This is a genomic window from Capnocytophaga sp. HP1101 (assembly GCF_054772415.1).
In genome coordinates, this window is the sequence record NZ_BPUU01000011.1 from 1 (window position 1) to 57,384 (window position 57,384).

At 41.3% G+C, this 57,384-nt stretch carries 56 protein-coding genes and 2 pseudogenes; 15 read left to right on the forward strand and 43 right to left on the reverse strand.

What is annotated here, in order from left to right; translation table 11 throughout:
- Positions 1 to 22 precede the first annotated feature (22 nt).
- From RCZ04_RS08365 to RCZ04_RS08380, 4 genes are all read right to left on the reverse strand, one after another.
- Positions 23 to 1,627 carry an L-lactate permease gene (locus tag RCZ04_RS08365; RefSeq protein WP_460485589.1) on the reverse strand — a complete coding sequence of 535 codons (1,605 nt, stop codon included), beginning with the start codon at positions 1,625 to 1,627 and terminating at the stop codon, positions 23 to 25.
- 161 nt (positions 1,628 to 1,788) lie between these two features.
- The gene (locus RCZ04_RS08370; protein ID WP_460485590.1) at positions 1,789 to 3,621 is read right to left on the reverse strand and encodes a DUF5689 domain-containing protein; all 1,833 of its coding nucleotides are present in this window, start codon (positions 3,619 to 3,621) and stop codon (positions 1,789 to 1,791) included.
- 59 nt (positions 3,622 to 3,680) lie between these two features.
- Entirely contained in the window at positions 3,681 to 4,379 is a 699-nt protein-coding gene (locus RCZ04_RS08375; protein ID WP_460485591.1) for a hypothetical protein, read from the reverse strand.
- 449 nt (positions 4,380 to 4,828) lie between these two features.
- Positions 4,829 to 7,540, reverse strand: coding sequence for a carboxypeptidase-like regulatory domain-containing protein (locus RCZ04_RS08380; protein ID WP_460485592.1), 2,712 nt, complete (start codon positions 7,538 to 7,540; stop codon positions 4,829 to 4,831).
- A 1,434-nt stretch (positions 7,541 to 8,974) separates the two neighbouring features.
- On the opposite strand from RCZ04_RS08380, the gene nrdD reads away from it, so the two are divergent.
- Genes nrdD through RCZ04_RS08395 form a run of 3 tightly spaced genes read left to right on the forward strand, consistent with a single transcriptional unit; the run spans position 8,975 to position 11,486 of the window.
- Complete coding sequence (nrdD, locus tag RCZ04_RS08385) at positions 8,975 to 10,765, forward strand: glycyl radical enzyme family protein (protein ID WP_460485593.1); 1,791 nt, start codon at positions 8,975 to 8,977, stop codon at positions 10,763 to 10,765.
- A complete protein-coding gene (gene nrdG / locus RCZ04_RS08390) occupies positions 10,746 to 11,249 on the forward strand; it encodes a radical SAM family protein (protein ID WP_460485594.1) in 504 nt (167 codons plus the stop codon). Before nrdD ends, nrdG begins: the two co-directional genes overlap by 20 nt.
- Positions 11,250 to 11,288: 39 nt before the next feature.
- Positions 11,289 to 11,486 (forward strand): hypothetical protein, encoded by a 198-nt coding sequence (locus RCZ04_RS08395; RefSeq protein WP_460485595.1) that lies wholly within the window; start codon positions 11,289 to 11,291, stop codon positions 11,484 to 11,486.
- Positions 11,487 to 11,546: 60 nt separating this feature from the next.
- Here the strand turns inward: RCZ04_RS08395 and RCZ04_RS08400 are convergent, their stop codons facing one another.
- The 9 genes from RCZ04_RS08400 to RCZ04_RS08440 form a co-directional block, all read right to left on the reverse strand.
- Entirely contained in the window at positions 11,547 to 12,734 is a 1,188-nt protein-coding gene (locus RCZ04_RS08400) for an ABC transporter permease (RefSeq protein ID WP_460485596.1), read from the reverse strand.
- Positions 12,721 to 13,872, reverse strand: coding sequence for an ABC transporter permease (locus RCZ04_RS08405; RefSeq protein WP_460485597.1), 1,152 nt, complete (start codon positions 13,870 to 13,872; stop codon positions 12,721 to 12,723). Before RCZ04_RS08405 ends, RCZ04_RS08400 begins: the two co-directional genes overlap by 14 nt.
- Positions 13,873 to 13,903: 31 nt before the next feature.
- Entirely contained in the window at positions 13,904 to 14,392 is a 489-nt protein-coding gene (locus tag RCZ04_RS08410; protein WP_460485598.1) for a hypothetical protein, read from the reverse strand.
- A 143-nt stretch (positions 14,393 to 14,535) separates the two neighbouring features.
- Complete coding sequence (locus tag RCZ04_RS08415; protein ID WP_460485599.1) at positions 14,536 to 14,889, reverse strand: MmcQ/YjbR family DNA-binding protein; 354 nt, start codon at positions 14,887 to 14,889, stop codon at positions 14,536 to 14,538.
- A gap of 37 nt (positions 14,890 to 14,926) precedes the next feature.
- Positions 14,927 to 15,790 carry a dehydrogenase gene (locus RCZ04_RS08420; RefSeq protein WP_460485600.1) on the reverse strand — a complete coding sequence of 288 codons (864 nt, stop codon included), beginning with the start codon at positions 15,788 to 15,790 and terminating at the stop codon, positions 14,927 to 14,929.
- A gap of 51 nt (positions 15,791 to 15,841) precedes the next feature.
- Complete coding sequence (locus RCZ04_RS08425; protein ID WP_460485601.1) at positions 15,842 to 16,339, reverse strand: hypothetical protein; 498 nt, start codon at positions 16,337 to 16,339, stop codon at positions 15,842 to 15,844.
- 9 nt (positions 16,340 to 16,348) lie between these two features.
- Entirely contained in the window at positions 16,349 to 16,798 is a 450-nt protein-coding gene (locus RCZ04_RS08430) for a GNAT family N-acetyltransferase (protein WP_460485602.1), read from the reverse strand.
- A 9-nt stretch (positions 16,799 to 16,807) separates the two neighbouring features.
- Positions 16,808 to 17,791 (reverse strand): HlyD family secretion protein, encoded by a 984-nt coding sequence (locus RCZ04_RS08435; RefSeq protein ID WP_460485603.1) that lies wholly within the window; start codon positions 17,789 to 17,791, stop codon positions 16,808 to 16,810.
- A gap of 142 nt (positions 17,792 to 17,933) precedes the next feature.
- A complete protein-coding gene (locus tag RCZ04_RS08440; protein ID WP_460485604.1) occupies positions 17,934 to 19,364 on the reverse strand; it encodes a TolC family protein in 1,431 nt (476 codons plus the stop codon).
- A gap of 1,153 nt (positions 19,365 to 20,517) precedes the next feature.
- Between RCZ04_RS08440 and RCZ04_RS08445 the strand changes: the two genes are divergently transcribed.
- Positions 20,518 to 20,694, forward strand: a complete 177-nt coding sequence (locus RCZ04_RS08445) for a GldL-related protein (RefSeq protein WP_460485605.1) — start codon at positions 20,518 to 20,520, stop codon at positions 20,692 to 20,694.
- Positions 20,695 to 21,003: 309 nt separating this feature from the next.
- Here the strand turns inward: RCZ04_RS08445 and RCZ04_RS08450 are convergent, their stop codons facing one another.
- The 9 genes and pseudogenes from RCZ04_RS08450 to RCZ04_RS08490 all read right to left on the reverse strand — a co-directional run bounded on the left by RCZ04_RS08450 (position 21,004) and on the right by RCZ04_RS08490 (position 27,198).
- Positions 21,004 to 21,753, reverse strand: a complete 750-nt coding sequence (locus tag RCZ04_RS08450; RefSeq protein WP_460485606.1) for a uroporphyrinogen-III synthase — start codon at positions 21,751 to 21,753, stop codon at positions 21,004 to 21,006.
- Between the two features lie 33 nt (positions 21,754 to 21,786).
- Positions 21,787 to 22,493: pseudogene (locus tag RCZ04_RS08455) on the reverse strand (DUF4271 domain-containing protein).
- Positions 22,494 to 22,503: 10 nt separating this feature from the next.
- Positions 22,504 to 22,887 carry a DUF4296 domain-containing protein gene (locus RCZ04_RS08460; RefSeq protein WP_460485607.1) on the reverse strand — a complete coding sequence of 128 codons (384 nt, stop codon included), beginning with the start codon at positions 22,885 to 22,887 and terminating at the stop codon, positions 22,504 to 22,506.
- A 5-nt stretch (positions 22,888 to 22,892) separates the two neighbouring features.
- Positions 22,893 to 24,230, reverse strand: a complete 1,338-nt coding sequence (locus RCZ04_RS08465; protein ID WP_460485608.1) for a dihydroorotase — start codon at positions 24,228 to 24,230, stop codon at positions 22,893 to 22,895.
- Between the two features lie 157 nt (positions 24,231 to 24,387).
- A complete protein-coding gene (locus RCZ04_RS08470; protein WP_460485609.1) occupies positions 24,388 to 24,930 on the reverse strand; it encodes a GNAT family N-acetyltransferase in 543 nt (180 codons plus the stop codon).
- Complete coding sequence (locus RCZ04_RS08475) at positions 24,930 to 25,220, reverse strand: DciA family protein (protein WP_460485610.1); 291 nt, start codon at positions 25,218 to 25,220, stop codon at positions 24,930 to 24,932. The genes RCZ04_RS08470 and RCZ04_RS08475 overlap by 1 nt, the downstream gene beginning before the upstream one ends.
- Positions 25,221 to 25,272: 52 nt before the next feature.
- Positions 25,273 to 26,049 (reverse strand): UDP-2,3-diacylglucosamine diphosphatase, encoded by a 777-nt coding sequence (locus RCZ04_RS08480; RefSeq protein WP_460485611.1) that lies wholly within the window; start codon positions 26,047 to 26,049, stop codon positions 25,273 to 25,275.
- A 96-nt stretch (positions 26,050 to 26,145) separates the two neighbouring features.
- Positions 26,146 to 26,655, reverse strand: coding sequence for a hypothetical protein (locus RCZ04_RS08485; RefSeq protein WP_460485612.1), 510 nt, complete (start codon positions 26,653 to 26,655; stop codon positions 26,146 to 26,148).
- Positions 26,656 to 26,754: 99 nt separating this feature from the next.
- Positions 26,755 to 27,198 (reverse strand): 6-pyruvoyl trahydropterin synthase family protein, encoded by a 444-nt coding sequence (locus tag RCZ04_RS08490; RefSeq protein WP_460485613.1) that lies wholly within the window; start codon positions 27,196 to 27,198, stop codon positions 26,755 to 26,757.
- A gap of 771 nt (positions 27,199 to 27,969) precedes the next feature.
- Here RCZ04_RS08490 and RCZ04_RS08495 point away from each other — a divergent pair.
- The 10 genes from RCZ04_RS08495 to RCZ04_RS08540 all read left to right on the forward strand — a co-directional run bounded on the left by RCZ04_RS08495 (position 27,970) and on the right by RCZ04_RS08540 (position 42,193).
- A complete protein-coding gene (locus RCZ04_RS08495; protein WP_460485614.1) occupies positions 27,970 to 28,215 on the forward strand; it encodes a hypothetical protein in 246 nt (81 codons plus the stop codon).
- Entirely contained in the window at positions 28,205 to 28,495 is a 291-nt protein-coding gene (locus RCZ04_RS08500; RefSeq protein WP_460485615.1) for a type II toxin-antitoxin system RelE/ParE family toxin, read from the forward strand. Before RCZ04_RS08495 ends, RCZ04_RS08500 begins: the two co-directional genes overlap by 11 nt.
- Positions 28,496 to 28,511: 16 nt before the next feature.
- Complete coding sequence (locus RCZ04_RS08505; protein WP_460485616.1) at positions 28,512 to 29,456, forward strand: mevalonate kinase family protein; 945 nt, start codon at positions 28,512 to 28,514, stop codon at positions 29,454 to 29,456.
- A 45-nt stretch (positions 29,457 to 29,501) separates the two neighbouring features.
- Positions 29,502 to 31,388 (forward strand): amidophosphoribosyltransferase, encoded by a 1,887-nt coding sequence (locus tag RCZ04_RS08510; RefSeq protein ID WP_460485617.1) that lies wholly within the window; start codon positions 29,502 to 29,504, stop codon positions 31,386 to 31,388.
- A 292-nt stretch (positions 31,389 to 31,680) separates the two neighbouring features.
- Entirely contained in the window at positions 31,681 to 32,802 is a 1,122-nt protein-coding gene (locus tag RCZ04_RS08515; RefSeq protein ID WP_460485618.1) for a glycosyltransferase family 4 protein, read from the forward strand.
- Between the two features lie 152 nt (positions 32,803 to 32,954).
- Complete coding sequence (locus RCZ04_RS08520; RefSeq protein WP_460485619.1) at positions 32,955 to 35,060, forward strand: glycoside hydrolase family 97 protein; 2,106 nt, start codon at positions 32,955 to 32,957, stop codon at positions 35,058 to 35,060.
- Positions 35,061 to 35,072: 12 nt separating this feature from the next.
- Positions 35,073 to 38,030 (forward strand): SusC/RagA family TonB-linked outer membrane protein, encoded by a 2,958-nt coding sequence (locus tag RCZ04_RS08525; protein ID WP_460485620.1) that lies wholly within the window; start codon positions 35,073 to 35,075, stop codon positions 38,028 to 38,030.
- 12 nt (positions 38,031 to 38,042) lie between these two features.
- Complete coding sequence (locus RCZ04_RS08530) at positions 38,043 to 39,665, forward strand: RagB/SusD family nutrient uptake outer membrane protein (RefSeq protein WP_002674129.1); 1,623 nt, start codon at positions 38,043 to 38,045, stop codon at positions 39,663 to 39,665.
- A 12-nt stretch (positions 39,666 to 39,677) separates the two neighbouring features.
- Positions 39,678 to 40,721 carry a SusE domain-containing protein gene (locus RCZ04_RS08535; protein WP_460485621.1) on the forward strand — a complete coding sequence of 348 codons (1,044 nt, stop codon included), beginning with the start codon at positions 39,678 to 39,680 and terminating at the stop codon, positions 40,719 to 40,721.
- Positions 40,722 to 40,783: 62 nt separating this feature from the next.
- Entirely contained in the window at positions 40,784 to 42,193 is a 1,410-nt protein-coding gene (locus RCZ04_RS08540; protein ID WP_460485622.1) for an alpha-amylase, read from the forward strand.
- 66 nt (positions 42,194 to 42,259) lie between these two features.
- Here the strand turns inward: RCZ04_RS08540 and RCZ04_RS08545 are convergent, their stop codons facing one another.
- The 18 genes and pseudogenes from RCZ04_RS08545 to RCZ04_RS08630 form a co-directional block, all read right to left on the reverse strand.
- Positions 42,260 to 42,790, reverse strand: a complete 531-nt coding sequence (locus tag RCZ04_RS08545) for a hypothetical protein (RefSeq protein ID WP_460485623.1) — start codon at positions 42,788 to 42,790, stop codon at positions 42,260 to 42,262.
- A 6-nt stretch (positions 42,791 to 42,796) separates the two neighbouring features.
- Entirely contained in the window at positions 42,797 to 43,303 is a 507-nt protein-coding gene (locus tag RCZ04_RS08550; protein WP_460485624.1) for a glycoside hydrolase family 73 protein, read from the reverse strand.
- A gap of 150 nt (positions 43,304 to 43,453) precedes the next feature.
- Positions 43,454 to 43,864, reverse strand: coding sequence for a phage holin family protein (locus RCZ04_RS08555; RefSeq protein ID WP_460485625.1), 411 nt, complete (start codon positions 43,862 to 43,864; stop codon positions 43,454 to 43,456).
- A 28-nt stretch (positions 43,865 to 43,892) separates the two neighbouring features.
- The gene (locus RCZ04_RS08560) at positions 43,893 to 44,414 is read right to left on the reverse strand and encodes a hypothetical protein (protein ID WP_460485626.1); all 522 of its coding nucleotides are present in this window, start codon (positions 44,412 to 44,414) and stop codon (positions 43,893 to 43,895) included.
- A gap of 378 nt (positions 44,415 to 44,792) precedes the next feature.
- Positions 44,793 to 46,151, reverse strand: a complete 1,359-nt coding sequence (locus RCZ04_RS08565) for a hypothetical protein (protein ID WP_460485627.1) — start codon at positions 46,149 to 46,151, stop codon at positions 44,793 to 44,795.
- Between the two features lie 21 nt (positions 46,152 to 46,172).
- Positions 46,173 to 47,057: a hypothetical protein gene (locus tag RCZ04_RS08570; RefSeq protein ID WP_460485628.1), complete on the reverse strand. Its 885-nt coding sequence runs from the start codon at positions 47,055 to 47,057 to the stop codon at positions 46,173 to 46,175.
- A 6-nt stretch (positions 47,058 to 47,063) separates the two neighbouring features.
- Complete coding sequence (locus RCZ04_RS08575; protein WP_460485629.1) at positions 47,064 to 47,558, reverse strand: hypothetical protein; 495 nt, start codon at positions 47,556 to 47,558, stop codon at positions 47,064 to 47,066.
- Positions 47,555 to 48,396 (reverse strand): annotated as a pseudogene (locus RCZ04_RS08580) (nucleotidyltransferase). Before RCZ04_RS08580 ends, RCZ04_RS08575 begins: the two are co-directional and overlap by 4 nt.
- Positions 48,397 to 48,424: 28 nt before the next feature.
- A complete protein-coding gene (locus RCZ04_RS08585; RefSeq protein WP_460485630.1) occupies positions 48,425 to 48,736 on the reverse strand; it encodes a hypothetical protein in 312 nt (103 codons plus the stop codon).
- On the reverse strand, positions 48,736 to 49,047 hold the full coding sequence (locus tag RCZ04_RS08590; protein WP_460485631.1) for a cell wall anchor protein: 312 nt from the start codon (positions 49,045 to 49,047) through the stop codon (positions 48,736 to 48,738). Before RCZ04_RS08590 ends, RCZ04_RS08585 begins: the two co-directional genes overlap by 1 nt.
- 72 nt (positions 49,048 to 49,119) lie before the next feature.
- Complete coding sequence (locus RCZ04_RS08595; RefSeq protein ID WP_460485632.1) at positions 49,120 to 49,341, reverse strand: hypothetical protein; 222 nt, start codon at positions 49,339 to 49,341, stop codon at positions 49,120 to 49,122.
- A 4-nt stretch (positions 49,342 to 49,345) separates the two neighbouring features.
- Positions 49,346 to 49,840, reverse strand: coding sequence for a hypothetical protein (locus RCZ04_RS08600; RefSeq protein WP_460485633.1), 495 nt, complete (start codon positions 49,838 to 49,840; stop codon positions 49,346 to 49,348).
- Positions 49,837 to 50,802: a late control protein gene (locus RCZ04_RS08605; protein WP_460485634.1), complete on the reverse strand. Its 966-nt coding sequence runs from the start codon at positions 50,800 to 50,802 to the stop codon at positions 49,837 to 49,839. Before RCZ04_RS08605 ends, RCZ04_RS08600 begins: the two co-directional genes overlap by 4 nt.
- Positions 50,802 to 51,398, reverse strand: coding sequence for a DUF6046 domain-containing protein (locus RCZ04_RS08610; protein WP_460485635.1), 597 nt, complete (start codon positions 51,396 to 51,398; stop codon positions 50,802 to 50,804). Before RCZ04_RS08610 ends, RCZ04_RS08605 begins: the two co-directional genes overlap by 1 nt.
- A gap of 3 nt (positions 51,399 to 51,401) precedes the next feature.
- A complete protein-coding gene (locus RCZ04_RS08615; protein WP_460485636.1) occupies positions 51,402 to 53,015 on the reverse strand; it encodes a tape measure protein in 1,614 nt (537 codons plus the stop codon).
- A 193-nt stretch (positions 53,016 to 53,208) separates the two neighbouring features.
- A complete protein-coding gene (locus tag RCZ04_RS08620; RefSeq protein WP_009411050.1) occupies positions 53,209 to 53,499 on the reverse strand; it encodes a hypothetical protein in 291 nt (96 codons plus the stop codon).
- Positions 53,500 to 53,566: 67 nt separating this feature from the next.
- A complete protein-coding gene (locus RCZ04_RS08625) occupies positions 53,567 to 54,739 on the reverse strand; it encodes a phage tail sheath protein (RefSeq protein ID WP_460485637.1) in 1,173 nt (390 codons plus the stop codon).
- A 134-nt stretch (positions 54,740 to 54,873) separates the two neighbouring features.
- Positions 54,874 to 55,437 carry a hypothetical protein gene (locus RCZ04_RS08630; protein ID WP_460485638.1) on the reverse strand — a complete coding sequence of 188 codons (564 nt, stop codon included), beginning with the start codon at positions 55,435 to 55,437 and terminating at the stop codon, positions 54,874 to 54,876.
- 229 nt (positions 55,438 to 55,666) lie between these two features.
- On the opposite strand from RCZ04_RS08630, the gene RCZ04_RS08635 reads away from it, so the two are divergent.
- On the forward strand, positions 55,667 to 55,939 hold the full coding sequence (locus tag RCZ04_RS08635; protein WP_460485639.1) for an oxidase: 273 nt from the start codon (positions 55,667 to 55,669) through the stop codon (positions 55,937 to 55,939).
- A gap of 108 nt (positions 55,940 to 56,047) precedes the next feature.
- On the opposite strand, the gene RCZ04_RS08640 is transcribed toward RCZ04_RS08635, so the two are convergent.
- From RCZ04_RS08640 to RCZ04_RS08650, 3 genes are all read right to left on the reverse strand, one after another.
- Positions 56,048 to 56,248, reverse strand: coding sequence for a hypothetical protein (locus tag RCZ04_RS08640; protein ID WP_460485644.1), 201 nt, complete (start codon positions 56,246 to 56,248; stop codon positions 56,048 to 56,050).
- Between the two features lie 93 nt (positions 56,249 to 56,341).
- Entirely contained in the window at positions 56,342 to 56,863 is a 522-nt protein-coding gene (locus RCZ04_RS08645) for a host-nuclease inhibitor Gam family protein (protein WP_460485640.1), read from the reverse strand.
- A 192-nt stretch (positions 56,864 to 57,055) separates the two neighbouring features.
- Positions 57,056 to 57,346, reverse strand: coding sequence for a hypothetical protein (locus RCZ04_RS08650; RefSeq protein WP_460485641.1), 291 nt, complete (start codon positions 57,344 to 57,346; stop codon positions 57,056 to 57,058).
- Positions 57,347 to 57,384 lie beyond the last annotated feature (38 nt).

Consider the following 57,384-nt stretch of genomic DNA (forward strand, 5'->3'; position numbering starts at 1 on the left):
GATTGTTAGTGTTATATTTTTGCTAGAACAGTAGCGGTATCACCAAGTAGGCTACTACAGCAGCAATCACTCCGTATACAAACATAGGTACAGCTGTAATCTTGAGTATTTTCCCTTCGGCTTTGTCAATGCCCAAAACCGAGCACACCGCAATAATATTGTTGATACACACCATATTCCCCATCGCACCCCCTACCGATTGCAAAGCGAGAATTAAGGGCACTGAAAGCCCCGTAGCATTGGCAACCGAATACTGCACCGCTCCAAAGGTAAGGTTGGACACCGTATTAGAGCCCGAAAAAAACGCTCCTACCGCACCCAAATACGAAGCAAACATCGTCCAATGGCTACCCGTAGCATCTGCTAATCCGCGACCAATAATTTGTACCATTGAGTTTTCTCCTCCCATTAGCATCACATTCACCATAATGAGCGCCCCTACTAATGCCAAAAAAGGCTTTTGTATCTGTACGAAGCTCGCAGTAAAGAGCTCTTTGGTTTGTTTCCACTTGAGTGAGAACAGCGGAATAGAAATCAATACTGTAACCACAAACGGAATAAGCGCAGGCACGTAAAGTAATTTGTAACTCTCGTTCTCTCCCGTTTCAAAAATATTGTTCAGCGAAAAAATAAGCCCTTTAGTAACTTCAAAATCTCCGAGGTATCCCAAGTGAACACTAAACCACTCGGTGGTATCATTCAAAAGGGCTTTTAGTGGGAGTTGTTTAATGCGGGTAAGTGCTAAAATCACAATAAGTGAAGCCGTAGGAAAAAGCGCTTTAAAGAGCTCTGGCGTTCTTACCTTCTCGTGATGCATCTCACTGGCATCGGCTTTCGAGAGCCCAATGCCTTTGCTGGCAACAACCACTGAAATGAACAACCCTATAGCCCCTCCTACCAAAGCAGGAAACTCGTAGTTGAACCACGCTATAGCTACATACGGAATAGTACAAGCAAAAATACTAATCAAGATAAACCCTATATTCCGGCTTATTTGTCGCCAGGTCACAATCACTTTCAGCGCCATTACAGGAATCACAATAGCCGCAAACAGGTGCACAATAGCCGTAATTCTGCCTATGTCCGAAAGCTGTTCATCCGAGATAGCCCCATTGCCTATCAGTGTACCAAAACCAAACCACGTAGGGGTGCCCACCGCTCCAAACGATACAGGAACTGAGTTCATTATAAGTGCAAGTATAGCCACCTGCAAGGGCTTAAAACCTAACCCTACAAGCAGAGGCGCCGCAATAGCAGCAGGGGTACCAAAACCACTCGCTCCTTCAATCATAAAGGCAAACGCCCAACCTATAATCATCAACTGTGCCACAGGGTTCGGACTGATATTGCCTAACCACCGGCGCAATACATTCATCGCCCCGCTCATCTCCATCATTCGGTTAAAGAGCACCGCCCCAAAAATTACGGTAATGGGCGTAGCTACCGAAATGATTGCCTTGATAAAGTTGGCGTTTACGGCTACAAACGAGCCTTCAAAATAGGTAAGGTGCAACACATATACCAATCCCGCAATTAACGGAAGAGCAATATATGACGGAAGCGCGTTCTTTTTTACCATCAAGTAGATAAGTAGCGCAATGGGAAGTACACTAAGAAATAAAGCCATAAGTTTTTTAAGTTTTCTTTTCGAGGGCAAAAATAATACTTTTAATTTAATATGCAAATATTACGAAAGAAAAATATTTGGTAGCGAAATAGCAAAGACAAAAAAGAGTGAGCCTTTTTAGGAGCTCACTCTTATCACAACAAATGAAGAAATCTTTTTTCCTATTGGAAGTCTAAATCAGCTTCTTTTTCGTATTTAATTTGCTTAGTAGTTACATTATCTTTATTAGTGTGCTCTCCCAAAGTTCCTGTGACAATTAGCTTTGTCCCTTCTGTTTTTAGTTTATCTCTAGTTTCTTTAGATAATGTTTTAAATACTGTATTGGTAGCATACACTTGTACTTCTGTATTATCTTTGAAAACAAAGAATGTGCTACTTTTCCCTTTTATAGTAATAGTGCCTTCCAATTTTACTTTTTTCCCTTTGTAAGTATTAAAGTCGGCTTCAGTAGCAGTCGCTGCATTCAGCTCAGGAAGCTGTACCACTGGGGTAGCACCAAATACAATGTCACTTTCCGCAGCGTATACCAACTGATGTACCGTATTTCCGTTCGCAGTATAATCTTCAAACTTTCCTTTGATTGAAGTGAGTACTTGTCCGTCAGTACCCAATTTAGCCTTAGCATCTTTGCTAAGAGAACTAAAGTTAGGTGAGTACAGCTGTATTTTATTACCATCCGTGAAAACAACATATGATTTATTGCCTTCAACTTTTAGGGTCGCATTCTTTAAGATTACGTGCTTGCCATTTTGGTAATCATTAGCAAGAGTAGCCGTTGTAGCATCTACCTCTACATAAGTAATCGCAGCCGGTGCTTTTATAAATTCTATGTCACTTTCTTTGCTGTATAGAATTTCTTTTACAACAGTACCGTTTTTAAGTGTATAGTCAGTAAAGACCCCTGTAACATTTATTTCATAACCTTCGGTAGCCAACTTTTCTTTAGCCTCGTCCGAAATAGTTACGCCCTTAGCTGAGTAGACTTGTATTTCAGTACCATCTTTGAAAACAATGTAAGTTCTACCACTTTTTACTACAGTAGTGCCGTGCAGTTTTACAGTTTTGCCTACTACGTAATCGGCTACAGTAGCATTGCTCGCTTCTAAAGTTTCAACTGTTGTAGAAGTCTGTGTGCCGGTTTGCGTACCAGTAGAAGTCCCTCCTTTCACTACCAAATCAGCATAATTGCTAATCATAAATTGATAGTCTTTATTGAATTTAGTAAGCACTCCTGTTACTTCCACTTCTCCTGAGGGTACTTTCTCGTCCTTGAACTTAGCGTAACTGCTGGTTCTGAAGATAATAGTCTTACCATTGGCATCGGTAAGCTTGTAGTTGGTAGCTCCACCAAGAGCGTTATCTTTGTCGTAAAGTGTCTTACCTACGGCATCAGTAGGGAAGTGTACCCCTTTAAGAGTAATCAGCTGGTCTACGTGCGCATCGGTTGATACTTCTTGTATAGAAGTGCTCGTTTTGGCTAATTCGGCAACGGTCTTGCGCTCACCTGTGTCAAACAAGTGCTTTTTGTAAATCACCTCAGCCATTGTGCCCACGCTCACTCTTCCGCTTTTAGCAGTATACGTGCCGTGACCTACCTCTATAGCGCTATTGTTAAGCTGTGTGGTAAGGTCTTTGAGGCGCAATTGCACCTTTGCTCCTACAGGAAACTCAGTATAAAGACCGCTTTTGTCAATCGCTACTGAAAGTCCTTGATTCTTATCAGCGTTCTGTATGTAGATTTTCTTGTAGAAGTTACCTCCTTCATCGCTGGAAATTACATACCCCTCAATAGCTTCATCGGCGGTATAAGTAGCCACCGAAGCGGTTACTTTCGTGAGTACATTAGCAAAGGTTACTACTTGTCCGTTGTATTCAGGTAGTGGCTTTTTCCCGTTAGGATCGGGAATGTCATAATCGTCGTCTTTCACACACGATGTCATAGCGAATGCCGTAAGTAGGGCTATCGCTGCGGGTTTTAATACGTTTAGTTTCATATGGCTATAAGTTTACAGTTATGTGTTATCAATATTTCGTCGTATTTTCAAGAGTTTGCTTAATAGCAATGCCCTATAGTCCATTTCTTTTTTTCCAAAGTTCGCTTTGTTTGCTGCTCTTCCTTACTCTCGATAATTTTAGGGTTCATATAAACAGTGCCCCCTCCGTTTTCGTGCATCGTACTCACAACTTTCTTGAGTTTTTCACCCGAAAAGGTGAGGTTAAAGCGTAATTCTTTCAGCTTTTTATTAGCGGTGAGGTCTAATCCTTCAAGAGGTAAATTTGACACTTTTAAGTAAGTGAGTTGGGTATTGTTGCGCAAGTTCACTTCTTTTATTTTATTATGGCTCATATCCAATCTTTCCAATACGGTATTGTGAGTTACATCTAACGAAGTTAGTTCATTGCGATCACATTTCAAAAATGTTACCTTACCGTAAACTTTCACTATAGTGTCTTGCAGTTTATACTTTGCCGTAGTAGCACTCAAGCGAACATCAGTGCCGCTGTCGTACACACCGTTGTTATTCAAGTCTACCCACACGTCCTTTTTATCCGCTTCTTTAGCGTTTATCGTCAGTGTTATTTCGCTTCCCACCTTTTTTTTAGTGGTAAATTGCATATAAGGTGTCCCCTGAGGATTGTTAGGAGTATCAGGGGCTGGGTTCGAATTGTTGTCTTTAGAGCAACCTACCAATACTGTGGTTGCTACAAGGAGCGCCAAAGCCCCTTTTCTGAAAATAGATTTTTTATTCATTATATTATATATTAAAGCAAATCAAGAGTTGAAAAATATAGTATATTGTTTTTATTGAGAGTTATGTCCTTCGTGTTTAATAAGCATCGCTACCTCCCCCTTCGAAGGGGGTTAGGGGGATGTTTATAATCAACTGATTAACTCAACCGTTAATTCATATTTTTAATGTTCAAATGAACAACATTTTGTTTTGTTATTCGTATATAATAACCGTCACTAACTCCCCCTTTGGAGGGTTGTCCGCGATAGCGGAGTAAGTGAATTAGGGGGAGGTTATACCCCTTTGGAGGGTTGTCGGCAATCGCCGAGTAAGTGAATAGGGGGAGGTTCCCTTTGTAGGTCGTCCACAATCACCCGCTAAATAAGCAAGCTACTTTTTCTCCTTACCTTTTTACCTGCCCGTGTGGCTCACTCTGCCCGTCGTGCTACGACTGCCCGTGCGGCTCGCACTAAAGGCTCACTGCTAAGTTCACCATATAAGTACGTCCGTAACCCACAAAGTAGCGATTGCCAAACGATGGCACACCTTGAGCGTTGTCCTGTACCATACGTCCGTAATTGGCAGTGCGCGATTGCTCAAAACCACCTGAAAGGAACTGAGTGTCGAACAAGTTATTCACGCTCACCATTAAGCTCACATAGGTCTTGTTGAGTCTCCACGACTTACCTCCCACAAGATTTACCAAGAACACATCGTCCAAACGCTCTTGTTTGAGGAGCTTGCGAGCCAAATCAGTATCAATATTAGTAAAAGGAGCTTTCGTGTTAGGGTCAATAAAAAACTGCGAAGTGCGGTTCAAAGCCGAAAGCGATACGTAGTTTTTCGCTAATAAATTAGCAGTTGCCCCTATCCACCAATACTTCGGATTACGATACTCCAAACCTAATGAATAGGCTTGTTGCGGACCGCTGGGCACGTGGTAATTCTTCATCGTTACCTCATCAATAGCCTTGTTCACCTCCCCTGATGAAATGTAAAGCGATGGATTATTGATGTAAGTATACTGTCCTACCGCAGCAGCTGCCGTAAGTTTCAGCGTTGGCAAAAGTTGTGCTTCCGCTCCAAATTCCAAACCAAAATGGCGTTTCTTGATACCATCTACTGTTTGAGCCACAAAATCCCTGTCAATCTCATCAGTAAGAGCCGTTTCGGTATAGAAGAAGTTCGTCTCTGCCGTATTCTCTATTTCGGTAAAGAACCCTGTAAGCCTACCTTTCACAAACGAAGATCGCAAAATATAGCTCGCATCGGCAGTGTAAGCCAATTCGTTCTTAATATTAGGCAACAAGCGGTTAGAGTTGCGCACGTTTGCATAAATATTGCGTACCGATTGTGGCGTGTTAAAGTAGCCCACATTCACTTGTAGCAAATGTCGCCCGGTAAGCGCGTAAGTAAGTCCAGCTTTGGTGCTCATACCACTTTGCACTTGCAGAGCACCCTTTCCGTAAGAATCAGCATAGAGAGGATAATTGAACTTGCCTTCGCGTTGGATATCAGTATAATGGTAACGCCCTGCCACAAACAATTCAGCATTCTTGAACGTAAATTCAAACTGAGTGAAGGCTTCTCCTACATTGCTGTTAAGCGTATAGAAGTAATTCCACTTGTCGCCTTTTTGTTTTCTCATATCTGCCTCGTTGGCATTATAAGGCTTACTCTCAAAGTAATCGTAGTTCATAAAGTAATCACCGCCAAGCAAATCGTCTACCTCAGCAAAATTATCCGAAGAAATCTTCCGGTACACTATCCCCGATGTCCATTTGATGTTTTCGTGAATAGGTGTCGAAAAGTTTACATTGGCTGAGAGCGTACGCTCGCGGTTGATATCATTGCTCACAATAAAAGCACTGCGCCTATCAGTAGTGTTGTAGTTCGCTTGGTAAAGCTCCTCCCAGTTCAGTTGTGAGTGCGTTAAAAAATAGTCTTTTTGTAAAGCTGCCATCGCTGGGTCTGAAGGCGTTTGGTTCAAGTAATAACTTGGTAAAAGCTTATAGTAGTTAGGTTCAGGATTTTGAGCATTCGCATAACTAATGCGCGTATTGCCTATTTCACCAAACTGATAGCCCAAGTCTATATTTAAGCGTGTGTCGTTCTTCAAATAGTTGTACGAGAAAACAAAGATAGGCTCTGAAACAATACGATTGCGCGAATTGCGCTTGTCGCCGTTTTGTTTACCCCAATAAGGATTGTATTGGTAACCCATCAAATCAAGCACTTCCCGAGTCAGTGGCGAGGTCTTACCGCGTTTCACAGGCGCAAACATACCTATCAAGTTAAAACTGTGATGGTCATTCGGCTGATATTCTAACCCTCCTGCAAAACCATAAGCATTGTAAAGCGTACCGTCTACCCAACTGCCCTGAGGCGCAATCCTCCGAGATGCCGAAACCATATACGCCAAGCCGTTGCGCTGTACACCCGAGTTGTACGTAGCCATCAGCCTACCAGTATAACTCCGGTTGCTGGCTGAAGCCGTAACGCGAAGCCCCGCACGGTTAAGCGACGGACGCACACTGATGTAGTTAGAACCCATCAAACCCCCAAAAGTATAGTCCGATTTTACGAGTCCATTGCTCATCTCTTGGTTGCGCGTAACATCGTTAAGCCCACCCCAGTTCGCCCATTGGGCACGCCCGTTCTCAAGGCGGTTCATCGGGATACCATTAATAAGCACCGTCACGTCCTTAGAGTCATAACCACGAGGCTTAAAAAACACCGAACTAAAATCAAAAGCCGCCCGGCGCATAAACACATCTTGTGAACTTTGCAATAATCCCGACATCGCATCAGCACCACTCTCGTCGTCTTCTAGTTCGCTTTCTGTAATCACCGCCAATTGCTCAGCCTCCTGCTGATAGTCGCCCGAGAGCGCAACCGTAGGCACCGTGTAAGGCTCAGCGCCTTCCAATGTGATAACTTGCTCAGCACTACCATAACCACTAAGCGAGAAAAGTAGCAAATGTTCCCCTTGTGGCATTTGTAGCGTATACTTACCATTACTGTTGGTAACTGCCTCGCGCGCAGAAGTGCTCACACGCACTTTCACCCCTTGCAAAGGCTTGTTGCTTAGTTCATCTATTACCGTCCCTTCCACTTTCACTTGCGCAAATGCCGAAGCCGAAATGAACAATAGCACATAGAGATATAATTTCCTTAACATAATACTATGAGGTTGATTTCTTTGAATTACGTGCCAAAGGTACAACAAAAAAATGAAATAGCAAAATAAACGAAATAAAATTATTTCAAAAAAGGTCAAACACAGCTATTTCTGCCTTATTATCTTTATGTTTTCTTTAAGAAAATCCCCTCTTGAGGAGGTCTATGGGGAGGTTTCTGCACATTTTCTCTCGCCTTTCCGCCCCTACAAATCCCCCTCTCCGAGGGGGTTAGGGGGAGGTTATCTCCATTTTTCCTTTACTTTCCCCGTCGCATCTCCCCCTTTGAAGATAGCCAGCGAGGGCTCACAGCTGGGTATGTGCACAGCGCGAGAGCGGAGTATGTGAGAGGGGGAATGTTTACACAATATTAAAAAGATGTTTATATAACAATAGTGTCCGTCACAACCCTATTGCCTATTGCTCTAATTTTTAACCTGCCCGTGTGCCTTACTATCTCCTTTCCGTCACTAATTCCCCCTTTGGAGGGGGTTAGGGGGAGGTTACCACCGCATCTCCTCCTATTGCCTATTGCTCTAATTTTCCCCTGCCCGTCGTGCTACGACCTTTTTCTTTCGCCTCGAAACCCCTTTTTCGGCATTATTGGCATTATTGTATTACAGTATTAACCAATTAGTTACACACCCTTTGTATAACAATCGTCCAAGATTCGTATAAGCTTCCTATAAGCTTTGTATAAGCTCCGCATACCCATTTTACCTTTTACCTTTTATCTTTTACCTAAAAAACCCCTTCCGTTCCCCTCCGATATCTTCCGCCCTCCTCAATCTCCCTCTGAGTCTCTCAGAACTTCTCCAAAAACCCCAATTTGCCCAAGTCATTCAAAGCTCTTATAGCCTTTCAGACCCCCTCCGAAAACTCCAATTAACCACACACTTTTAGTCTTACCATACCCCCTCCCTAACACCTAATGCCCGTGAACTAACACCTAATTTGTTAATTTAAAAAATGTTTTTCTTCTAACCTTATAACTATCAAATCGTTTGCTGAAATTGTTAATAACTGTGTTGATAACTATTTCATTTTTGTTTAGAACTTATCATTTTATTGCGTACCTTTGCCCCAGCAACTAAGGAAAAAACACTTCCCCTTATTTAGGGAACTTATAAAAGCAATTCTTTTCAATGCGTTATAAATGAGTGATTTATATAAATCTCTCAGTACTCTCTTTCTCTCTAAATAAATTTTTTAAAGTAAAAAATAAAGTCGTTAAGCTGTGTTTGTATCCTATCAACACCTTTTTACTTTATGCTCTTGGAAATTGTTAATAAATATTGTCGCTTTTCCGTCACATCTCCCCCTTTGAAGGTTGTCCGCGAGAGCGGAGTAAGTGAATAGGGGGGATGTTTTAATCACCAAGTTAATTTATCCCTTGATTAAATTTTGTAACTGAAATAATAATAAAATAAAAAATTATGAGTAAATTCACTAAGCTTACAGCTGAACAGTTAGACACTAAGCGTAATTTTATCGAAAATTACCTACAATCTCACAATGCCGCTACCGGTTCCCTCTTCGATGCCAATGCCAATGTAGCCCATAAGAACATCGCTACTATGGAGGCAGAACTCAATAAGGATATCAATATCCAAGTAAACCGCTCGCTCGTCTCTCACAAAATTGAACAACTCTTTGGCAAAGAATTAGCCGACGAGTATATCCGTCAAATTGAGAGTCACGAAATTTATGTGCACGACGAGACCAGCCTCAAACCTTATTGCGTAAGCGTTTCAATGTATCCGCTCCTCTTAGATGGACTCCTAAAACTCGGCGGAGAGAGTAAAGCCCCTCAGCATTTGGCAAGCTATTGCGGGTCGTTCGTGAATTTCTTGTTTTCAGTATCTTCTCAATTCGCAGGAGCAGTAGCTACCGTTGAGTTCCTAATGTATTTCGACCATTTTGCACGTAAAGATTACGGCGACGACTATCTTAATACCCATCGCGAAGTGATTGAAAACGAATTGCAACACGTGGTCTATGCGATTAATCAGCCCGCAGCAGCACGTGGTTACCAATCAGTGTTCTGGAATATCTCTCTCTACGACCGCCCTTATTTTGATTCAATGTTCGGCACTTTCGTTTATCCTGATGGTAGCAAGCCTACATACGAGTCCTTAGATAAGTTGCAACAGTTCTTTATGCATTGGTTCAATATCGAACGCACCAAAGCCATCCTTACCTTCCCTGTGGTTACCGCAGCAATGCTCACCAAAGATAAGAAGGTATACGACGAGCATTTTGCCCACTTCTGTGCCAAAGAACTCAGCGAGGGTAATGCGTTCTTCATTTATCAATCTGATAATGCCGATTCATTGGCCAGCTGCTGCCGATTGCGCAACGAGATTTCCGATAATACCTTTAGTTATTCACTTGGCGCAGGAGGCGTTTCAACCGGTAGTATCAATGTGATTACCATTAATATGAACCGCCTATACCAAAAACACTTGTCGCTCGAACGCACTTTAGATAATATTCATAAGTACCAAGTGGCTTATCGTGCTATCGTCCAAGAGTACAAAGATGCGGGTATGTTACCAGTATACGATGCAGGCTTTATCTCTTTAGATAAACAATTCCTCACTATCGGTATCAACGGAATGGTGGAAGCTGCCGAGTACTTAGGCATTAAAATATCTGATAACCTCGACTACAAGGCGTTTATCAACAAAAACCTCAAACTCATTTACGACAAAAATAAGGAAGCCAAAGCCAAATACGGTTTTATGTTTAATACCGAATTTGTACCTGCCGAAAATCTCGGAGTGAAAAATGCAGCGTGGGATAAAGCCGATGGGCTCTTCGTACCTCGCGATTGCTACAATTCGTATTTCTACATCGTGGAAGACGACTCTCAAAACCTTATTGATAAGTTCTACCTCCACGGCAACGACTATATTCAGTACTTAGACGGTGGCTCAGCTTACCATTGCAATCTCGAAGAATACACCACAGCCGAAGGTTTCTACAAGCTCCTAAACGTAGCTGCTAAAACAGGTTGCAACTATTTCTGCTTTAATATTTGCGTTACCGTCTGCAACGATTGTGGCTATATTGATAAGCACACTCACGACCACTGTACCCATTGTGGCTCAGAAAATGTAGACCACGCAACGCGTGTGATAGGCTACCTCAAGCGTATCACTAATTTCTCAAAAGACCGACAAAAAGAAGCTAAAATACGTTATTATGGGCACACTACGGTATAGCAGTTACGACATCGTCCTCCAAGAAGTCCCTAACGAGATTTCCCTGTGTTTCACTATCACAGGGTGTCCGTTAGCCTGCGAGGGTTGCCATTCCGAATATATTTGGGACGGCACCAAAGGTTGTGCGCTCACTAAAGAAGGCTTGGAACAGCTACTCAGCAAGTACGAAGATATGATTAGCTGTGTGCTCTTTATGGGCGGCGAGTGGCAAGTAGAAACCCTGCTATCACTCATCTTCCAAGTAAAGTGCAAACGCCTGAAAACTGCTCTTTACACCGGTCTCAACCTCAAGCAAGTACAGCGCAAATACCCTGAATTGTTAGGTTGCTTAGATTATATCAAAACTGGCAAGTGGCTACCCAAGCTCGGCGGTTTGGACAGCCCTATCACCAATCAAGAGTTCTTGAACCTGCAAACCGGTGAGGTGATGAATGAGGTATTTTTGAAGGTAAAAGGAAAATCAAGCTTGAAGGCAGCTGGGTAATGTGAATAAGAAAAATAACACCAAATAAATAATGAAGCTATGAAAAAACAATCATTTCTTGTTACCTTACAGTTTTTTGTAGGCTACGTGGTAGGTTTTACCTTACTTGATGCAATTTTGTGGAAAATGCCATTCAATTACGATAATCTTCTGCGGAATATTATCTCTTCATTGATTATTTCCATCGTGTTAGGGGTAATACATTACTTTATTTTTAAGGCTAACAACAACAAATAAACCAAAAAGCGCGGCTTGAAAATCTCAAGTCACGCTTTCTTACTTCTTATCTTTTACCTCTTACCTATTCAAAATTTTCCTCAACGTAAGGGCTGCTAATACTAAATACACCAAGCACAATCCCCACATTCCCGTCCAGAACGGCATAATAGTAGTGAGGTCGGCGCCCATTTGGGTGATAGATATAAATCCTTTACTGCCAAAAGTGGTAGGCACCAAATAGGCGAGGTAGTTCAACCACTGGGGCATTGCTACTGAAGGCCACGAAAAGCCAGTGAGCATTACGGCAGGGAGTGAGGTGTACATTATGAGCATAATCGCATCTTCCCTACGGCGTACGAAGTTCAACAGACAGAGTCCCATAAATACTACCGCCAAGATAAACGGAATCATAAATACCAACACGCTAAGCATACTACTGCGCACGGGGATGCCAAAGAGAGGCATTACAATTCCCAAAATAATGAGCAAAATAACTGCCGATAAGCCTAAATAGGTAGTCGCTTTCCCCATTACAATAGGCAGAGCTCCCCAAAAACTGTGGGAGTTGGGGTATATCTTGCGGAGTTTGTTGCCTTCACGCATCGTACCACCTAAAATACCTACCGCCGTGAGTATAGTGGTTTGGAAAATAATCACCAATACTACGGGAATGAGGAAAGTAGCATAGCCCGAAGAAGGGTTGTACAAGCTCACCACTTGGGCACTCACGGGCATCGCATCGCTACGAGCTTGGCTGGGGAGCTTGCCTTGCGCACTGTTGCGTTTGAGTTCTACTCCTGCATTGAGGTAGGTTGCCGATATTTTAGCTGCCGTAAGCACTTGCTTGTAATACAGCATATAAGAAGCATCCGCGTAGACGGATATGGTGGGTTGTTCGCCGCGCTGCAAGTCTCTGCCAAAATCCTTAGGGATGGTGATAATACCGCGTATTTTTTCCTGCTGAAAAGCCTTTTGCGCTTCCGATAGGTTCAGATAACTGCTGTAAATAGCTACCCCACTATTGGCATCTATCATCCTGAGTAACTGTCGGCTATTAGTGGTATTGTCTTGGTCTACCACGCCTATAGGCAGTTCTTGCAAGGTCTCTTCAGAATACAGATAGGTATACAAGAACGACACTACGGTTGCCACAATCACAAACGAGAAAAACACCGCACGATCGCGAAAAATGTACTTGGCTTCCCAAAGCATCGCTCTGGTAAAGTCGGATGAACTTTGATATATATAACTGCTAAACTTTCTCATATCCTCCTGATTTTATTTTCTTTACAAACATTGGGTACGCTAATACTAACAGCAAACCGAAAAGCAGTAATGCCAAGAGTGGTTGCCAGGTCATCTCTACCGGAATGCCCTTAATGGCGCGGTTCACATAGTACTTCATAAAGTGTGCATAAGGGAATATCTGCGCCAAATACTGCATACTGCGGGGCAAACCTTCCATCGGGAAGGTATAGGCAGCAAACGAGAACGCAATAGCGGTAAACCCACTGCCTACCGTAAGTGCTGTGCGGAAATCGGGTAATAGGGACACAAAGGTAATCCCAATAATCTGATACACTACCACGAGCGCAAAGGTGATGAGCACCACGTTAAACATTGGGATATGGAGCGGAGCCCCGATAAGGTCGAACAACAAATAGTTCATCCACCACGCTACAAAAAAGAGCAACAGCGTATAAGGCAACAGCTTACCCACTAATGCCTTTAGCGGACTGCCGCCTGCTTGCTTCAACCAGTGTTTGCCTTGCTTGTAGCGGAATTCTATCCCTAAAACGTATACCGTTACCATCATTACGATCATTTGGAGCATCATTGGCAAGAGAGCCGTGAGCAGGTAGTAGGCGTAGTTAGAATAAGGGTTGAACAGCCCATAGTCGGCTACTTTCACGGGTTGAGCTTCTGCACGTACGCGCTCAGTTTGCTGTCCTTTCTGCATTTTCTTCTTCATCACGAGTCTGGCAGAGAAAGTGCCTATGGTCGTCTGGAAGTCTTTTTGGATAAGTCCTGCCCCCAGCATAAACTGGTTATTGGTATAGCATATCACCGACTGGTTTTCGCCAGCAAAGAGCTTTTGCTGAAAGTCGGCAGGGATGACGATAAAGCCCATTATCTGCTGTTGCTGGATAAGGCGTTGGGCTTCTTGCTCGTCGTTTACTTTAGTACTCAGGGCAATGTTAGGAGTCGATTCAATCATACGCAACAGACTGGCTGAGAGTTGGGTATTGTCGTAATCAATATACGCCATTGGCAAGTCGCGCGGTACCCCTTTGTAGAATACAGCCGCAAAGAACCCAAAGAGCAACATTGGGAACACCAAAACGTAAAACAGCCGTTTAGGTGATAGGAATAGGTTCTTGCATTCGGTTTTAAATAAATACATAATAATAATTAGGTGTGAGCCACACGGGCAATTAAATATCTTCAGCGTCTTCTAAGTTTTCTATTATAGTAGGTTCTTCATTTTCAAAGTGGAAAGAAACACCATAAGGGTCGCAAAAGTCAAAGCCCCCTTCAGCAAAGTGTAGTACCCATTCTTTCTGTATATTCTGATAGAATATGAACTGAGGACTTGCAAACGGCACTTCACTTAAAGGTACCCACAAGTATTTTTCCTCTTCTTCCGAAAGGTGAAACCCCTCTGAATATATTCGCAATTGCTTTTGGAAATAAGAAAGTGCTTTTACAATCCATTTATCGGCATTAGCGAGGATTTTTTCAATCAAAGTAATAGCTCCATCACTGATAGTTTCCTTTTTACTAAACACCGAAAACGGAAGTTGTAGGGTTTCTTGATAAAAATCACTTTTCCACAGAAAAGAACCCTCCCAAAAGTACTCATCTCCCACCTTTTGTGAGAAAGTAAGGGTTCCGAATTTGGTGTTGTAATTGGGGATGTTCATTGTTTTAAGCTATTTTAGATTTTCAAACTTTCCATATCTTGTTGTAAAAGCATAATTTACAAGCGCTTCTTCCGATAAGGCAAGCAGTGCAAGTATATCAGCAGGGAGGTCGTCAATGTCTTGTAAGCGTTCTATATAAGGTTTTACAATGCTAATATTTCTCTCTCTTTCTTAGGTATTTTTGCCAATACCTGCTGGTAGGAATGCTCTACCATTTCCTTGATAAGGGTTTCGGGGAGGCTTTCTAAGAGTACGGTGTTCCAATGTTTTTTATTCATATGGTAACCAGCTACTATCTTCTCAGGGTACTGCTCGCGAAGTTCTATAGCGCGCTCAGGCTCACACTTGAGGTTGGCACTTATAGGTACGCGATTGAGACTCATCAGCACAAAAATACGATTAGCAATGCGGAACACCAAAAAGTCCTCCCCAAAAGGCATATCCTCAGTCGCGTAAGGCAAAGCCAAACAAAAATCTCTAAAAGTTTCTATGTTCATTTTATTCAAGTAAAAGGTTCCAGAGCATATAAAACTCCTATATATTCACACACACTACCAATACATCTTTTTCTTTATTGCGTGCAATGGTATAAAAATAATCCTTATGCCAAAGCATTTGTTGTTCGTAATCAATAGTATATTGACCAATATCTAAGGGTTTTATTATTTTTCCCGTTAAGGCGTTTAAGAGGATAGGCTTCTGTTTCTTGTCGCTTATGATGATGCTATCTTCTTTGTGTATAAACCGCACTGTTTGCCCTGTGTTATAACTAAATACAGTTTCTCCATTATATAGAGAAATGGCATAAAAATACCCTCCTTTGCCTGCAGTACCAAAATATAAAATCCCTTTGTATGCTTCTATTTCAGTGTAAAGATAGGCAGAAAGTTTGTACTTCCAAAGTATTTCTTTACTTTCTTTATCTCGGCAAACCATTGTAAAAGGTGATGCCATAGACACTTCTTTTTCTCCAAAAGAATAAACTTTTGCATCATTAGTGAGACGTTTTTCACAAATACGATAGGAAGATTGCTGCTCTATAATAGCATCCTCAGCAACTTCAAACACCCTATTATTTACAAAAGTCCCGTAGAAATCGGTATATTCAATGCTGATAAAGAGCTGTTCCTTTTCCCAATAATAGTACGCTTCACTCCTAAGAGAAGTTTTTGTTTCTTCAAAAGAGATAGAAAGTCGTTTTTGTTCTGAAAAACCTTCTGGAAGGATATCTACAAAAATATAACTATCCACATACTTCCCATTTTTGATCATCTTTTTAGAAGTATCAGCTGAGGCAAATTGCAACACAGCTATTTTATCGTGAAAAGGAATGATATCTATCACCTTATAAACACGAAAAGGACTGTTAATAGGGTTTAATATATGGCAGTTTCTCATAGAAATATTTCTTTTTTTCCATAGTGTATTGAATTATCTATGTGGCTTGCATTACTCATAGTATCTTCCTAAATCTAATAAATCTCCCAAAAAACACCAATCATTAGGAATGTTTTCTTCTTTCCCTATGTAATCCGATAGTCCTTGTGCACCACATTCTAAGAGGGAGAAGGCATCAAAATTGTACCAATCATAGCCCGTTTCGGAGGTGATTCCCATATAACGTTGTTTGTCTTGTAGTTCTTTGCCTCTCATACGGTGAAGTTCAGCTATCTGAAAGAGAATAACAGCTTGGGTATAAGCGAAAGTGTCTACCTCTCTACCTTCAGCTTCAGGCATTTCACGAATGGCTGTCCAACTCTCGTTATAAGGCACTGAAGTTGCTGTAAAAGCTTGTTCTAATAGCTCTAAGCATAGTATTGGGGTACAAACCTCCTCTTTGTGTTGGAGTGTTAAACCGTATAGTGCTAAAAGGTAAGCTTCTAAATCGCGATTAGCTACCTTTTTGGGTAGTTGCTCTATGTAGTTGTAAAATTCGTTGTAAGTCATAGTTAAAGGTTAAGCAGTTTTTACCATTTTGTATTTCTTTCTCTCACCCTCAATAGTTGCCACTACTTCAAAGCCGAGTTTTGTATAAAGCGCTTTAGCTATGGGGTTGTCATCAAATACGTTTAAGCTAATAGACTGAATACTCTTGTCTTCAAAAAGCATACTGATAAAAAGGTGCATTGCCTCAGTGCCTAATCTTTTTCCTGTAAGCAAAGGATTGATAAGAAACCTGCCTATATGCACGTTGTTGCCTTCTACTCGTATTTGCTGAATCATTCCTACAAAACTATCCTCTACCTCAATAGCAAAGCAATGAGATAACATATCAAGTTGGTCTATTGTAAGAGGATATTCCAAAGCCTTTCCTGCCCATTGTTGCAAGAAGTTAGCCCCTTTATTGTTTGTCCAATTGATAATAGCTTGCTTCTGTTCTGTGGTGAGACCTGCTGTTATTGTCATCTCACTCTCTTACTTCTTATCTTCAACAAGCACCGACATTCCTGGTTTTAAGCCTTTAACCGCTTGGGTAGGGTAGGCTTTGATGGCAAAGGTTTTTTTGTCGAAATCACCTTTGCTTTTGGTGGCTGTCCAGGTGGCAAAGTCGGCTTGGACGGCGATGTGTTTTACTTCAAGCTCAATTTCGCGATTGCCAAGGGCGGGCACGATCGCTTTGAACTTAGTGCCTTCTTGAAAAGCGTTCATCTTATCCTCGCGAATGTTGAACACCACCCATTCGTCGCGGGTGTCGATGAGGTTCATCACAGGATAACCCGCATTGACGATTTCACCCTCATTAGGAATAATCGTCTGTATTTGTGCATCGGTAGGGGCATACACTTTCGCACCATCTTTATAAGCATTTACTTCGGTAATCACCCCTTGGGCTTGGGCAACGAGGGCTTGGGCTGCGGTTTTATCTTCGGCACGAGCTCCGTTTTTAGCCATTTCGTATTGCGATTTGGCAGCTTCCGCTTGTCGTTGTAGGGCAACCATTTGGGTATAAGCCTCGTCTTTCTTTTGGGCGGGAAGCACTTTCTCATTGTAGAGGTTGCTCACGCGTTGGTAAGTTTTCTCAGCGAGTTCAGCTGCGGCTTGGGCTTGTTGCCACACGTTGTAAGCGCCTTGTATTTGTTCAGAGCGAGCGCCGCGTTGGGCTTTTTCCGATTGTGCTTGAGCGGCTAAGCGCGCTGCTTCGGCTTGGGAGAGTTTAGCATCGATTTCGGTACTTTCAAGCTCTAAAAGGAGATCGCCTTGGCGCACGCTGTCGCCTTCTTGTTTGTAAATAGCCTTCACCCTACCAGGCACTTTTGGCGCAACGTTGATTTGTTTTGCCTCCACCTGACCTTGTAAATACACAGGTTCGCGATTGGTGAAGAAATAGATTGACAAAATAAGGACTACCGCAAACACAGCGATAGTGATAATAAGACCAGTGATATTTTTCTTTTTCATTTGTTGTTGATTTTAGGAAATTAAAAATTTAAAAAGAGTATGGCTAAAGCCATAGAAATTGAACAAAAATTGATTAGAAAATTAAACAAAATAGACTTTGTCAAAGTTTGAGACTTTGACAAAGTTTGAGACGCAAAATTCGTCATTTGTAACTCGTCATTGAAATAAAATTCTCGCTTTTTCCGCAGGTTTCTAATAGTTTAGCGAGGGTTTTGTCCATTTCAAAGAGGGCTTGGTAGCGTTTGATTTTGATAGAGGCTAAATAGAGGTTGGCATCGGCGACATCGGTGGAGGTGGAGAGGCCTTCGGCAAAGGCTTTATCGCGAGCGCGCACCAATTCTTCGGCAAAACGCAAACTTTCTTCTAAACTCACGTATTGTTCACGTTGCTTTTCAATCTCGGTGTACTGTTTTTTTACCAGCGTTTGTACATCTTTTTCGGCTTGTGCCGTGATGAGCTCTACACTCTCGCACATTGCTTTGGCTTGAGCTATTTTGTTCTTGTCCTGCAAGCCGTTGAAGAGATTCCACTGCAAACCTACGCCCACCACCCAGTTATCGGGTTCGGTAAGGGGAAGATTTTCGCTCCACAAGTATTTTTTACCTACCACTGCTACATCGGGCAGATAAGCCGCTTGTCCCGCTTTTACCGCTTGGGTAGCCTGCTGAGCTTTGAGTTTGGCTTGTACGATGAGTGGATAGTTTTCTTTGGCTTGTTGCTGGTAATACTCCAATGGCTGCAAAGGTGCTACCTCAAATAGTTCGGTAGTGAGAACTGTGAGGGGTTGTTCGGCAGTGCCTATCACTCCATAAAGGGCAGTTTGTGCCAATTGGATATCTTTTTCGGCAGCCATTACTTCGCGCTGGGCATCGGTAACGGATTTTTTAGCTTGCATTGTTTCAACAGAAGCTATCATACCGTTTTTTTCGAGTTTCTGAGCGTTCTCGTAGTGATGTTCGGCGGTTTTGAGCGATTGCTGACGCACTTCGAGGGCTTTTTTGGCTAATTGCAGTTGGAAATAGCGTTCTGCCAATTCTGAAATGAGGGCATATTCGGTTTTTTTAGCTTCTACGGTGGCTATTTCGCTGTTAAGGGTACTCACACGGTTACCCACGCGCACTTTTCCTCCGGCAAAGAGCACCCATTTGGCATCGACAGAGAGCTTCCAGATATCCTGTTCTTGAAATTTGTAGCGCCAATCTTGCTCGAATAGCGGTTGTAAACGTGTACCCAGTCCATTGGCTAAGGCTTGTAATGGAGGCAAAGGGATTTGTGCCATTTGTTGCAACACGCCTCCTACTTGAGTTTGTATAGGAGCTTTGTAGTCATTAAAACTGAGATAGAGCGGGTCGGCGAGGTGCATATAGCTGGCATTCACGCTGAGTTGAGGCAAATAGAGCCCCCGCATTGATTTGCGGTTGTACTGGGCAGCCTCGTTTTGTTTTTCGATACCTTTGAGCTTTTGGTTACCTTCGCGCATTTGACTAAGTGCCTCCTCAAACGACAGTGATTGTGCTTGCAATGAGGCGGTGAAAGCTAACACCAAAAGTGCTTGTAAAAAGTATTTCTTCATAAAGATTGAATAATTTATTTTGACGGTGCAAAATTACGGCATTTTTTTAGATGAACGAGTTGTTTGCCTGCAAAGTTTTTAAGATAGATTAAAAAAATAGGGGTAGATATTAGAGGTTAGTCTTCAGCAAATGGAGAGGGAAAAGAATGGTTATTTTATTAGTGGGAGCTGTAAGATGGGAAGGGGGTAGATGAGACGGAAGATAGCGAAGGAAAACGGAAGGGGATTTTTAAGTAAAAGATAAAAGGTAGAAGGTAAAATGGGTATGGTTAGCTTATACAAAGCTTATAGGAAACTTATACGAATCTTGGACGATTGTTATACAAAGGGTGTATAAGTAATTGATTAATACTGTAATACAATAATACTAAAAATGTCAATAATGGGGTTTCGAGGCGAAAGAAAAAGGTCGTAGCACAACGGGCAAGTTAATTAAAAAATGAGAGAATTAGCAAATTTGGTGCGACTCGCACGGACAGATAATTAAAAGACGAACAAATGACGAATTCAAAATGAAGATATGAGGGAGGTAAAAAAGAGATTATTTGGGAGTTTTTCAACTTTGGCAAAGTATTGTGATGCACAGGGAACTTCCTCTTGATTCACATACTCCGCTATCGGAGAGAACCTGAGAAGGAGGGGGTAACCTCCCCCTAACCCCCTCGTGGAGGGGGAATATAGGGTGGGGAAATGAACTTTTAGGATAGCTTCAGGTATATTGATACAGGGGGGTAAGATGAGGAAAAACAATCGGATAAAAAAACTTTTTTAAATAAATATTGACAGGTGGTTATTTTTTTTGTATTTTTGCCTCATATTAATTTTAGGCATTATGCTTTTTAATGATTTGGGATATGAAAACGAGAAATATTATATTCATTAGCTTAGTTTGTATCGCAATATTTTTCTATGTGAACTTCTTCTATGCTACAGATGTTCCTTATTTTAGCTATGAAGCGATGTCGAAAACATTTTCTGTATTGATTTTCGCTTATGTGGGGCTGTTTGTGTACTTTTGGTTTCAAAAAAGGGGTTCTAAGCAACCCTGAGAGTCTTCATTCTTTTTCTTCTGTAAAGGAGCTTGATCATCAAGATTACACTATGTTATATTGAACTGATATTGTTATTATTGTAAACAAATTGAAATAGAGATATGAAGACAAGTGTTATTTTATTTATAACTGGGGTGGTGCTTATTATTTTGGGTGCCCTTGCTAAGATATTACATTGGGAAGCGCCTATTGGTGGCAACATATTGATAGCCTTAGGTTTTATGGCGGAGATTACGGCTTTATGCTTGCTTTTAGTAAGAAGTAGGAGGAGCAGATAGTTTATTAGCGATGTTTTTGCCAAAAAAGGAAGTAATAGCGTTATTGTTACTGAGCAGGAAGTGGTAGCACGGCGGGTAATTATTGAAATCTAACAAAGATTAGGTTTCATATGTGGTTGGCGCAAGAAGTGTGACTATTTTTCAGAAATTAAACAACGTTGTAGCACGATGGGCTATTAACCTATTTGGCACAGAGGAAAGCTGGAATTCGCAAATCAATTCTGATAGGCTATAGAAACATTAAAGGTAGGGAGGGCAAAAATATTTGCTCCTTCCTACCTTTGCGCTTATGAAAAGATTTTCTTTATATTATTTTTTGCTATTTTGCCTGCCTAAATAATGGTCGAGAGCTACGGTCATTGAGGGGCTCTCAGGTGAGGGAGCTTTGATATCGATGATGAGACCGGCTTCTTCGGCGGCTTTAAGGGTGGCGTCGCCATAGACGGCTATTTTGGTTTTCTTCTGTGAGAAATCGGGGAAGCTTTTAAATAGCGCCTCTATTCCTGCGGGTGAAAAGAAAGTGAGGATGTCGTACTTATTTTCCTTGATAGCTGAGATATCGCAATACACGGTGCGGTAGAACACTACGCGTTCCCATTTAATTTTGATATCGTCTAAGGCTGCGGTTGCCTCTGGTTTAGGGGCATCGGAGCCTGGGAAGAGGAATTTCTCTTCTTTGTATTTTTTGAGGATAGGCAGGAGGTCAGCGAACTCTTTTTTACCTACGTATATTTTGCGTTTTCGATAGGTGATGTACTTCTGTAAGTAGTAAGCTATGGCTTCGGACTGGCAAAAGTACTTCATAGTTGTAGGCACTTTGAATCGCATTTCTTCAGCAATGCGGAAATAGTGATCTACTGATTTACGGCTGGTGAGGATAACGGCTGAGAATTTAGTAAGGTCAATCTTTTGCATTCTGACGTCCTTAGCGGTCATTCCTTCCACCTTAATAAAAGGCACGAAATCTACTTTTACTTTGTGGTTTTCAATGATTTGTGCATAGGGTGAGCTTTCGGCTTTCGGTTCTGGTTGCGAAACTAATATCGATTTTACCTTCATAAATGTTATTTCTTTACACCTCCTAACGCCCTATTATGAAACAAATTGAGCCATTTTTTGAACTTCGACTAAGTGTATTTTGTTCCATAGATGAGAAAGATGTAGGGTGCTATTTCAAGGGCGCAAAGATACAAAATAAAATAGAATAAATAGGGTTTTATTTCTTTTTGATTGCTTTTTATGATTTTAATCCACCCTAATACATTGATTGCTAACAATATGGAGACTAACACAAAAAGTAGTAAAAACAGCTGATTTTTATTAGTAAAAGGGATATAAACCCCGAAAAAAAGGAGTATGATGGTTACAATTGCGGCATAAGAGGAGTAAGAGACTCTTGTGAAGATGTAGTCTCGGGTGAAGTCGGAAAGGTCGAACAAGCTGCTTATCCACTGTTGTAAGAGGAGTTTTAAAATCAGCAGAGAAAAGATGGTAAGCACTAACTCCAGAAACATAAACTGAGGGTTGTAAAGCTCTGTAACGCCGAAATTTTTTAGCACAACGTAGAGAAGGAGTGCTAAACAGAGGCATTGGAGGATGAAAAGCACTGCCATAAAGAGGTGTACCCTGCGTTCTTTTTTGCCGTAAATTACTATATACTTATTGTTAAACAGTAGGTTTTGATAATCGGCGAAGTGTTTAGGATAGAATATACGCAAGAAAGCCACCAACCCGAAGATGAGCAGGAAGGCGGGAAATATCCAAGAGAGATAAGAATGATGTAGTTCTAAGGCTTCCAAATAATGTGTTTTACTGTGGTTTAACTGTTGTTGGGGTCTCTTTTAGAGATTCTAAGGATAGTTTTCCGATGCTATCGCGTTGTTTTCTGAGTTTTTCTTCTACCTTTTTTACTATGCGGTCATAGTCTTTAGGCAGGGAGGCGTAGTACACCATATTTTGTGCAAGCGAAAGGCTATCTACTTGATATTTTTTATAGATGAACTGCTGTGGTTTGAACTGTAAAGAATCAAGCATTGGGGCTTGTGAAACTTTCATCGATTCTAAAACAGCCAAATCGTAGAGGAGGCTTTCCATTTGCTTTTCGTTTAAAAACTTGTCGGGTTTAGATACAATGTTCTTTTTACAGGCTACTACCGCAAGTAGCAAGGCAATTATATAAACAATTTTTCTCATAGTCGTTATCTGTTAAAAGTGATGCGTTGCCCCTGAGGAGCTGCAATAATCTTGCCGTTATGATATACCTCTTTGCCATTGACGAAGGTACTTACTACCGCCGAGTGGAACTGTTGCCCCTCGAGCGGACTCCAGCCACATTTGTACAGCAGGTTGTTTTTTTGTACCGTCCATTGAGTATCCATATCCACCAGCACAAGGTCGGCGTAATAGCCTTCACGTAAAAAACCGCGATTTTTTACCTCAAAAAGGATAGCGGGATTATGGCACATTTTCTCTACTATTTTTTTGATAGAAATGCTACCTTTATGCGCTTTCTCAAGCATTGCCACCAGCGAGTGTTGTACCAAAGGTGCTCCTGAGGGGATATTGGTATAGCCTTTGCGTTGTTTTTCTTCGAGGGTGTGGGGTGCGTGGTCAGTAGCAATCACATCGAGGCGGTCGTCCAAAAGAGCTTGCCACAGAGCGGTACGGTCGGTAGCTGTCTTTACCGCAGGATTCCACTTGATGAAAGCCCCGCGGGTGGTATAATCTTCGTCAGTAAACCACAAATGATGCACACAGACCTCAGCGGTGATTTTCTTGTCTTTTAGAGGAATATCATTGCGGAAGAGGTCGGTTTCGGCAGCGGTAGAAAGGTGGAACACGTGGAGGCGTGCGCCTGTTTTCTCAGCCAACGCAATAGCGCGTGAGGAAGACAAATAGCAAGCCTCCGCACTGCGAATATGTGGATGCAGGTTGATGGGGATATCCTCGCCATAGAGTGCTTGATAGTGCGCCAAGTTACGGCGAATGGTTGCCTCATCTTCACAGTGGGCAGCAATCACTAAATCGACGTTGCGGAAAATGGATTCTATCGTCTTTTCGTCGTCTACCAACATATTGCCAGTAGAAGAGCCCAAGAAGAGTTTTACTCCTACACAAGCGTTTTTGTCCAAGCGTTTGAGTTCTTCGAGGTTATCGTTCGTACCTCCTAAGAAAAAGGAATAGTTAGCAAAGGAGGTTTTTTGAGCAATCTCAAATTTCTCTTCAAGCAAAGGAATAGTAACCGTTTGTGGCACCGTGTTAGGTTGCTCAAAGAAGGTAGTAACGCCCCCAGCTACAGCGGCTCGGCTTTCGGTAGCGATGGTCGCTTTGTGGGTGAGCCCCGGTTCGCGGAAGTGCACTTGGTCGTCAATTACCCCAGGGAGGAGATACTTGCCTTCGGCTTCTACCACCTCATAATTCCCTTTGGGAGTGATGTGAGTATCTATTTGAGCAATGCGTTCACCCTCTATCAAGAGGTCGCCTTGAAAGAGGGTATTTTCGTTTACGATAATGGCGTTTTTGATAAGGGTTTTCATTTGAATTAACCATTAAGTCTCGCACAGATTGCACGGATTAGGCGGATTGAGATATCAATATTTCTTTTTGTTGTGCCTATCAGTTCCACGGATTTTAGTAGTGAGCTACTGCGATTTCACAGATTTTTCAACTTTGACTAAGTTTGCGTCACACTTCCTAACCCCTAAACACAAAGTGTTTATACATTCCGCCAGCGAGGGGTTGATGATTTACATACTGAAAGCCTAAGCGGGTGTAAAGGCGTTCGGCAGCGGGGTTTTGCACGTCTACTAATAAGCCTATGGGCATAGTTGTCACCTTTTTAAGGTGGGCAACGAGTTGAGAGCCTATGCCTTTGCCTTGGGCGGAGGGCAATACACTGAGAGTATCAATATAGAGTTCGCCAGCAGCTGTTTCGTCTTCCAATGCAATATCTATACCGTACTGACTACGAATAAGAGCCAACACAGGGGCGCGCAGGCTGTGCAAGAGCGCTCCTTCATAGGCAATAAGCGAGCCAAGAACCTCACCGCTATCTTCATATACAAAAGCATTATGGTAGGAATACTGATTTCCCTCCTCAGCAAAAAGTGTTTCTAACAAGGCAATCGCATCTTCGCGGTGTGCTTTTCCTATCATTTTATAGACGATTTCTTCCATTGCCTGAAACATTAGTGGGGCAACGGCAGGAGCGTCGTATGGAGTTGCAGGTCGTATCATCAGTTTAAAAATATGAGTTTTTGAATGAGTTCTTCGCCGAGACGCTCATTGAGATTAGCGATTATTTTGGTTTTGCCATAGCTCAGTTCGTTGCTGAGAGCAGGGGACGTGAGACGCACGTACAATGTGTTACCCTTTAGTTCTACTGAGGAGGTATACTTAGCAATTGCTTTGCCCATCAGTTCATTCCACAGAGCAGGCAAGGAGGCTTTCTGTAGCCCGTACGTTAAATGATTTTGTTTGACAATTTGCTGAATAACCTCAGAGAGAGTATTTGTGTTTCCGTCCATAAATGCAAAGATACAAAATAATTGCGAATAATGAGTTGCGTGTAATATATTTCTATAGTTTTCCGTCTTTAAAATCCAGTAAATTGAGATGTTCACCATCAAAAACGGCATAAGTGAAATAGTGAATCCAATCGCCGGTGTTGATATAGGTGCTCCCCTCTCCTACTCTGATAGTCATTGGCAGGTGGCGGTGACCGAAAAGGAAATAGTCGTAGTGCTTGGTTTCCAATTTGCGTTTGCAATACTGCACCAGCCACTCATTATCTTCGCCTAAGAAACGTACATCTTCATCACCTGAGATGAGTTTGTTTTTCACTGAGAGGTATTGCGCTAATCGCACACCTATATCGGGGTGTAACCAGCGGAAGAGCCACTTACAAAACGGATTGGTAAAGACTTTCTTCATTCGCTTGTAGCCTTTATCACCAGGACCTAAACCATCTCCGTGTCCTATCAAGAAGCGTTTACCATTACATTCCACTTCTAACGGGCAGCGGTATACGGGAATGTTCAATTCAGTCTGGAAATAATCGTCCATCCACAAATCGTGGTTGCCTACGAAAAAGTAGATAGGGATACCACTATCGCGCAGTTCAGCGAGTTTGCCAAGTGTACGCACAAAGCCTTTGGGGACGACCTTTTTGTACTCAAACCAAAAGTCGAAAAGGTCGCCTAAGAGGAATATAGCCTCTGCATCGGCTTTGATAGCGTTGAGCCATTGCACGAATTTTGCTTCGCGGGGTTTACTTTCTTCGGCAGTTGGAGCGCCGAGATGATTATCGGAGGCAAAGTATATCCTTTTTTTTTCGGGTAATTCTATAGATAACATTATTTTTTAGGCTATCATTTATACAAAAATACCTTTTATATAAATGAGAAATATAATGAGGCGGTAATAAGGTTAATGTAAAGTTTGTTTCCATTGCTATGGGTTCATCAGTTCAGTGAGGTCTTTTTGTAAGAACTCAGTATCGATATATACTTCTTTAGGGTCTTGAGGGTTGTAATACACATTGATATAGCCTTGTACATTAAGTTTTACTTGGGCTACACTGGCATCTATATCGGTGACGGTAGTTTGATATACTTTTACAGGAGTCGTGCTTTTGTCGTAACATCTTATATAACTAAGTTTCAGTTTTTCTTCTCCTAATCGCAATTTACTGAATAACATTGCCTCAGTGAAAAGCATTGTTTCCTCAAAATTGCTTTTCATACGATTGTCTTCTACGGCTTGCAAATCGAAGGTGGTATTTTCATTCATTATATCACAATGTTCGGCATCAATACGCACCTCTTTCCAGTACTTGCGGATATAGCTGGGTGTATTCCAGTTTAGGGTTTTTTGAGCATATGAATTGCGCAAACGTTTCTTGACGTTTGCTTTATAAAACCAAAAGACTATGCCTAATATTATTATCAGTATAAGTACCATAATATATTGTATAAAATCAAGCTATTAATAGACTTTGTCAAAGTCTTAGGACTTTGACAAAGTGTGTGACGCAAAAGCGATTTTTACATTTCACTTTATTTAATTATCTGAGGCGAACCACTCGGCATAGGAGCTTTCGGTTTCGCAGAGACGTACGGAAAAGAGCTCGACACCGGCGGGTAGTTGATAGGCGATGCGTTGGGCAAAGTCGGTTACTAAGTTCTCGCTGGTGGGTTGATAGGGCACGGTAATAATGCGATGCCCTTTAGCACGGAGTTCGTCGGCTAATTGTTTGTGAGGTGAATGCTCGTTGAAGACCATAGCGTGGTCGAATGCTTCGATGATTTGCTCTTGTACGATGCGTTTGAGGTCGCCGAAATCGATAACCATACCGTTTTTTGCGTTATGGGAGTCGGTAATGGGTTCGCCAATGACAGTTACGTAGAGTTTATAGCTATGCCCGTGCAGGTTTTTGCATTTGCCGTCGTAGCCGTAGAGGGCGTGTCCTGCCTCGAAATCGAATTTTTTGGTAATACGAATCATAGTTTAGGTGTTAGACTATTAGGTCATAGGTATTAGAATTAAAGTGCAAAGATAGGAGATAATTAGCAAATAAGCAAATTTTGGAAGTTAGTAAGTTAGCAAATGAGAGGAAGAACGAGCGGAAGGAAACGGAGGAATTCGGAAAGGGTTTTTTAGGTAAAAGACAAAAGGTAAAAGGTGAAATGGGTATGGTTAGCTTATACAAAGCTTATACGAACCTTATACGAATCTTGGACGATTGATATACAATAGCTATATAAAGAGTTGATTCATACCATAATACAATAATGCCAATAATACTAAAAACAGGGTTTCGAGACGAAAGAAAGGGGAAGAGGTATTAGGCATTAGGCAACAGGCATTAGGGGGAGATGCAACAGAAACCTCCCCCTATTCACTTACTCCGCTATCGCGGACAACCTCCAAAGGGGGGATAACCTCCCCCTAACCCTCTCCGAAGGGGGAACTGTAGAGACGGAAGAAGAGGGTGAAACATCCCCCCCTCACATACTCCGCTATCGCGGACAGCCTTCAAAGGGGGTTAACCTCCCCCTAACCCCCTCCAAAGGGGGAACTGTAGAGACGGAAGAAGAGGGTGAAACATCCCCCCATTCACTTACTCGGCTATCGCGGACAAGCTTCAAAGGGGAAAGGTAATACGTTGAAAGAAAGATAGAGTATTTCACTAAATAAAACTTTTCTCCTTCAAAAATATACGAGATATGAAAAAAAGATGTACTTTTGCGGTTGGATAAGATAAATGCAAAAACAATGAACACATCACAACATCAGTTTTTAACAGATTTTCAAGGAGTACCACTATCAGTAGTATTGCCTATTAGCGAATATAATGAATTAATGCACCTTGCTACTTTGTATTCAGAGACCGAAGAAAGAGTATATTTTTCAGAAGAAGAATTGAGAAGTATAGAAATCTCTCACCAACAAGCTAAAGAAGGTAAAACTATCAGTAGTGAGGAACTACACAAAAGATTAAGAGCTAAGTATGGAAATTAGATGGACAGAAGAAGCTATTAAACATTTGGAAGAGACTCTTGACTTTTGGAACAAGCACAATTATAGCAATATCTATCCTAATAAAATTATAAGTGAGTTAAATCAAGTAGAATTGGCTATAGCTGAAAATCCTTATTTTTTAGCTAAGTTTATAGAAAGTGTCAGATTATATCAACGACATTTCTTAAAGGGAAAATTTTCCCTTTATTATGATATCATTGAAGAAGAAAATGTAGTAATCATTAAGTTTTTCCGTAGTAGTTCTCAAAAACCTTTGTAAAACCTAACCCTTAACAATGAAACTTTTCTATTCTAAAATACTCCTCTTTGGCGAGTATGGCATTATTAAAAACTCCAAAGGGCTGGCTATTCCTTATAATTTTCATAAGGGAACGATAAAAATGCTCTCAGAGTGCGAGCCTGAGAAAGAAACCGAAGCGCGTAAATCGAACGAGGCTTTACGGGAGTTTGCGACTTACTTGCAAACTCTTATGGAGGAAGAAGCCCCAATTGTGCGCTTTGATATTGAAAAGCTCAAGGCTGATATAGCGGGGGGTATGTACTTTGACAGCAGTATCCCACAGGGCTATGGTGTGGGCAGTAGTGGCGCCTTGGTAGCGGCTATTTACAGTGAATACGCTATAGAGCCTATCAGTGCGATGGAGAACCTTACTCGCGAAAAGCTATTGCAACTCAAAGCGATTTTTGGTAAGATGGAATCGTTCTTCCACGGCACTTCTTCGGGCTTAGACCCGCTAAACAGCTACCTAAGTTTACCGATACTCATCAACTCAGACGACCATATAGAGCCTACGGGCATTCCGTCGCAAACGCCTAACGGCAAGGGAGCAGTATTCTTGCTCGACAGTGGTGTGATAGGCGAAACCGCCCCTATGGTGCGTATTTTTATGGAGAATATGAAGAACGAGGCATTCCAAAAGATGCTTAAAGATGAGTTTATCAAATACACAGATGCGTGTATAGATGACTTTTTGAAAGGGCACTTTAAATCGCTATTTGGGAATATTAAGAGTCTATCGGGGGTGGTGCTTAATCACTTCAAACCGATGATTCCTAAGGAGTTTCACACTCTCTGGAAACAGGGTATTGACACAGGGGATTATTTCTTGAAACTGTGTGGTTCAGGCGGTGGTGGTTATATCTTAGGATTTACGGAAGACTTGGATAAAGCCAAGCGTGCTTTGAGCAACCATAAATTGGAAGTAGTATATCAATTTTAAAACCTATATAAAGGCGTGCCTATGCAACGCCTTTTCTTATTTATAATGAGTGACTCTATCAAACACGAGTGTGGCATTGCGCTTATTCGCTTGCTCAGACCTTTAACATATTACAAAGAGAAGTACGGTTCAGCCTTTTACGGCATCAACAAAATGTACTTGATGCTAGAAAAGCAACACAACCGCGGACAGGATGGTGCGGGACTCGCGAGCATCAAGCTGGATATGCAACCAGGCGAACGCTATATCAGCAGGATACGCTCTAACGAAGCGCAACCGGTGCAGGACATCTTCACGCGTATCAACCAGCGCATCAACGAAGGATTTAAGACAAATCCTGCATTGAAAGACAATGTGGCATTACAGAAAAGAGAACTCCCCTATATAGGCGAAGTGATAATGGGGCATGTGCGCTACGGCACTTTTGGCAAAAATAGTATCGAAAATGTGCACCCTTTCTTGCGCGAAAACAACTGGATGTACCGCAACTTGATTATGGCGGGTAACTTCAATATGACCAATGTGAACGAACTCTTCCAAAACCTCGTACGCCTTGGTCAGCACCCGAAAGACAAAACCGACACCGTAATAGTAATGGAAGGTATTGGACATTTCTTAGACGATGAGGTAGAAAAACTCTATCTTGAACTGAAAGAAGAGGGCTATACCAAACAAGAAGCGTCGCCTTTCATTGCGGAACGGCTGAATATAGAGCGCATTTTGAAACGCGCTGCTAAGTACTGGGACGGTGGTTATGCAATGGAAGGAATGATAGGCAATGGTGATGCTTTTGTACTGCGGGACCCCGCGGGGATACGTCCGGCGTTTTACTATCGAGATGACGAAGTGGTGGTGGTGGCGTCTGAACGTCCGGCTATACAAACGGTCTTTAATGTAAAATACGAGCAGGTGCACGAGTTACCACCGGGGAATGCGATTATCATTAAAAAGAGTGGCGAGGTAGCCCTAAAAGAGATACTTACCCCAACGGTACGCAAAGCCTGCTCCTTTGAGCGCATTTACTTCTCTCGTGGTAGTGACCAAGATATTTACCGCGAACGCAAAAAGCTGGGAGAACTGCTTTTTCCGCGTGTAGCTCAAGCCATCAATCACAACCTGAAAGACACTGTTTTTGCTTATATTCCTAACACGGCTGAAACATCGTATTTGGGACTTGTGGAAGCAGCGGAACACTACCTGAACGAACAAAAAGCAGTACGGCTGATTACAGCCGACAAGAGCGAAATTCCTGCGATTCTCGCTTGGAAAGTACGCACCGAGAAGGTAGCTATTAAAGATGTGAAGCTGCGCACTTTTATCACCGAAGACAGCAGTCGCGATGATTTGGTAGCTCACGTGTATGACATCACCTACGGCTCGGTGCAAAAAGGCGACACTTTGGTGATTATTGACGATAGCATTGTGCGTGGCACGACCCTGAAGAAGAGTATCCTGAGTATATTAGGGAGGTTAGAACCTAAGAAAATTGTGATTGTTTCCTCAGCACCACAGATACGCTACCCCGATTGTTACGGTATTGATATGGCGCGATTGGAAGACCTTGTTGCCTTTCAAGCGGCATTGACTTTGCACAAAGAAAGAGGCACGTACCAGATTGTAGAAGAGGTGTACCGCAAGTGCCTAACCCAAGTGGAATTGAGCGATGACAAGGTAGTGAATTACGTGAAGGAAGTGTATGCTCCTTTCAGCGATGAGGAAATATCCGACAAGATAAGAGATTTGCTTTTACCTAAGGACTTTAGCTCAGAAGTAGCAGTGATTTTCCAAAAGGTTAGCAACTTGCACAAGGCTTGTCCTGAGAACCTGGGGGATTGGTATTTCACGGGTGATTACCCTACTGATGGTGGTAATAGGGTAGTGAATAGGGCGTTTATTAATTTTTATGAGGGGAATAAGGAGAGAGCGTACTGAGATTTAGGTAAAAGATAAAAGGTAAAAGGTAAAAAAATAATGACGAGTTACGAATGACAAATGACGGTGCGAGCCACAGACGTAGCACGACAGGCTGATAATGAATGTACCAACAAATAATGAAGGTAACCTCCCCCTAGCCCCCTCAATGAGGGGGAATTGTAGCGAAGAAAAGAAGGAATTGTAGCGATAAAAAGATAAAGGTAAAATGGATTTAAATTCTGTTTTGTTTGTTTCGATTAAATGCTTTACCTTTGCAGTTGATATTACCTTATTATTAGAGTGAGCAACTATGAACATCGGTTTTGACGCTAAACGGGCTTTCCATAACACACGCGGACTGGGAAATTACAGTCGGGATTTGATTCGCATACTACAAGAACACAAGGTGGGGCATTTATACCTCTTCAACCCTAAAAAAAAGAATTTTAAAGGAGTGGTGCTTGATAAACACACCACAGAAATCACTCCGCAATCTTTCTTCTGGCGGAAGCTAAAATCATTATGGCGCAGTGTGAAAATCACTGATATAGCGCAACAACTTCCTATTGATATTTATCACGGACTTTCGGGTGAAATCCCTAAAGGCATTTATAAACACGTGCCTACGGTGGTTACTATTCACGACCTTATTTTTATGCGTTACCCCCAATTATATTCGTTTTTTGACAGAAAGATACATTACCGCAAGTTTTTGTATGCTGCGCAACACGCTCAACACATTATTGCGATTAGTGAACAGACCAAACAAGATATCATCACTTATTTAGATGTTCCTGAGGAAAAAATAACGGTGGTATACCAAGGGTGTCATCAAGCGTTTAAGAAAAACTATACCGAAGCACAGAAAGAGGCTATACGCAAAAAATATCATCTTCCTGAAAAATTTGTATTGAACGTAGGCGCTATTGAACCTCGCAAGAATGCCCTTGAGATAGTGAAAGCTATTGAACCTCTACGAGATATTTCGTTAGTTTTGGTAGGCAAACAAACGGCTTATTACCAACAAATAGAGGCGTATTGCGAAGCACACCAACTTAAAGACCGGGTGCAAGCACTTACCAATGTGCCAATGGACGATCTTGCTATTATCTACCAGCTGGCTGAGGTGTTTTGCTATCCTTCGATATTTGAAGGTTTTGGGATTCCTATTATAGAAGCGTTATTTAGCAAAACTCCTGTGATTAGTTCGCAGGGCAGTTGTTTCACAGAGGCAGGAGGGGCGCATTCGGTTTATGTGAACTTGCAAAATGCTGAAGAAGAGATACGTAAAGCCATAGTGCACATTACTACAGATGAGACATTACGCAGACAAATGGTGGAAGAGGGTTACCGATATGCACAGAGTTTTACTGATGAGGCAGTGTATGAAAACTTGACAAAAGTGTATGAAAAAGTAAAAAGTGAGTGGTAAAAGGTAAAAATACGACGGCTCAATACTCATTTAACTTATTGACTTTATGATATATCATAATTTTTTCTTAAAAAAAAGTGAAGAAAAATTTGTTTATATGAAAAACTTCCGTAACTTTGTACTTATTTTTAACACTTATAAAACAATAAAAGATGAGAAAGATGATTTTGTTGATGAGCGTTTTTGCTATGCATCTTGCTATGGCACAGCAACAAAGCTCACCTGACGGCAACGTTGTACTCACTTTTTCACTGAAAGCTGATGGGACACCTTCGTATAAGGTGACTTACAAAAACAAAGCAGTGATCAATGAAAGTACTTTGGGCTTTACTCTTAAAAAAGCCGAACCATTGACCCAAAACTTTAAAGTAGTAGACACCAAAAAGTCTACTTTCAAGGAAACGTGGAAACCTGTATGGGGAGAAGAAAGCGAGATTCTCAACCATTACAACGAACTTCTCGTACAATTACAACAAGAGAAGACCCACCGAAAAATGAACATTCGTTTTCGCGTGTACAATGAGGGAGTGGGCTTCCGCTATGAGTTCCCTTCACAAAAAGAACTCACCTATTTTGTAATAGAGGAAGAACTCTCGCAGTTTGCGATGACCGGAGACCACACCGCTTGGTGGATTCCTGGGGACTACGATACCCAAGAATACGACTATACGGAAAGTAAGCTCTCCGAAATTCGCGGATTGATGAAAGAAGCTGTTACCGAGAACGTATCTCAGTTCGCTTTTTCACCTACCGGCGTACAAACTTCTTTAATGATGAAAACCAAAGACGGCTTGTATATCAATCTTCACGAAGCTGCCTTGGTAGACTACTCGCTAATGAACCTAAACTTAGACGACAAGACTTTCGTCTTCCAATCGTGGCTAACGCCCGATGCACAGGGAGCTAAAGGCTATTTGCAAGCCCCTTGTCACAGTCCTTGGCGTACTATTATGGTGAGTGATGACGCTCGTAAAATCTTAGCGTCACGCCTTATCCTGAACCTCAACGAACCTTGCGCTATTGCCGACACTTCTTGGATTAAACCTGTGAAGTATGTGGGCGTTTGGTGGGAAATGATTACCGGTAAAAACTCTTGGAGTTATACCAACGACCTTCCTGCAGTAGACCTTAATACGGTGGATTACACCAAAACCAAACCTAATGGTACCCACGGCGCTACCAACGAAGAAGTGCGCAAATACATCGATTTTGCAGCAAAACACGGCTTCGACCAAGTGCTTGTGGAAGGTTGGAATATAGGATGGGAAGACTGGTTCGGACACAAAAAGGACTATGTGTTCGACTTTGTAACTCCTTACCCCGACTTCGACCTTAAAGCACTGAACGACTACGCACACTCTAAAGGCGTGAAACTGATGATGCACCACGAAACTTCGGGCTCTACGCGCAACTACGAGCGCCATATGAAAGCCGCTTACGAGTTGATGAACCAATACGGTTACAATGCCGTAAAAAGCGGGTATGTAGGCGATATCCTCCCTGTGGGCGAACACCACTACAGCCAATCGACTATTAACCACTACCTCTATGCGATTAAAGAAGCTGCTAAACACAAAATAATGGTGAATGCGCACGAAGCCGTACGCCCTACCGGTATTTGCCGTACTTACCCAAATATGATAGGTAACGAATCAGCTCGCGGTACTGAGTACGAGGCTTTTGGAGGTAATAAAGTATTCCACACCACTATCTTGCCTTTCACTCGTTTGCAAGGAGGCCCAATGGATTATACTCCTGGTATCTTCGAGACCGAAATGAAGTATGTAAATCCTAATAATAACAGTCAGATACGCAGTACCTTGGCACGCCAATTAGCGTTGTATGTAACAATGTACAGTCCGCTACAAATGGCAGCCGACTTGCCAGAGAACTACGAGAAGCATATGGACGCTTTCCAATTCATTAAAGATGTACCCGTAGATTGGCAAAAGAGTGTGTACCTTGAAGCTGAACCAGGACGTTATATCACCATTGCGCGTAAAGATAAACACAGCAGCGATTGGTACGTAGGTTGTACGGCTCACGAAGGCGGACATACCTCAGAGCTTCTGCTCAACTTCTTAGATAAAGGCAAAAAGTACGAAGCTACTATCTATGCTGATGCTAAAGATGCCAACTGGAAAACGAACCCTAAGGCATACACCATTACTAAACAAAAAGTAAATGCTAAAACCAAATTGAAACTTACCGCTGCTCAAGGCGGTGGCTACGCAATTAGCATTAAAGAAGTGAAATAAAAATAATATTATATGAAAGTAAAAATCAACAGACTACTTTGTACAGTAGTGTTTTTCTTGTGTGTAACCTTTGGTTATGCACAGCAAATCACTGTAAAAGGAACAGTGAAAGACGGCTCTGGACAACCTTTGATGGGTGCCAGTGTGCTTGTAAAAGGTACCTCTCACGGTACTGCTGCCGATTTTGACGGTAATTTTGAGTTAAAAGTAGACAAAGGGGTTACCCTTGTGGTCTCATCAGTAGGCTATAAAAGCCGAGAAGTAGCTGCTAAAGCAGGTACTATGAACATTGTTCTCCAAGAGGATACACAACAATTGGAAGACGTGGTAGTCATTGGGTATGGAGCTATAAAGAAAAAAGACCTTACAGGTTCTGTAAACTTGGTAACCGACAAAGACTTTAACAAAGCTCCTGCCGTAAATGCCGACCAGCTTATCCAAGGTAAAATAGCTGGGGTACAGATGGCTTCTACTGGTGGAGCTCCCGGTGAAGGACAAGTTATCCGTATCCGTGGTAATGGCTCTTTGTCCTTAACTTCTAACCCGCTAATTGTAATTGACGGTGTGCCAATGAACGATGGAGGCGTGGGCGGTTCTCGTAGTATCTTCAACTCTATCAACCCCGAAGATATTGAGAGTATGACCGTGCTAAAAGACGCTTCGTCTACCGCTATCTTTGGTTCACGTGCTGCCAATGGAGTTATTATGATTACCACCAAAAAAGGAAAAGCAAACCAAGATTTGAAGATTAGCTTCAATACTAGCATCGCCCTACAAGATGTAAACAAATACGTAGATGTAATGAATGCTAACCAATTCCGCCAAACAGTAAAAGGATTGAATAACCCTGCTGCCGAAGCGCTCTTAGGAAATGCCGATACTAATTGGCAAAAAGAAATCTACCAAACTGCTCCAATGAGCAATAGTACTTTGGTGCTCTCCGGCGCTTACAAAACTTTGCCTTACCGTGTATCAGTAGGACATTCGTATGCCGATGGGATATTGCGTACCGATAACTTCAAACGTACCAATGCCAAAATTAGTTTGAACCCTACTTTCTTTGATAAATCATTGAAATTAGAATTGAATGCCAATGGTACTTATATGCAAAACCGTTTTGCTAATAAAGATGCTATTGGGGCAGCCGTAGAGTACGACCCTACTCAGTCAGTGTTTGGAGGTCTCGCTAAATATGGAGGTTACCACGCTTGGGTGAACCCTAATAATGGTAGCCGTTACGACTTAGCTCCTAACAACCCTATGGCAATGCTAAAGTTTTTAGACGATTCTTCTAAAGTGTATCGTTTTATTGGGAATGCTAAAGTAGATTATACCTTGCCTTTCTTTAAAGATATTACCGCTAGTGTAAACGTGGGTATTGATTACAGTAAAGGGGAAGGTGATAAAATAACCGACCGCCGTATGCCTACCTCTACTCCTGGTTTCGACGGAGCTAAAACTACTTATACTAATAAAGCTACCAACAAGCTCTTTGATGCTTATATAAACTATATAAAGGACATCAAAGAAACTCATAATATAGGGCTAATGGTAGGACACTCTTATCAGTCATTTGAGTTTGACAATAACTCTACTGATTACTCTTACTTCACTAACCCAGGTGATAACAAAATCGTACCTAACATCGACAAGAATAGAAACGTATTGATGTCTTTCTTTGGTCGTGCAAACTATAGCTATAAGAATCGTTACCTCTTTACCGCTACCCTTCGTGCCGACGCATCTTCTAAACTAAACCCAGACGACCGTTGGGGTTACTTCCCTTCAGTAGCCTTGGCTTGGAACGTGAGCAACGAGAACTTCCTTAAAGACAACAAAACTCTTAACGAACTCAAACTGCGTTTTGGTTATGGTGAAGTAGGGAACGTGAATGGTTTGGGCGACTACCTCTTCCTTACCAATTACACTCGTAGCCAAGACGGAGCTTCTTATCAATTGGGCGATGGTTTCTATCAAACTTACCGTCCTGGGGTAACCAATAAAAACCTACGTTGGGAAGTGGGGAATACCCTCAATGCTGGTATTGATTTTGGCTTGTGGAACAACCTCATCACAGGTACCCTCGATGTGTATCGCAAACAAACCAAAGACCTGATAGCCGAAACCACAATCGACCCCTTTACCAACTTTAAAAACCGTGTAAATGCCAATGTAGGGGATATGGAAAACAAAGGTATTGAACTTGGTTTGACCGTAACTCCTATCCGTAATATTGAGAAGAATATCCGTTGGAGTTTTAATTACAATATCTCTTACAACGAAAATAAGATTACCAAAATGCCCGATGACCAACCCGCCGGAGGTATCTCAGGAGGTACTGGTAACCGTGTACAACTACACCGCGAAGGTGAAACCCCTTACTCTTTCTTTGTATACCAACAAGTGTACGACGCACAAGGCAATCCAGTAGAAAATGCTTTTGTGGATAGAAACGGTAATGGCAAAATAGACGAAGGCGACCGCTACTTGTACAAATCGCCTTTTGCCCCTATAACAATGGGCTTTGGTACCGATTTGAACTACAAGAATTGGGATTTAAACATCACTACCCGTGCAAACATCGGTAACTATGTGTACAATAACACCCAATCACGCTTAGACCAATTCGGCGAAATTACTGCTAACAGTGGTTTCTTGCGCAATATTAAAGCGAATAGTAATTTCCAACGCCATAACGACCAATCGTGGTTAAGCGATTACTACTTAGAGAACGCTTCATTCTTCAAGTTAGATAATATCACCTTAGGTTACACCTTCCCTCATACCGATAAAATGTACATTCGCCTTTATGGTACTGTACAAAATGTATTGACTATTACTAAGTACAGTGGTTTAGATCCTGAAGCATTATCAGTAGATAGTGCTACCAATCGAGCTACTTTTGGTATCGACAACAACCTTTATCCACGCCCTCAAACTTACTTGTTGGGCTTGAATGTTAACTTTTAATGAATATAGAGTATGAAAAAATATATCAAACATAGTATCTTTGGGGTAATATTAGCACTTTCGCTTAGTGCTTGTATGAAAGATTTAGACCAAGAGCCTATAGACCCCGATAGCTTTACTGAAAAAGACGTGTTTAAAAACGCTACTGAAGCTAAAGGTGCCTTAGCTAAAATTTATGCCTCATTATCGCTTACTGGGCAAAAAGGTCCTGCGGGTGATGGCGATATAGCAGGTGCCGATGAAGGTTCTACTGGATACACTCGTATGCAATTCTACTTACAAGTAGCCAGTACCGATGAGGCTATCATTCGCTGGAGTGATGCTGGTGTGCCCGACTTCCACAATATGAGTTGGACACCTGCTAACACCTTTAACAATGCCTATTACAACCGCTTGGGGCAACAAATCGCTTTTGCGAACTCGTTTATAGATAACGCACAAGCCTTAGCTTCTGACCCCGAAGTAGCTTATTATATTGCCGAAGCGCGCTTTATCCGTGCTTATGCTTATTACAACGTAATAGATGCTTTCGGGAAAGCACCTTTGGTAACCTCCTCTAAGGCAGATTTAAAACCTGCTCAAAACACACGTGCCGAACTCTTTAACTTCGTAGAAAGTGAGTTAAAGGATTTAGAGGGCAAACTAAAAGCCGCACGTGCTAATGAATACGGACGTGTAGATGTGGTAGCCGCTCAAGCGCTCCTCGCTCGTTTATACCTCAACGCTAAAGTGTATATAGGACAAGATAAATATACCGATTGTATTACCTATGCTAAAAAGGTAATTGCCTCTTCCTATAGCTTAAACACTACCGATGCCAATAACAATGGTACCGCTTACGACGAGTTGTTCCTTGCCGATAACAACAGCAATGGCGCTCAAAACGAGTTTATATTTTTAGCAAGTTTTGATGGGCTTAATACCAAAACTTTTGGAGGTACAGCTTTCATTATACACGGAGCTACCGGAGGAAATATGAATGCTTCTTCCTTAGGTATTAACGATGGTTGGAGTGGTCTTACAGCTCCTAAAGAATTCGTTAATAAATTTGAGGTATCAGCACGCAATAGTAATAACGAGCCTACCGCTTGGAAAGACAAACGCGCGATGTTCTATACCGATGGACAAACCTATGAGAACACAGACTTGAAAGACTTTACAAAGTCAGGCTATGCCATTACTAAATTCAAGAACATAACCTCTACAGGAGCCGCAGGTAAAGACCCCGAAAAGAAATTCCCCGACACCGATTTACCGCTCATTCGCTTAGCCGAAGTATATCTTACTTATGCTGAAGCCGTGCTACGCGGTGGTACAGGAGGTGATAGAGCTACTGCCTTAGGTTATATCAACCAATTGCGTAGCCGTGCTTATGGTAACGCCTCTGGCAACATAGCCGATAGCAACCTTACCTTAGATTTTATCTTAGACGAACGCGCTCGTGAATTGTACTGGGAAGGATTGCGCCGTACCGACCTTATTCGTTATGGTAAATTTACAGGAGGTGCTTACCTTTGGTCTTTCAAAGGAGGTGCCGCTTCAGGTGTAGCAGTGCCCGATTATAGAAACTTATATCCTATTCCTCAAGATGCACGCACCGCTAATGACAACCTTACTCAAAATACAGGATACTAAAAAGAGAATACTATGAAAAATATACTTAAAACAGCAGCACTATGTATGGGGCTTATCTCATTGGTAGCCTGCGAAAAAGACGAAGAAAAGGCAACCCTTAATGCCGATGCCAAAATAGAGGCTTCCCTATCTACCGACAACGTAGTACTTACACAGGGCACCGCTTCTCAAACAGCTCTTACTGTTTCTTGGGAAACCAAAAACCTCAACATAAACCTTGCTCCTAAATATACCGTTAATTTTGTAAGAAAAGATGGAAAAAAGGAGAAATCTATTTCAGTTGAGAAATCCCCTCTTGCTATCACAGGTAAAGAGTTAAATGACTATCTCATAAGTGATTTAGAAATTACAGCAGGAACAACCACCGAAGTTACCGTAGCAGTAAGATTAGTCCTCAGCGACCAACGTAATTTTTCCTCCGAGCATAAATTGAAAGTAACCCCTTTCCTTGATGAAATCAAACCAAGCGATTGGGGAATAGCTGGTGATGGTGCTAACGGTTGGGATCCAGATAAAGGATTAGATATCAAAATGTGGAAAGGTGACGATGGTGCATTAGTAGCTTATGCTACTTTAAAAACTGGTAGCATCAAATTCCGTAAAGATAATAAATGGGATCTTAATTACGGCGGAAGTAACGGTAAATTAGTGTCTGGAGGAGGTAATATTGCTGTCTTAGCAGGTACTTATAAGATTACTTTCAACGAAAAAGCGCTTACTTATAGTATCGAAAAATACTCTTGGGGTATAGTTGGTAGCGGTGCTAATGGTTGGGACGAAAATAAGGATTTAGACATCAAGTTGTCTTACAATGGTGCTTTTAACCAATGGGAAGCTAAAAATGTTAGTCTAAAGGACGGAGAAATTAAAATCCGTTTAAATAACCAATGGGGTACAAACTTCGGTGCTGATAGCACTGATAACCCAGCAACCGCTCTTAGTGGTAAGCTTAAAGATGGTGGAAATAACATCAAAGTGAGTGCAGGCACTTACAACGTTTCTTTCTCTTTTGATGTAAAAACTAAAGAAGGTACTTACAAGATAGAAAAATTGTAACAGAATACAGGCTGTCCGACACTGTCGGACAGCCTGTATTATATCATTTAAATACCAAAAATATGAAATATTATATATACCTTCTCGCAGGATTGCTCGTCTTTTCCTGCGATAAAAAAGATAATAATGATAACCCTAACCCGCAAGAAGTAAAAGCCCTTGACCTTACTACAATAGACAACGGTAACCGCGTGATGATGCAAGCCTTTTATTGGGATGTAGAACCTCGCGGAGAGTGGTGGAATACCATTACCCCTAAACTCGCCGAATGGAAAGCTAATGGGGTAGACCGCATTTGGCTACCGCCTGCCTCTAAAGGGGCTTCTGGCGGCTACTCTATGGGCTATGACCCTTCCGACTATTTTGACTTTGGCGAATATGACCAACACGGGACGGTAAAAACCCGCTTTGGTTCACGCGCTGAGCTCGAAAATCTCATCAGCAAAGCCCACGAAAATGGCTTGCAAGTAATTGCCGATATTGTTATAGGGCATAATAACGGAGGGGGAGAAGAGTGGAATCCTTACCGCAATAAAAACACCTACACCCTTTTTGACCAAACTCACGGCAATGCCTCAGGAAGATTTAACCGCAACTATGAGTGCTTTCACCCAAATAAATATGCAACTTCTGACGAAGGAGCTGACTTTTACGGGGAACAAGACCTCTCACATAAAGTGCCCTATGTGCGTGAAGAACTTTGGGAAAAAGATAACTCAATGGCTAAGTATTACAAGAATACAATAAAGTTTGACGGTTGGCGTTTTGACTATGTGAAGAGCTTTGGACCTTGGGTTGTAAAAGATTGGCTGAAATCAGTAGGCGGTTTCGCCGTAGGTGAACTGTGGGACGGCAACCCCGAAGTGCTTAAAAAATGGGTAGATGAAAGCGGTGCAAGGGCTTTTGATTTTGCCTGCTTTTATGCTCTTGAAAAGGCGTTAGACCGCAATAAAGATATGCACGAACTGATGACTGATAGTCACCCTATGCTTAGAACCTTACGCCCCGATAAAGCGGTTACTTTTACAGCTAACCACGATACCGAGAAAGACAAAATAGCCGACAATACCATTGCGCCTGATAAAAAACTAATGGCGTACGCCTATATTCTTACCCATAGTGGCTACCCTTGTATTTTCTATTCCGATTACGAAAATGAGGCTTTCAAAGCCAAGCTACAAAAGCTAATGCTCATCAACCGCAGTTTGGCAGTAGGCGAAGAGAAATTTCACTTAGCCTCCAATACGGAGTATGTAGTATCCCGTCTGGGAAATGAGAAAAGCCCAGGGTTAGTCCTTTTTATTAACAATAGCACTCTCCCTGCCAAGCGTACTATCACCACCCATTGGAAAAATAAAACCCTGATGGATTACTCTGGTAATAGTCATTTACTTTTTGTTACCGATAGCGACGGCAATGTAACTATACAAGTACCCGCCAATAGCTACACCGTGTGGTCAATAGGTAAATAACATAAAGTTATACAGATAAAAAAACGAGCTACCTCGCAATGAAGTAGCTCGTTTTTTACTTAAGTTTTAAATCTTCTGTTTAAAACGCTTGTATCTCCAATATACATAAGCTGAGACTACGAGCAATAACAACCAAAGAACATAACTTAAAGGCTTACTTTGGGAGTGTTTTCGTATTTGCTCAGCTTGCTGTATTTCGTGCTTTCGAACTTCAGTTTGAGCACTTGCGTAGGATTGCTTATAAAGAGTAGTATCAGCCTGCTGTAAGCTCTTAGAATGGGCTCTGATAGCTTTTATTTTCACCTTGCCATTGCGTACCCTTATAGTCTCACTATTGCCGTCGCGAGTGCGGGTATAGGTGAGTTCTTTAGCATTACCAAGGCTGTCTTTGTCACTTTCGAGCTCAAGCTCAAAGGACGCATCGGATTGGTCGAACAAAACGGACTTGTGCGACGTGTTGGTAAGGAGCTTAGAGCTATCTTTATATTGGACAAAGTGCTCTTTCTGCACTTGTCGCTCGCTTGTGTTTTCTATTTTTTTAGTTCGGCAAGCAGTGACGATCAAAAGGAGTAACATTAATAATAAAACTCTTTTCATACATAGTTATTTTGCTTGTTCAATCATTTTAATCACTTTCTTCAAAGTTTCAGTGTAGTTGGGTGCCGTAGCATAGCCAGCTTTGGCGACCTCCTCAGCAAACTTATAGGGGTCACTTTTCACTTTCAATGCCTCTGCATAGCGTTTGTTTTTGATGAAGAATTGAGCGTGGTCAGTAAAGCTCTCTTCTGGGGTATCGTACTTTCTGAACCAATCCTTCACCACATACAAATATTTGCCGTCCGCACGCTTAGTAATGCTGATAATTTCAGGAAAAAGTCCCTTTGTTACCATAGGCACGGAAAATACCTCCGTAGTACGCACTAATTGCTTGTTACTTACTGGTGTATCCTTGCTAGCTTTTACACCAAAAAAATTATGCCCAGGAGCGCGCTCACCCCAACTGCTCTCCAACGCAGCTTGTGCTAAGGTAAAGAGGTGCGAGATACCCGTCTTCCTCTCAGAAGCGATGGCGTAAGGCTTGTAGGTAATGATAAAATCTTTTGTTTTCATAAGTCTTTAATTATTAGATTGAGACGGATTGCTAACTTCCGAGTCAATGTCAAAGGTTTTATAAAATTTCTTGTTAATAATTCTGAGTAATACTTGGGCAAACTTATAACCTAAGCTATCTAAGTTCTCAAGCAAGCTCACTATCAACTGTCATATAATAGCGATTAGTACAACCCAGTAGAGCCAATGAAAAGGGTCGAACTCAAACTCTCCAAGCGTAGGGAAATCGGCATTGGCGGAGAAAGTATGCAGTATATAGATAATCACTAAGTAAACACATATCTTTAATAGCATACGCCCTATCTTGCGACTTTCGTGTTTTTCTTTACGGCGATAGGAGGCAGCCGTGCCCGTTATCCATTCAAAAATTAACAGAATGACAAATGCAGTAAGAAACAAATGGTTAAAACCAAAGAGAAAATGAATAGTAGCAAATAAGAGCGACATAATAACATCTATTTTGAAAAAAAGCATTGAAAAAGTGTGTCCAAAGGACGAGTGTAAGAGGTCTTTAAAATCTCTAAACCCAAATCCTTGTAATATGTAATTTAGTTTTGTCATAGTAATAAATAAAATAATTATAAATCCATCAGTAAAAAGGTAACGTAATCACAAAACGTTTAAGAAACTCTTGCGTCATTATAGGAGTGGGTAATGTAAATTCTATTTCATATCTATCTCTTAACTCATCTTTGTTAATTCTATTGTACTTAAAAATAAGTCCATTTTGAGACGTAAACAGATGTTTACCTACCTCTACTGTTATTGAGTCATTCCAGAAATCAGGGTCTGATTTATTATCAAATCTTATTCGTACTCTCATCCATATTTTTTTGATAGGTTCATTTTTAAACGAGATTGCGTTTTTCACCTCTGTAGGAAAATTATGCATTGATACTATTGAGGAGGTGGTATCTACCCACTTATAATTTGTCTTAAGCAAAACAGGAGAATTGTACACAGGTAATAAATATAAATTAGTTTGTGATTCTGTGTCGAAATCAAACCTGCTTAATTCAGGATATATACCGTTATATCCTAACTTTAAATCAATATAAAAAGCAGGTTTAACAAAAGTTTCTCCCCATTGAAAATACTGTATAGGATTCATCTCTTTCTCTTGTTTTTAGATTTCAAGTAATTCCAAAAAGCAAACCTCTTTCTTGTTTTTAAATACTTAAGGTTATCTTCATTCTCGTAAGCCTCTCTTTCAAAGACGATATTAAGATAGGCAAGATTTGCAGATTTGTAAATAAAAATCTTCCTCAACCAATCCAACACATACCACACATAAAAAAGTAATACTAACAACTCCTTCTGCTGTTTTATGTGAATGCTTTCGTGATTGATAAGAACTTTGTCGTGTTTATCGCTATCATTCCTTACGAATATAAAGGGATAGAGCGTAATTGCTCTATACCCTTGTGGGACAAAAAATGTATTTTTTCTTATCAAAGCCATTTATTATCTATTTTGTTGTTTTTTAAAGTTAAATATTTCTTATATCAATGTAACAATCGTTTTCGTAGATAGAAATCACTGCTGTAGAGCCTTTCTTACCGTTGAACGTAGTATCTCCCGTGTAGATGATGCTCTTACCTGCACAAGTGAAGGTTACCTGTCCGCCATCAAACACTTTTCTAAAAGATACTGAACCCATATTTTGAATAGCAGAGAGGTCAATAGAACAAGCTACTGTGACAAATATCACTTGATTTTGATGGTCTACTCTAAGAGTAGTATTTCCCTCACATTTAGCCCCCTCTCTATATACATCAGAGAACCACGCTAAATCTCTAAACTTACCTCCGTCATCGTTAAATCTATTGCTATCAACCAAATTTCTTACACCTATACGAGTGGCAGGATACCAATCAGATTTATAAAACTCCAAAGAAGAGGCTGAACCGTTAGATAGAAGATTAACATATATACCAGAACCGCCTCCAAATTCAGTTTTATAAACACCTGCGGGTCTTTGTTTGAATGTGCTTAATTCCGAAGTTTGGATTTCTCCTTTGTAAAAATTAAAATCTTCAGGAGCAGGAGACCAATCAGTAGATATATTTCCTCTTTCAAGTTTTAATAATTCAAAATCATACTCAGTACTACTTCCATCTGTATGAACATTAAAATTACTATATTGTTTTGTAACTTCAAATGGTTTACCACTATATACTTGTGTAGATTGCTCCCAACTGCCATTCCATAGGAAAAAAAGTACATCTTTTTCCTTATGGTTTTTATACGTAAAAATATAAGTTTTACCAATTTCTAACGGTTGTGATAAATTGTATGTTTCTACAAAACCAGGAGACGTCATAGTTTTTGTTATTCTATGCTTGGATTGTAGAATTAAATTCCTCCCACCTATCTGTAGATTACTAACAGCTTTTTTTAAAGCTTCCGATAAATCAGCAGGACTTCCTTCAATATCTCCCCACTTGTGTTTATGGTTCTTATCAGCTTTCTCGTCAATAAGTTTTTTTAGGTCTTGAGCCGTACCCGTATAATCTCCTTTTGGTAAGAGTCCCGAAATATCTACTTGATGAAGGCTCTCTAACTTCTCTTTATATTCATTAGTAAAGTCATTAGAAGTTAATTCTTTTCCTTCTACTTTGTCCACTTTTTGGTCAAACAACACCTTATGCGCCTCTGTATCGTTTAGGTGATTACTCAATTGCTCAGCCGAAGCCGTCCCTTCTACAAGTTTATCTAAGCCGTCTACGCTTGCCATTGGTATCTTTTCGCTCTTGTGCCAAAAACTATCTAACCACGCCCAAAACTGCTCTTGTGTGGGTTTTTTAAGGTTAGAAAACCACTGCTTTAATGTTTCTATTGCTGTCATAATATTATTTTATTGTATAAATTAAAATCCTACAAACTCTATATAACGAATTACTCGGTAAGGAGGCATATTATTGTGAGATTGATCGTTACCCTTTATTTCACTAGTTCTTTTCTTATAATAAAGAATATTATTATCTTGGTCTTTTGCCCCTGGTATTCTTGTCCCTATATCATCCCATCCATCTAAAAAATTTCCTCTTTTTAAAATTTCTAATCTATCATTATAACTAACATTTTCAACAGTTATAGTATCCTTATATAAATGATTATGGCTAGGCATTTCAGCAATAGTTAGTCTATGCATTTTTTCTCCTCCTACCTTACCTATCACTCCTAAATCATTATCGGCAATATCTTGCCCTACAGCCATACGTCCTCGTAAAGGTTCATACTCTCGCCAGCCTTCTGGTAAAGGAATATTAGCTGGTTTTCCCCAAATAGCCACCAATCCCAAAGGTACCGTTTTCTTTACACGTTCCTCCAATTTCTCCAAGCGTTTCAGTAAAGAGGTTTCTTCTGTAAATGATTTCTCCTCTATTTGTCTGTTACTTAATACCCGCTTAAAGTTCGCCCACGGATAACTCTTTGTACTACTGCCAAAAGTAGCTACTTTCTCCACAAGTACTGTTTTCTGTGAGCCGTCTTCAAAAATTTTAGAAGTGTTCACTTCTTTAATAAACACGTGAGAGCCAAGAGTCGTGCCTTGAAAAGGATATACCTCTCCTTCAATGGCTACTACTCCGTCTGACACCGTGTTCCCTACTACTTCACACCCCGAAAGAATGACTAAATCTCCTGAAATACCACTCATTGCATTGAATATCTTATAAGCATTCTGCATATAACTTAATACATCAGTAGTTAGTGGGAAGCCTCCCGTTTGGTTTACATTAATACTGTTCATAATATTCTATACTTCTATAATATATCGTTTACTCGCTAATTTGTAAAAGTTTATTAGGGCTTCTATCTCAAAGAAACGGTATTTACCCATTTCACTTGTAGGAGTCTTCTTCGCCTCCCATATCTCCAAAGGTATCTTTACAATAAAATCTACTCCTGTGTCGCTGTAATCTACCTCACGATGTAAATACATAGTCCCTAAAAATTTCGGTTTTTGTTCTCCTTCAGTATAAAGATACTGTCCTTTATACTGATTACCGTCCCATATGCGTATACGCCGTTGCTCATTATCAAATGCATCATTTAGTGCTTTGCGTAAATAACATACTTGTCCATTCAGTCCAAGTTTTTTAATATCCAAATTTCTCTTCTGAATAAAATCATAATGCAACTGACTGATAGGTGCACTAAGCATTCTTATCCACCCTACCATCTTTAACTTTCTCAAAAAGGAAGGTATAAGTAGAATGACCAATTTTTCTATATTGAAATTAAATATCATTTTGTGATGTATTTTATTTGTGAAGCATTCCAATCTACCTCAAAGTAACCACTTTGTGGTATTTGGGTAACTCCTATGTTTTGTAATGCTCCATAGCCTTTGGTCTCAGGGTCTATCCACGCTGTCTTGAGCTCTTTTAAGTGTGGTATTTTCACTCCATTCGCTTGTTGCAAAGCATCTACAAGATGGGCTACTATGAGCTCTCCGTTAAAAGGTAAGTTTTTAAGATAGCCCTCTATGGCTTCTTGTATAGGGCGTTTGCCGTAAAGCACATCGCTTCCATTGCTATCCAATACTAATGGGTCGTATACACATCAAGGTTTAGTACGAGCTTATCTGGCAGATAATTAATAACCGTAGTACGCACTCCTGCATCTTTAATTTCTGATAAATAACTGCTGAAAGCATTTTGCTCATCTGATGTAATAGGCTGTAACCTTCCTCCGTTTTCAGTGGCTATCTTTACTATCAACCTACCGTCATTGCTTTCCACTACGGCTGAATATTTTATAATTTTACTCGCCTCTACCTGTGCGTCTGTCTTACCTTTGTTGTTAAACTTATCGCTGTCGGGTAAGAGGTCAAAGCCATACTGAAAAGCAAGCGCTTTACTTCTATACCAGCGTGCCGTATGAGGTTTTAATTCAGTAAGACGCTTGTCTACATCTGCCCTATGTAAGTCAAATAACTTCTCTAAGCTCCAAATAGCTACCGAGATAATATACACCCACAGTCGCCATACGGCTACTCTTGAGTTTGAGTTAAGTGCGTTAAGCGCATCTTCTCGCTCTTTCGCATTATAGATAATCTGTTGTATTTCTTGTATTGTACGTGCCATAATTCCGTAAATAGTGAAAAGTGAATAATTACTGTCCGTCGTGGCTCACGACAAAATCTAAGTTTATCGCCCATATGCTAATACCTCCTTGACGTTCGCTTATCTTCTTGTCCTCTTGCGTAAAAGCAGTTGCAGGCTGTATCTTCTTTGCGATGTAGTAAGTCAAAATATCATTATTAGTGAATGTTTCTGTAGGTATTGTTAATACTTCCCCTGCTACCACATCATCGGTAATACTCAAATCGTTGAGCATTGCCAATTCAAAGACACTTTCAATAGTTCCTGTATACTGTAAAGCAAGGTCTAAAAGACTCTGATTATGTAAAACTGTTACTTGCATTACTCTCTTGATTTTCCATTTAGTTGCTTGTATTTCTTGAGTTCGGTCAGTAGCCCTTCAACAGAGTTTTCTAAATCTTTAATACGCTGATTGGCTTTCTTGAGCTCCTCAATAGCACTTGCGTATTTAGCCCCTAAATCTTCTATCATCTCTCGATAGATTTTCACAGCTTTATCCACATTCTCAAGTTCGCTAGTCTGTAGTTCCATCCGTTGCTTAGGTCTACCAAAAAACCAACCCACTACTCCCGATAGTACCATTCCTATAAACGATACAAAATGCTCTTTAAGCCCTTCTATAATTACTTCCATTGTATAAATTATTAATCTGTTTATCTGCTAATTTATTGCCCGTACGGCTCACGTTGCCCGTACGGCTCGTACCTAATTGATTGTTCCTTTCCCCATACCAGTAGTAACTCCTGTATAAGTACCTGCCAATACGGATATGCCCGCTTGCACTGTTACCTCTCCACTCTTTACATAAGCTTCAATAAGTGAGGCAAGTCTTTCAGCATATTCTTCTATTCCTGCTTCTGTTTTAGTAAGCATTTCTTGTTGCAAGTGTATAATCCCTGCTTTTAGTGCTTGTTTATCTAATGCCATAATCTCAATCTGCTAATAATTCATTTATCTTATTGTTAATCTCCTCAAACTTTGCTGCGTTGTTTGGGGCAAAGTTCCCCACTCCCGCAGGTGTTTGTATCACTGCGTTTTTAAGCTCTGTTAAAAGCTCGTTTAAAATGCTCTTAAAATTCACCTCTCCGCGTTGCAAATGCAAGCCTGCTTTGTCTATGGTAAGCTGTGTTTCCTCTATCCGTAAGCTCACGCTCTCAATCTCGCTATATGCTACCACATAGTAGCGGTTCTCATCTTCCCCAATCGAAGCTATCAGCACACTACTACCCTCCTTGGGGAAGAGATAAAACCGCTCAGCATTGTCGTTAATCACCGAAGCTAATCGCACGGTATATTCTAGCCCGTCGTCTTTCACCACACACGTGCCTTGCGTTTTGTCTACCGACACTACTTCTACCGCTATGGTAGGGGTCTTGCGTTTCCCTATCTGCCTAAGCCCCTCGGCTAATGCTCTGTCTATACTCATAATTTTGCTCCTATGGTTACTTGTCGGCGTGCCCCATTACGTCCGAAGGTAATCTCTACCTTCTTAATGAAGTAATGATCGTCAATCTCTTTCATTTCTTGATCTATGATATGAGCCTGCATACCCCTTGTTGCAAAAGGCACTAAGAAGCTCGTAAGCGTACCGTCAAAGCCGTCGTATTTCAATCTCTCCACCTCCGCCTTTGCCATTGCTCGTAGCTTTGCCTCATCACTCACTACCGAAGTATAAAAAGTTCTTAGCTCTCCCTCTGCATCTCCCTCTTCTACCGTATTCCTTTGGTTGTTTTTGTCGATATAAGTGTAACGCACTTTCAGCTTGCGCTCCTCCTTAGTCCGGTACTCCAAGTCATTCGCTACAATATTCTCATTAAGGTCATAGCGCGCCGTTTGTCCTATATTGGTGAGCTCCGAGAGCCCCGCGTATAGCTTACCTTCATCGTTGATAAACACGCTTAGCCTAAACTCCTCTTTAAGTTTTTCCAATACCTGCGTACCGTTGGCATTCCTTATAATCCACTGCTCTAAAGGCATTTGTGGTATATTCTCCGCCAATGTAACAGACGTGTCTTTCACTACCTCTTGCAATACCTCTTTGAGCGTTGTCTTCTGCCACGACTTGCTAACATTCTTACGCCTTAGCAAATACATAGCATCTTCACATTCTATGCTCACGGGTATGTTGGGCTTGACTTTCTTTACATAGCCTTCAAACTCTACTCCGCTGTATATCCCTTCATAAGCAAGGGTAACGCTCACTTTATCTCCTGCTTTAATTGCCTTTTCCGTATAGAGGCTTTCGCCCCTTTTGTCCACTTTAAAATGGGTAGGCAATTCAATAGTGCAGGTGTCGGCAAGCTCATCTACTGATTTGGTGATTTTCACGCTGTGCACCGTCCTAAAAGTGTAATCGCCTATCTTAATAATCGCTTGTAATACAAACATCAGTATAAATTGTTAAGTTGGGTTCTCTTCTCGTCTAATTCCGCATAAAAGTCCATATCCGATACCGCTTTGATGGTGTACTTCTGTATGCCTTCCTCGCCTTCCATCTCCTCAAAGCTAATATCTTTGAGCACGATGTTGTGAATGTCAAAAAGAGTAAAAAGCTTATTACCTATCACTTCCAAACTCTCATTCTTTTCAAACAATTTATTGAGGCTTTGCACTTGTGTTGTAGGATACTGGTCAGGGTTTCGTGGGTCTACACACAATCCCCTAATAGTAATTTGCCAATCTTCGGTTGCGATATACTCTTTCACCTTACCTTTACGGTGCTTACCTACGGTTGCCGTCTCTACAATGGTTTTAGTAAGCGAAAAACTCACCAAAGGCTCATTGGGGAAAACCGTCTGCTCTCCCGATTTATCAGCCACTTTTAGCGTCATAAAATACTGACTCCCATTACTGCGTGCCTCACTAATATTAGACAAACTCGGCAGTACAAATTTCGTCTTGTTGTTTGCCCACCACTGTGGGAATGCTGGACCTACATAATCCAGAAAAGCCCGTGCGGTGAGTTCTTTTATATCAAATTCCATAAGTTACACTGTTTGCATTTGGTTTACACTGTTCACAACTCTCAAAAGCTCTTCTTTGAGTCGTTCTCCAAAGTTCTCTACACCTTCACGTACTGATGATACATACACTTTGGTATCCGTGCCTAAGTTGCCTATCTGTATGTTGATATGCGTTTGTCGTGTACCTCCTGTTACGATATTATCTTTAGTTTTATTACCCTTCTCTGAAAAAGGCGTGCTGACAGTAGAAGTAGCTAACGGACTCATTTTTTGTGCTGTTTGTCCTATGCCCAACTTACTCATCAATCCGTCTTTCACACTCGAAAGACTCTTAAACTCTAAAGACCCCCACGCTTTACCAAAAGCTTCTTTAGCTTTAACTCCTGCCTCACCTGCTTTCTTATAGCCTTCTGCTACCGATTTTGCGCGCTCCTGCAAATCGTTTTGTATTTGGCTTATCATCGCTTGGTTCTCTTTACTATCTCCCAAACCTACAGCCTCTTTAAACTTATACCAAGCCAACTTACAGAGGTCTACACCTGCCATAAAAGCATTGACCGCCGTATTCCAATGGGCTTTGTAGGTGAGAATAAAAGCTTCCCACAAGTACTTCATTCCTTGCATAGTGTTATCCCACGCTTTGCCCCAACCGCTCACACCTACAATACAATAAGTGATGATCGCAATAAGAGCCACAATACCTGCTATAATCAATACTATAGGATTAGCTAAAAAGGCAAGGTTCGTTTTAATCACTGCCCACGATAGTCGGTTCTGCCACGCCGCCGCAATAGCCATATAAGTGTTATGCAATGTAATAGCTGTAATAAATACTCCTAACACCGCTGCAATACCAAGGATTATAGGGTTCCCCTCCTGAAGCCTTTGTATAAACCAATTGAATCCCTCGTTCAAAGTACTAAATACCACTGTAGAAAGTGCTACCAACAGAATCAGTAACGGACTTATAATCTCATACACTTTTACAGCTATAGATTGTATCGAAGCCATTAAAACTGCAAACCTGCCTTGTAGAGTGCTGTTCACATTTTCTGCTCCTTGATAAAAATCTCCTTGTGCATCAGTTGCCCATCGGAAAGCCTCAGCTAACTCTCTCGCCGAAATCCTTCCTCTGTTCATCCGTTCTTGTAGAGAGTTCATACTCTCGCCTGTCCGCTCACTTATCACTTGCAAAGGATTAAATCCTGCCTGTTGCATCTGTGTGAGTGTAGCTGCTTGCAATTTCCCCTGTGCGGTTACTTTGGCAAAGGCGGTAGCCAAAGGTTCTATCTTTTTGCTATCCCCTAAGGCAATATCTCCTATCTGCTTGAGTGTTTCCAATGCTCTTTCAGGGGCTAACCCTGCTCCCATCAAACTCTCTTGAGCTTTTACAAGTGATGGTACTTCATAAGCCGTTTGCCCACTGTATTGTGTGAGGTTCTGGTGTACCTCTTGTGCCTTTTGCATATTGCCTTGCATCAAAGTAGCCAAACTCATCTTTTGGGTATCCGCTGTAAAGCCCTGCTTTAGTATTTTCTGTAAAGACGAAATAGGGTCTATAATGTTATTTACCACCTCCTTTAATCTTTTTGTCTGATCAAAGAAAGAAGATATCGTGTTTTTTGGATTTTCTGCCATTTATAAGTTTTTTCTTTACTTTTTTATTCTCCGTATGATTCACTCTCCTTTTGGCGAATCCATTCCAGTTCCTTCACTCTCATAGCCCACTCAGTATCATTGAGGGCATCGGGATTGGCAATATGCATATAGTAACGCAGTGAGGCATTGGTAATACGCAACCAATCCCGAGGCTCGTCAATTTCCGCACTGCTTAAAGCTTTTCCAAGGTAGCTTCCTTAATCTGTATCAGTTCACCAAGCTTACTGCTTGCCGAGAGGAAAAGAGCATCATCAGTCTTAATCTCTTCGTCTCCTCCTAACCAACAGTTGGTAAGGATAGCCTCGTTAAACTTCATTGGGTCTTTTGTCGCCAATGTCGAAGCATAACTGAGGGTTGCGCGGTCAGGCGTTCTCAAGTATGCTACTTTATCATCTACTCGCAATACAAATACCTCTTTGTACTTCGCTTTCCATTGTTTGATTTGTTCTTTTGTTACGTCCATTTTAATTTGCTAATTTCCTAATTCTCCAATTTGCTAATTTTCTGCCTGTCGTGCTACGACCTCGCACCTAATTCTCTTCTTTTTTTGTGGTAAATCCAATATTCACCTCAATAAAATCAGCATACCCCACAGGAAGAAGTTTTAGTCCTACTACCACTTTGCCTGTTTGCAACACCTTTTGCTGAGGGTCGATACTAATGCTCACTGCCGATAGCTCTCCTTCTGAAACCATTTGGCTTTGTAGGACATTCTCTAACTTAGTTTGCCAACTCTTGATAATCGCGGGGTGGATACTGCCGTCTTCTGAAAGTAATACTTCATCACTCAATTCCTCTACCAAAGCCCCATAAGCAAGAAGCAATGCTTTATCCATTACCAAACCATTGCTCAAACTTTTAAAGTCATCTGTGGGTTGGGTAAGCGTGTTGTCTCCAGAAAAGTAGTACCCCGAACGCCCTACAAAGGTGCGAAAGAAAATATATCCCTTGTCGTCCAAAGCGTCCCACTCGTCAGCTTTGCTGTCGATAGTAGCACCATTAGTAAAGTAAGCCACCAAAGGTAATACACTACCGTCCTTCACGCGGTGAATTTTGCGCTGTACAGGTATAGAAGCAATTTTGCCTAAAAACAGACCCATAGAGGCTTCTTTCTCTTTATCGTCATTACCGATAAAGCACGCTACCTTGTTGAGCTCGTTTTCTGAAAAATTAGTAAGGTCAGCCACTTTACCATTCCAACTGTTACCCGATACCACTACCCTAAAAGGCATATATTTCTTCTCAAAGTGCTCTGCAATAGCTTGTGCTTTGACTACAGCGGCTTGTACATCAGCATCTAAGCCCGCGGCAATAGTTTCGCTACCAGTAGCCTTTTTCACTACTCCTAATACCCTAATAGCACCTTTGGCATCGGCTATAAGAGTTGGCGCAAAAGTGCCGTCTTTGTCAAGCATCGCCGTCATAGTCGTAGCGTCCGATACAAGCATTACCCACAGAGGTGTACCCGTAGACACTTGGTCGTAAAACGCTTTGACGTGCTTATAGGCAAAAGCGTTTTCAGCCTCCGAAATACCCAATGCTACAGCTTCATTTAATGAAAATACTTGGTACGACTTGCCAAGCTCTACCTTACTGGCTACAGCTGTACCTGTTACAATAAGCCCTGTAGTTTTTTGAATGTTATTGCCCGTACGGTTCATACCATCTTTGGCAATGTTAAATAATACTTTTGGTAATCCCATTTTTTAATTATGTGTTTTTGTTAATTATTTAATAAATGTCCCCCTGCCCCTCCCTTATTATATCCTTAATTGTAACTCTACTAATTAAAAGGCAAAATAGCTAAAAATAACTGTCCTCTATTAACTCTTAACTGTTAAAGGGTTTCCTCTTTTTTAGAATTGTTACCAGGGCGGTCAGTAGCGGTTACTATTATTTTATCACCTGTAAGCGAGGTATTAGTAACCGTAGTGGTGTACACCCATTTGCCCTGTACAAGAGTCGCACTACCTTCTTCCACAAGAGTCGCGTCGTGATCTTCAATGCGCACTTTCACAGCTGTAACCTTAAAAGCATCTCCCGCTTCTATCACTATTTTCTCTCCTGTGGCACTACCCGTATAGCCCGAATGGTCTATATGGGCAATTTTAGGAGCGCGCAAATAGTCGGTCATTGCCATATTGTAAGCCGATACATTCCTGCGCTTTTTAGCCTCTGCTGTATAGTCCTCTTTTAGCGAAGGGTCTTGCAAAGCGTTTTTGGCATAAGCCGAAGCGCGTACAAATCTCTCTTGTTGTGCTTTCTGAGAAGCACTGGGAGCTTTGGTGTGCGAAGGAGGCGTCGCAACAATAGTTTCTCCTCCACGTTGGCGAAATACAAATACTTTACCTACTTTTCCACTAAGCCCTGTAATAGCATAGTTTGATTTACTTTTCCCCATTTCTTCTAATTTTTTTTGTTAAACATTATCTTAATTGTAAGTGCACTTCTATCGTTTGTTTTACGGTGCAAAATTCCGGCGGTTTTTTCAGTTGTGAAAATCGGCAAACAAGCCTTGTACTAATTTGCTACAACCATTGTACTAATTTGCTACAAGCGTTGAACGTCTTTTTCCTTACCTCATCTATATGTACGACCTTTGCACCATCAACAAATAACAAATGTGTAAAATGAAAGATTTACTCTTAATCAAAAACGATTTGCACCTTGCCGAAGGTGATTTTCAGGTAGGTTCCTCTGAGCCTCAACAACAAAAAGCAATTCTTACTGCCGAAAAAGGACAGTGGAAAGAACACCCCGAAGTGGGCGTGGGTATTGCCCAAATGCTTGCCGACGATCTTTATACCGAAATGCTTATTGAGGTAAAAAAGCAATTGGAGTACGACGGTATCCCCGTAAAAAACGTAACCCTTACCCCTCAAGGCTCCCTACTAATAGAGTAATTGGTGCTATCCGAAAAAGTCTCATTTGTCGATTTTGCATCGCTACATCCCCCTTTGAAGGGGGTAGGGGGATGTTAAAAAGCAATAGATTACTTTTTCGGGTAACCCCTATTCGGCATAACTACCCTGGAAATAAAGTATCGCTTCAATAGTACGAGGTGATAAAAACATAGTGTTTGCTATCTCCTCTACAAGAGCATCTACTTTCCACTGAGGGTGTTTAGCACTCAATTCATCAAAAAGCTGACGCACTTTTTCATTGCGTTTTTGTAAGCGCTCTTTGCGCTGTTGTGTATTGTCACATTTCATATGTTTCATTTTTTAATGTTAAACTTTTTGCCAACTTTGGTAGAGTCAAGAATAACTCTACCAAAGTTTTTTTTTACCTTTGCATCTCACTCCCTATTGCCTAAAGCCTGAGGCCTCTTTAACTTCCACAAAAAAGGTTTCATCTTGAGTCACCACCACCCCTATTTTTGGAAAAAAATCAGCTATTTGTTCATTGTTGCGTTCCGCAAGAAGTTTATCTTTAGCGGGTTCTTCGGCTATGCGCACATAGTCAGGCAAAAATTCTTTCAGCAGGTTTGTCACCGCATTCCACGTAAATCCTTTTAGCGTTTTCAGCTTAGGTGTACCTGTGCGGAATCCTATAGTCCCGTGCAAACTGTCAAGTGATTTCTTCTTGACAAATAACCTGTTCTTGTTTGCCAATGCATAAGCTTGTAGCACATCAAAATTAGTGTCTTTTATTTCTTTAAGTGTCGCCAATTCGCTACTGTATCTATCGCGTATAGCGGCAATTTGCGTCTCTATCGAAGCGTTTATCTTATCCATTTGCGCCTCTGCCTTTGCATAAAGAGAAAAAGCATTCTCCATTTCTTTCTTACTTACTCCCGTAGGAATTATTCTTTTTGTTCTTGCCATTTTCGTATTGTTTTTTAATCGTTAATTTTAAATGTAAATAGGGAGAGGTTCATAATCAATTTGTTAATCCAACCCTTGATTGGTATTACTAATTCTAAAATTCTCCCCCCTACCCTATCTTTACCTTTAGCCCATCGCTGGCTTTACCTTTTACTCACATACCCAGCTGTGAGCCCTCGCTGGCTTTAACTTTTACCTGCCCGTGCGGCTCGCACCTTTTACCTTATAAAGCGGGTGTTTCTCTACCGGTTGCCACTCCCTTTGCTCGTCTAACCAAAGCAAGTGTCGATCTTCATCGTATTTAAATACAGGAGGTTGCCAATTATGTTGCTCCACCCACATCTGTAGTTCTTGCACGCGAGCGGGTACTCTATTAGTACGCCCTGCTCGGTATTGTGAGGTCTGTAGCCGTTCCTCAAATGTAAGCACCTGCAAAAAACTATTCAGCGCAAGCGCTTTAGTGTACTCTAAAAATCTATTCATTGTAATTATTATTTTTGTTATTTATATGAATCAAGAGT

Excerpts from the sequence above, each read along its gene's own strand:
- RCZ04_RS08525 (WP_460485620.1), top strand. The coding sequence starts at position 35,073 with ATGAAAGTAAAAATCAACAGACTACTTTGTACAGTAGTGTTTTTCTTG.
- RCZ04_RS08560 (WP_460485626.1), bottom strand. The coding sequence starts at position 44,414 with ATGAATCCTATACAGTATTTTCAATGGGGAGAAACTTTTGTTAAACCT.
- RCZ04_RS08370 (WP_460485590.1), bottom strand. The coding sequence starts at position 3,621 with ATGAAACTAAACGTATTAAAACCCGCAGCGATAGCCCTACTTACGGCA.
- RCZ04_RS08590 (WP_460485631.1), bottom strand. The coding sequence starts at position 49,047 with ATGGAAGTAATTATAGAAGGGCTTAAAGAGCATTTTGTATCGTTTATA.
- RCZ04_RS08640 (WP_460485644.1), bottom strand. The coding sequence starts at position 56,248 with ATGAAATGTGACAATACACAACAGCGCAAAGAGCGCTTACAAAAACGC.
- RCZ04_RS08555 (WP_460485625.1), bottom strand. The coding sequence starts at position 43,864 with ATGACAAAACTAAATTACATATTACAAGGATTTGGGTTTAGAGATTTT.
- RCZ04_RS08595 (WP_460485632.1), bottom strand. The coding sequence starts at position 49,341 with ATGGCATTAGATAAACAAGCACTAAAAGCAGGGATTATACACTTGCAA.
- RCZ04_RS08625 (WP_460485637.1), bottom strand. The coding sequence starts at position 54,739 with ATGGGATTACCAAAAGTATTATTTAACATTGCCAAAGATGGTATGAAC.
- RCZ04_RS08445 (WP_460485605.1), top strand. The coding sequence starts at position 20,518 with ATGAAGACAAGTGTTATTTTATTTATAACTGGGGTGGTGCTTATTATT.
- RCZ04_RS08620 (WP_009411050.1), bottom strand. The coding sequence starts at position 53,499 with ATGGACGTAACAAAAGAACAAATCAAACAATGGAAAGCGAAGTACAAA.
- RCZ04_RS08510 (WP_460485617.1), top strand. The coding sequence starts at position 29,502 with ATGAGTGACTCTATCAAACACGAGTGTGGCATTGCGCTTATTCGCTTG.
- RCZ04_RS08365 (WP_460485589.1), bottom strand. The coding sequence starts at position 1,627 with ATGGCTTTATTTCTTAGTGTACTTCCCATTGCGCTACTTATCTACTTG.
- RCZ04_RS08500 (WP_460485615.1), top strand. The coding sequence starts at position 28,205 with ATGGAAATTAGATGGACAGAAGAAGCTATTAAACATTTGGAAGAGACT.
- RCZ04_RS08420 (WP_460485600.1), bottom strand. The coding sequence starts at position 15,790 with ATGAGAAACTGCCATATATTAAACCCTATTAACAGTCCTTTTCGTGTT.
- RCZ04_RS08550 (WP_460485624.1), bottom strand. The coding sequence starts at position 43,303 with ATGAAAACAAAAGATTTTATCATTACCTACAAGCCTTACGCCATCGCT.
- RCZ04_RS08375 (WP_460485591.1), bottom strand. The coding sequence starts at position 4,379 with ATGAATAAAAAATCTATTTTCAGAAAAGGGGCTTTGGCGCTCCTTGTA.
- RCZ04_RS08535 (WP_460485621.1), top strand. The coding sequence starts at position 39,678 with ATGAAAAATATACTTAAAACAGCAGCACTATGTATGGGGCTTATCTCA.
- RCZ04_RS08425 (WP_460485601.1), bottom strand. The coding sequence starts at position 16,339 with ATGACTTACAACGAATTTTACAACTACATAGAGCAACTACCCAAAAAG.
- RCZ04_RS08600 (WP_460485633.1), bottom strand. The coding sequence starts at position 49,840 with ATGAGTATAGACAGAGCATTAGCCGAGGGGCTTAGGCAGATAGGGAAA.
- RCZ04_RS08480 (WP_460485611.1), bottom strand. The coding sequence starts at position 26,049 with ATGTTATCTATAGAATTACCCGAAAAAAAAAGGATATACTTTGCCTCC.
- RCZ04_RS08400 (WP_460485596.1), bottom strand. The coding sequence starts at position 12,734 with ATGAGAAAGTTTAGCAGTTATATATATCAAAGTTCATCCGACTTTACC.
- RCZ04_RS08570 (WP_460485628.1), bottom strand. The coding sequence starts at position 47,057 with ATGAACAGTATTAATGTAAACCAAACGGGAGGCTTCCCACTAACTACT.
- RCZ04_RS08650 (WP_460485641.1), bottom strand. The coding sequence starts at position 57,346 with ATGAATAGATTTTTAGAGTACACTAAAGCGCTTGCGCTGAATAGTTTT.
- RCZ04_RS08395 (WP_460485595.1), top strand. The coding sequence starts at position 11,289 with ATGAAAAAACAATCATTTCTTGTTACCTTACAGTTTTTTGTAGGCTAC.
- RCZ04_RS08430 (WP_460485602.1), bottom strand. The coding sequence starts at position 16,798 with ATGACAATAACAGCAGGTCTCACCACAGAACAGAAGCAAGCTATTATC.
- RCZ04_RS08545 (WP_460485623.1), bottom strand. The coding sequence starts at position 42,790 with ATGAAAAGAGTTTTATTATTAATGTTACTCCTTTTGATCGTCACTGCT.
- RCZ04_RS08635 (WP_460485639.1), top strand. The coding sequence starts at position 55,667 with ATGAAAGATTTACTCTTAATCAAAAACGATTTGCACCTTGCCGAAGGT.
- RCZ04_RS08505 (WP_460485616.1), top strand. The coding sequence starts at position 28,512 with ATGAAACTTTTCTATTCTAAAATACTCCTCTTTGGCGAGTATGGCATT.
- RCZ04_RS08495 (WP_460485614.1), top strand. The coding sequence starts at position 27,970 with ATGAACACATCACAACATCAGTTTTTAACAGATTTTCAAGGAGTACCA.
- RCZ04_RS08460 (WP_460485607.1), bottom strand. The coding sequence starts at position 22,887 with ATGAGAAAAATTGTTTATATAATTGCCTTGCTACTTGCGGTAGTAGCC.
- RCZ04_RS08465 (WP_460485608.1), bottom strand. The coding sequence starts at position 24,230 with ATGAAAACCCTTATCAAAAACGCCATTATCGTAAACGAAAATACCCTC.
- RCZ04_RS08440 (WP_460485604.1), bottom strand. The coding sequence starts at position 19,364 with ATGAAGAAATACTTTTTACAAGCACTTTTGGTGTTAGCTTTCACCGCC.
- RCZ04_RS08585 (WP_460485630.1), bottom strand. The coding sequence starts at position 48,736 with ATGCAAGTAACAGTTTTACATAATCAGAGTCTTTTAGACCTTGCTTTA.
- RCZ04_RS08610 (WP_460485635.1), bottom strand. The coding sequence starts at position 51,398 with ATGGAATTTGATATAAAAGAACTCACCGCACGGGCTTTTCTGGATTAT.
- RCZ04_RS08415 (WP_460485599.1), bottom strand. The coding sequence starts at position 14,889 with ATGAACATAGAAACTTTTAGAGATTTTTGTTTGGCTTTGCCTTACGCG.
- RCZ04_RS08490 (WP_460485613.1), bottom strand. The coding sequence starts at position 27,198 with ATGATTCGTATTACCAAAAAATTCGATTTCGAGGCAGGACACGCCCTC.
- RCZ04_RS08485 (WP_460485612.1), bottom strand. The coding sequence starts at position 26,655 with ATGGTACTTATACTGATAATAATATTAGGCATAGTCTTTTGGTTTTAT.
- RCZ04_RS08615 (WP_460485636.1), bottom strand. The coding sequence starts at position 53,015 with ATGGCAGAAAATCCAAAAAACACGATATCTTCTTTCTTTGATCAGACA.
- RCZ04_RS08530 (WP_002674129.1), top strand. The coding sequence starts at position 38,043 with ATGAAAAAATATATCAAACATAGTATCTTTGGGGTAATATTAGCACTT.
- RCZ04_RS08450 (WP_460485606.1), bottom strand. The coding sequence starts at position 21,753 with ATGAAGGTAAAATCGATATTAGTTTCGCAACCAGAACCGAAAGCCGAA.
- RCZ04_RS08405 (WP_460485597.1), bottom strand. The coding sequence starts at position 13,872 with ATGTATTTATTTAAAACCGAATGCAAGAACCTATTCCTATCACCTAAA.
- RCZ04_RS08380 (WP_460485592.1), bottom strand. The coding sequence starts at position 7,540 with ATGTTAAGGAAATTATATCTCTATGTGCTATTGTTCATTTCGGCTTCG.
- RCZ04_RS08515 (WP_460485618.1), top strand. The coding sequence starts at position 31,681 with ATGAACATCGGTTTTGACGCTAAACGGGCTTTCCATAACACACGCGGA.
- RCZ04_RS08565 (WP_460485627.1), bottom strand. The coding sequence starts at position 46,151 with ATGACAGCAATAGAAACATTAAAGCAGTGGTTTTCTAACCTTAAAAAA.
- RCZ04_RS08645 (WP_460485640.1), bottom strand. The coding sequence starts at position 56,863 with ATGGCAAGAACAAAAAGAATAATTCCTACGGGAGTAAGTAAGAAAGAA.
- nrdG (WP_460485594.1), top strand. The coding sequence starts at position 10,746 with ATGGGCACACTACGGTATAGCAGTTACGACATCGTCCTCCAAGAAGTC.
- RCZ04_RS08470 (WP_460485609.1), bottom strand. The coding sequence starts at position 24,930 with ATGATACGACCTGCAACTCCATACGACGCTCCTGCCGTTGCCCCACTA.
- RCZ04_RS08575 (WP_460485629.1), bottom strand. The coding sequence starts at position 47,558 with ATGATATTTAATTTCAATATAGAAAAATTGGTCATTCTACTTATACCT.
- RCZ04_RS08435 (WP_460485603.1), bottom strand. The coding sequence starts at position 17,791 with ATGAAAAAGAAAAATATCACTGGTCTTATTATCACTATCGCTGTGTTT.
- RCZ04_RS08520 (WP_460485619.1), top strand. The coding sequence starts at position 32,955 with ATGAGAAAGATGATTTTGTTGATGAGCGTTTTTGCTATGCATCTTGCT.
- nrdD (WP_460485593.1), top strand. The coding sequence starts at position 8,975 with ATGAGTAAATTCACTAAGCTTACAGCTGAACAGTTAGACACTAAGCGT.
- RCZ04_RS08540 (WP_460485622.1), top strand. The coding sequence starts at position 40,784 with ATGAAATATTATATATACCTTCTCGCAGGATTGCTCGTCTTTTCCTGC.
- RCZ04_RS08630 (WP_460485638.1), bottom strand. The coding sequence starts at position 55,437 with ATGGGGAAAAGTAAATCAAACTATGCTATTACAGGGCTTAGTGGAAAA.
- RCZ04_RS08410 (WP_460485598.1), bottom strand. The coding sequence starts at position 14,392 with ATGAACATCCCCAATTACAACACCAAATTCGGAACCCTTACTTTCTCA.
- RCZ04_RS08475 (WP_460485610.1), bottom strand. The coding sequence starts at position 25,220 with ATGGACGGAAACACAAATACTCTCTCTGAGGTTATTCAGCAAATTGTC.
- RCZ04_RS08605 (WP_460485634.1), bottom strand. The coding sequence starts at position 50,802 with ATGTTTGTATTACAAGCGATTATTAAGATAGGCGATTACACTTTTAGG.